The sequence below is a fragment of the Streptosporangium sp. NPDC049376 genome (assembly GCF_044466505.1).
Taxonomy (GTDB): domain Bacteria; phylum Actinomycetota; class Actinomycetes; order Streptosporangiales; family Streptosporangiaceae; genus Streptosporangium.
Window position 1 is genome coordinate 166,758 of record NZ_JBITMT010000003.1, and the last position, 56,335, is coordinate 223,092.

Annotated in this window: 54 protein-coding genes and 1 tRNA gene (2 of these 55 only partly in view); 36 read left to right on the forward strand and 19 right to left on the reverse strand. The window is 70.3% G+C overall.

All coding sequences use genetic code 11. The features are described from left to right. The 10 genes from ACIBVQ_RS10475 to ACIBVQ_RS10520 form a co-directional block, all read left to right on the forward strand. On the forward strand, positions 1–893 hold the 3' portion of the coding sequence (locus ACIBVQ_RS10475) for an adenylosuccinate synthetase (protein WP_399176883.1). It extends 289 nt beyond the left edge of the window; the window shows 893 of its 1,182 coding nt (coding positions 290–1,182); its start codon lies off the left edge, out of view; the stop codon is at positions 891–893. Further along, complete coding sequence (locus tag ACIBVQ_RS10480; RefSeq protein WP_352011064.1) at positions 893–1,921, forward strand: winged helix-turn-helix domain-containing protein; 1,029 nt, start codon at positions 893–895, stop codon at positions 1,919–1,921. Before ACIBVQ_RS10475 ends, ACIBVQ_RS10480 begins: the two co-directional genes overlap by 1 nt. Positions 1,922–1,946: 25 nt before the next feature. Further along, on the forward strand, positions 1,947–2,471 hold the full coding sequence (locus tag ACIBVQ_RS10485) for a DinB family protein (protein WP_352011063.1): 525 nt from the start codon (positions 1,947–1,949) through the stop codon (positions 2,469–2,471). After that, positions 2,468–4,234, forward strand: a complete 1,767-nt coding sequence (locus ACIBVQ_RS10490) for an alpha/beta hydrolase family protein (protein WP_399176886.1) — start codon at positions 2,468–2,470, stop codon at positions 4,232–4,234. Before ACIBVQ_RS10485 ends, ACIBVQ_RS10490 begins: the two co-directional genes overlap by 4 nt. Before the next feature lie 54 nt (positions 4,235–4,288). Then, a complete protein-coding gene (locus ACIBVQ_RS10495; RefSeq protein ID WP_362912389.1) occupies positions 4,289–4,432 on the forward strand; it encodes a hypothetical protein in 144 nt (47 codons plus the stop codon). Between the two features lie 31 nt (positions 4,433–4,463). Beyond that, positions 4,464–6,647 (forward strand): asparagine synthase (glutamine-hydrolyzing), encoded by a 2,184-nt coding sequence (gene asnB, locus ACIBVQ_RS10500; RefSeq protein ID WP_399176888.1) that lies wholly within the window; start codon positions 4,464–4,466, stop codon positions 6,645–6,647. Then, positions 6,637–7,416, forward strand: coding sequence for a hypothetical protein (locus ACIBVQ_RS10505; protein ID WP_362777832.1), 780 nt, complete (start codon positions 6,637–6,639; stop codon positions 7,414–7,416). Before asnB ends, ACIBVQ_RS10505 begins: the two co-directional genes overlap by 11 nt. Continuing rightward, positions 7,416–7,691 (forward strand): PqqD family protein, encoded by a 276-nt coding sequence (locus ACIBVQ_RS10510; protein WP_352011058.1) that lies wholly within the window; start codon positions 7,416–7,418, stop codon positions 7,689–7,691. The genes ACIBVQ_RS10505 and ACIBVQ_RS10510 overlap by 1 nt, the downstream gene beginning before the upstream one ends. Beyond that, complete coding sequence (locus tag ACIBVQ_RS10515) at positions 7,688–8,641, forward strand: diiron oxygenase (protein WP_352011057.1); 954 nt, start codon at positions 7,688–7,690, stop codon at positions 8,639–8,641. Before ACIBVQ_RS10510 ends, ACIBVQ_RS10515 begins: the two co-directional genes overlap by 4 nt. Positions 8,642–8,820: 179 nt before the next feature. Further along, positions 8,821–9,813 (forward strand): LacI family DNA-binding transcriptional regulator, encoded by a 993-nt coding sequence (locus ACIBVQ_RS10520; protein WP_352011056.1) that lies wholly within the window; start codon positions 8,821–8,823, stop codon positions 9,811–9,813. Here ACIBVQ_RS10520 and ACIBVQ_RS10525 read toward each other — a convergent pair. Together ACIBVQ_RS10525 and ACIBVQ_RS10530 are read right to left on the reverse strand one after the other, a co-directional pair. Then, a complete protein-coding gene (locus ACIBVQ_RS10525; RefSeq protein WP_399176890.1) occupies positions 9,804–11,108 on the reverse strand; it encodes an MFS transporter in 1,305 nt (434 codons plus the stop codon). The genes ACIBVQ_RS10520 and ACIBVQ_RS10525 overlap by 10 nt on opposite strands. Before the next feature lie 176 nt (positions 11,109–11,284). Further along, positions 11,285–12,247: a hypothetical protein gene (locus tag ACIBVQ_RS10530; RefSeq protein WP_399176892.1), complete on the reverse strand. Its 963-nt coding sequence runs from the start codon at positions 12,245–12,247 to the stop codon at positions 11,285–11,287. Positions 12,248–13,358: 1,111 nt separating this feature from the next. Between ACIBVQ_RS10530 and ACIBVQ_RS10535 the strand changes: the two genes are divergently transcribed. From ACIBVQ_RS10535 to ACIBVQ_RS10545, 3 genes are read left to right on the forward strand one after another with little or no spacing between them, the layout of a single operon-like run. Further along, on the forward strand, positions 13,359–15,176 hold the full coding sequence (locus tag ACIBVQ_RS10535; protein WP_399176894.1) for an amino acid adenylation domain-containing protein: 1,818 nt from the start codon (positions 13,359–13,361) through the stop codon (positions 15,174–15,176). Further along, a complete protein-coding gene (locus ACIBVQ_RS10540; protein ID WP_399176896.1) occupies positions 15,173–17,191 on the forward strand; it encodes a radical SAM protein in 2,019 nt (672 codons plus the stop codon). Before ACIBVQ_RS10535 ends, ACIBVQ_RS10540 begins: the two co-directional genes overlap by 4 nt. After that, the gene (locus ACIBVQ_RS10545) at positions 17,181–18,314 is read left to right on the forward strand and encodes an acyl-CoA dehydrogenase family protein (RefSeq protein ID WP_352011051.1); all 1,134 of its coding nucleotides are present in this window, start codon (positions 17,181–17,183) and stop codon (positions 18,312–18,314) included. The genes ACIBVQ_RS10540 and ACIBVQ_RS10545 overlap by 11 nt, the downstream gene beginning before the upstream one ends. A gap of 116 nt (positions 18,315–18,430) precedes the next feature. Here ACIBVQ_RS10545 and ACIBVQ_RS10550 read toward each other — a convergent pair whose 3' ends face one another. Further along, complete coding sequence (locus tag ACIBVQ_RS10550; protein ID WP_352011050.1) at positions 18,431–18,736, reverse strand: hypothetical protein; 306 nt, start codon at positions 18,734–18,736, stop codon at positions 18,431–18,433. Positions 18,737–18,868: 132 nt separating this feature from the next. Continuing rightward, entirely contained in the window at positions 18,869–19,888 is a 1,020-nt protein-coding gene (locus ACIBVQ_RS10555) for an aldo/keto reductase (protein WP_386188572.1), read from the reverse strand. A gap of 141 nt (positions 19,889–20,029) precedes the next feature. Here ACIBVQ_RS10555 and ACIBVQ_RS10560 point away from each other — a divergent pair, with 141 nt between their 5' ends. Further along, complete coding sequence (locus tag ACIBVQ_RS10560) at positions 20,030–20,641, forward strand: TetR/AcrR family transcriptional regulator (RefSeq protein ID WP_399176899.1); 612 nt, start codon at positions 20,030–20,032, stop codon at positions 20,639–20,641. Positions 20,642–20,799: 158 nt separating this feature from the next. Here ACIBVQ_RS10560 and ACIBVQ_RS10565 read toward each other — a convergent pair whose 3' ends face one another. From ACIBVQ_RS10565 to ACIBVQ_RS10575, 3 genes are all read right to left on the reverse strand, one after another. After that, positions 20,800–21,057 (reverse strand): holin, encoded by a 258-nt coding sequence (locus ACIBVQ_RS10565; protein WP_352011047.1) that lies wholly within the window; start codon positions 21,055–21,057, stop codon positions 20,800–20,802. 599 nt (positions 21,058–21,656) lie between these two features. After that, positions 21,657–21,730, reverse strand: a tRNA-Pro gene (locus ACIBVQ_RS10570). Positions 21,731–21,762: 32 nt separating this feature from the next. Beyond that, on the reverse strand, positions 21,763–22,686 hold the full coding sequence (locus tag ACIBVQ_RS10575; protein WP_362777900.1) for a metallophosphoesterase: 924 nt from the start codon (positions 22,684–22,686) through the stop codon (positions 21,763–21,765). Between the two features lie 80 nt (positions 22,687–22,766). Here ACIBVQ_RS10575 and ACIBVQ_RS10580 point away from each other — a divergent pair, with 80 nt between their 5' ends. After that, entirely contained in the window at positions 22,767–23,222 is a 456-nt protein-coding gene (locus ACIBVQ_RS10580) for a GatB/YqeY domain-containing protein (protein WP_352011023.1), read from the forward strand. 250 nt (positions 23,223–23,472) lie between these two features. On the opposite strand, the gene ACIBVQ_RS10585 is transcribed toward ACIBVQ_RS10580, so the two are convergent. Further along, entirely contained in the window at positions 23,473–25,698 is a 2,226-nt protein-coding gene (locus tag ACIBVQ_RS10585) for a transglycosylase domain-containing protein (RefSeq protein ID WP_362912420.1), read from the reverse strand. Positions 25,699–26,006: 308 nt separating this feature from the next. Here ACIBVQ_RS10585 and ACIBVQ_RS10590 point away from each other — a divergent pair, with 308 nt between their 5' ends. Continuing rightward, the gene (locus tag ACIBVQ_RS10590) at positions 26,007–26,303 is read left to right on the forward strand and encodes a WhiB family transcriptional regulator (protein WP_012887233.1); all 297 of its coding nucleotides are present in this window, start codon (positions 26,007–26,009) and stop codon (positions 26,301–26,303) included. A 158-nt stretch (positions 26,304–26,461) separates the two neighbouring features. On the opposite strand, the gene ACIBVQ_RS10595 is transcribed toward ACIBVQ_RS10590, so the two are convergent. Together ACIBVQ_RS10595 and ACIBVQ_RS10600 are read right to left on the reverse strand one after the other, a co-directional pair. Continuing rightward, complete coding sequence (locus ACIBVQ_RS10595) at positions 26,462–27,610, reverse strand: ArsA family ATPase (protein ID WP_352011021.1); 1,149 nt, start codon at positions 27,608–27,610, stop codon at positions 26,462–26,464. Then, positions 27,607–28,611 (reverse strand): ArsA-related P-loop ATPase, encoded by a 1,005-nt coding sequence (locus ACIBVQ_RS10600; RefSeq protein WP_399176902.1) that lies wholly within the window; start codon positions 28,609–28,611, stop codon positions 27,607–27,609. The genes ACIBVQ_RS10595 and ACIBVQ_RS10600 overlap by 4 nt, the downstream gene beginning before the upstream one ends. 158 nt (positions 28,612–28,769) lie before the next feature. On the opposite strand from ACIBVQ_RS10600, the gene ACIBVQ_RS10605 reads away from it, so the two are divergent. From ACIBVQ_RS10605 to ACIBVQ_RS10620, 4 genes are read left to right on the forward strand one after another with little or no spacing between them, the layout of a single operon-like run. Further along, a complete protein-coding gene (locus ACIBVQ_RS10605; protein ID WP_221460272.1) occupies positions 28,770–28,925 on the forward strand; it encodes a DUF4177 domain-containing protein in 156 nt (51 codons plus the stop codon). After that, positions 28,922–29,380, forward strand: a complete 459-nt coding sequence (locus ACIBVQ_RS10610; RefSeq protein WP_362777909.1) for a RidA family protein — start codon at positions 28,922–28,924, stop codon at positions 29,378–29,380. Before ACIBVQ_RS10605 ends, ACIBVQ_RS10610 begins: the two co-directional genes overlap by 4 nt. Positions 29,381–29,412: 32 nt before the next feature. Beyond that, positions 29,413–30,252, forward strand: coding sequence for an NUDIX hydrolase (locus tag ACIBVQ_RS10615; protein ID WP_399176905.1), 840 nt, complete (start codon positions 29,413–29,415; stop codon positions 30,250–30,252). After that, positions 30,249–31,046: an MBL fold metallo-hydrolase gene (locus ACIBVQ_RS10620; RefSeq protein ID WP_399176907.1), complete on the forward strand. Its 798-nt coding sequence runs from the start codon at positions 30,249–30,251 to the stop codon at positions 31,044–31,046. Before ACIBVQ_RS10615 ends, ACIBVQ_RS10620 begins: the two co-directional genes overlap by 4 nt. Positions 31,047–31,049: 3 nt before the next feature. Here ACIBVQ_RS10620 and ACIBVQ_RS10625 read toward each other — a convergent pair whose 3' ends face one another. Next, complete coding sequence (locus ACIBVQ_RS10625) at positions 31,050–31,730, reverse strand: Crp/Fnr family transcriptional regulator (RefSeq protein ID WP_086567499.1); 681 nt, start codon at positions 31,728–31,730, stop codon at positions 31,050–31,052. 277 nt (positions 31,731–32,007) lie between these two features. Continuing rightward, positions 32,008–33,432 (reverse strand): APC family permease, encoded by a 1,425-nt coding sequence (locus ACIBVQ_RS10630; protein WP_352011016.1) that lies wholly within the window; start codon positions 33,430–33,432, stop codon positions 32,008–32,010. A 136-nt stretch (positions 33,433–33,568) separates the two neighbouring features. Here ACIBVQ_RS10630 and ACIBVQ_RS10635 point away from each other — a divergent pair, with 136 nt between their 5' ends. The 6 genes from ACIBVQ_RS10635 to ACIBVQ_RS10660 all read left to right on the forward strand — a co-directional run bounded on the left by ACIBVQ_RS10635 (position 33,569) and on the right by ACIBVQ_RS10660 (position 38,535). Further along, positions 33,569–34,195, forward strand: a complete 627-nt coding sequence (locus ACIBVQ_RS10635; RefSeq protein WP_399176909.1) for a TetR/AcrR family transcriptional regulator — start codon at positions 33,569–33,571, stop codon at positions 34,193–34,195. Next, positions 34,192–35,289 (forward strand): P1 family peptidase, encoded by a 1,098-nt coding sequence (locus tag ACIBVQ_RS10640; protein WP_399176911.1) that lies wholly within the window; start codon positions 34,192–34,194, stop codon positions 35,287–35,289. The genes ACIBVQ_RS10635 and ACIBVQ_RS10640 overlap by 4 nt, the downstream gene beginning before the upstream one ends. Before the next feature lie 20 nt (positions 35,290–35,309). After that, positions 35,310–36,212: a TrmH family RNA methyltransferase gene (locus ACIBVQ_RS10645; protein ID WP_399176913.1), complete on the forward strand. Its 903-nt coding sequence runs from the start codon at positions 35,310–35,312 to the stop codon at positions 36,210–36,212. A gap of 54 nt (positions 36,213–36,266) precedes the next feature. Beyond that, positions 36,267–37,007 (forward strand): rRNA methyltransferase, encoded by a 741-nt coding sequence (locus ACIBVQ_RS10650; protein ID WP_399176915.1) that lies wholly within the window; start codon positions 36,267–36,269, stop codon positions 37,005–37,007. A gap of 48 nt (positions 37,008–37,055) precedes the next feature. Continuing rightward, positions 37,056–37,820 carry an endonuclease III gene (gene nth / locus ACIBVQ_RS10655; protein ID WP_352011011.1) on the forward strand — a complete coding sequence of 255 codons (765 nt, stop codon included), beginning with the start codon at positions 37,056–37,058 and terminating at the stop codon, positions 37,818–37,820. Positions 37,821–37,893: 73 nt separating this feature from the next. Then, positions 37,894–38,535, forward strand: a complete 642-nt coding sequence (locus ACIBVQ_RS10660; RefSeq protein ID WP_352011010.1) for a CoA pyrophosphatase — start codon at positions 37,894–37,896, stop codon at positions 38,533–38,535. Here ACIBVQ_RS10660 and ACIBVQ_RS10665 read toward each other — a convergent pair. Continuing rightward, entirely contained in the window at positions 38,485–39,075 is a 591-nt protein-coding gene (locus ACIBVQ_RS10665) for a HEAT repeat domain-containing protein (RefSeq protein ID WP_352011009.1), read from the reverse strand. The genes ACIBVQ_RS10660 and ACIBVQ_RS10665 overlap by 51 nt on opposite strands. A 73-nt stretch (positions 39,076–39,148) precedes the next feature. Here ACIBVQ_RS10665 and ACIBVQ_RS10670 point away from each other — a divergent pair, with 73 nt between their 5' ends. Further along, on the forward strand, positions 39,149–40,348 hold the full coding sequence (locus ACIBVQ_RS10670) for a MarP family serine protease (RefSeq protein ID WP_352011008.1): 1,200 nt from the start codon (positions 39,149–39,151) through the stop codon (positions 40,346–40,348). A 308-nt stretch (positions 40,349–40,656) separates the two neighbouring features. On the opposite strand, the gene ACIBVQ_RS10675 is transcribed toward ACIBVQ_RS10670, so the two are convergent. The 5 genes from ACIBVQ_RS10675 to acs all read right to left on the reverse strand — a co-directional run bounded on the left by ACIBVQ_RS10675 (position 40,657) and on the right by acs (position 46,033). Beyond that, positions 40,657–41,115 (reverse strand): DUF309 domain-containing protein, encoded by a 459-nt coding sequence (locus tag ACIBVQ_RS10675; protein WP_362777925.1) that lies wholly within the window; start codon positions 41,113–41,115, stop codon positions 40,657–40,659. Beyond that, complete coding sequence (locus ACIBVQ_RS10680; protein WP_352011006.1) at positions 41,112–42,035, reverse strand: alpha/beta hydrolase; 924 nt, start codon at positions 42,033–42,035, stop codon at positions 41,112–41,114. The genes ACIBVQ_RS10675 and ACIBVQ_RS10680 overlap by 4 nt, the downstream gene beginning before the upstream one ends. After that, entirely contained in the window at positions 42,032–42,520 is a 489-nt protein-coding gene (locus ACIBVQ_RS10685; protein ID WP_352011005.1) for a phage holin family protein, read from the reverse strand. Before ACIBVQ_RS10685 ends, ACIBVQ_RS10680 begins: the two co-directional genes overlap by 4 nt. Then, positions 42,517–43,773 carry a Na+/H+ antiporter NhaA gene (gene nhaA / locus ACIBVQ_RS10690; RefSeq protein WP_352011004.1) on the reverse strand — a complete coding sequence of 419 codons (1,257 nt, stop codon included), beginning with the start codon at positions 43,771–43,773 and terminating at the stop codon, positions 42,517–42,519. The genes ACIBVQ_RS10685 and nhaA overlap by 4 nt, the downstream gene beginning before the upstream one ends. A gap of 274 nt (positions 43,774–44,047) precedes the next feature. After that, complete coding sequence (gene acs, locus ACIBVQ_RS10695; protein WP_352011003.1) at positions 44,048–46,033, reverse strand: acetate--CoA ligase; 1,986 nt, start codon at positions 46,031–46,033, stop codon at positions 44,048–44,050. A gap of 324 nt (positions 46,034–46,357) precedes the next feature. On the opposite strand from acs, the gene ACIBVQ_RS10700 reads away from it, so the two are divergent. The 9 genes from ACIBVQ_RS10700 (at position 46,358) to ACIBVQ_RS10740 (ending at position 55,053) form a co-directional block, all read left to right on the forward strand. After that, positions 46,358–47,131: an oxidoreductase gene (locus ACIBVQ_RS10700; RefSeq protein WP_399176920.1), complete on the forward strand. Its 774-nt coding sequence runs from the start codon at positions 46,358–46,360 to the stop codon at positions 47,129–47,131. A gap of 990 nt (positions 47,132–48,121) precedes the next feature. Then, positions 48,122–49,168: a septum site-determining protein Ssd gene (ssd, locus tag ACIBVQ_RS10705; RefSeq protein WP_386195009.1), complete on the forward strand. Its 1,047-nt coding sequence runs from the start codon at positions 48,122–48,124 to the stop codon at positions 49,166–49,168. After that, the gene (locus ACIBVQ_RS10710; protein WP_399176922.1) at positions 49,165–50,493 is read left to right on the forward strand and encodes a TadA family conjugal transfer-associated ATPase; all 1,329 of its coding nucleotides are present in this window, start codon (positions 49,165–49,167) and stop codon (positions 50,491–50,493) included. Before ssd ends, ACIBVQ_RS10710 begins: the two co-directional genes overlap by 4 nt. Continuing rightward, positions 50,490–51,209, forward strand: coding sequence for a type II secretion system F family protein (locus ACIBVQ_RS10715; protein WP_399176924.1), 720 nt, complete (start codon positions 50,490–50,492; stop codon positions 51,207–51,209). The genes ACIBVQ_RS10710 and ACIBVQ_RS10715 overlap by 4 nt, the downstream gene beginning before the upstream one ends. Before the next feature lie 395 nt (positions 51,210–51,604). Continuing rightward, positions 51,605–52,189, forward strand: coding sequence for a type II secretion system F family protein (locus tag ACIBVQ_RS10720; protein WP_399176926.1), 585 nt, complete (start codon positions 51,605–51,607; stop codon positions 52,187–52,189). A gap of 158 nt (positions 52,190–52,347) precedes the next feature. Continuing rightward, on the forward strand, positions 52,348–52,596 hold the full coding sequence (locus ACIBVQ_RS10725; RefSeq protein WP_352010997.1) for a DUF4244 domain-containing protein: 249 nt from the start codon (positions 52,348–52,350) through the stop codon (positions 52,594–52,596). Positions 52,597–52,640: 44 nt separating this feature from the next. Beyond that, positions 52,641–52,991: a TadE family type IV pilus minor pilin gene (locus tag ACIBVQ_RS10730; RefSeq protein ID WP_352010996.1), complete on the forward strand. Its 351-nt coding sequence runs from the start codon at positions 52,641–52,643 to the stop codon at positions 52,989–52,991. Positions 52,992–53,118: 127 nt separating this feature from the next. Further along, a complete protein-coding gene (locus tag ACIBVQ_RS10735) occupies positions 53,119–53,694 on the forward strand; it encodes an Rv3654c family TadE-like protein (protein ID WP_399176928.1) in 576 nt (191 codons plus the stop codon). Positions 53,695–54,396: 702 nt separating this feature from the next. Further along, the gene (locus ACIBVQ_RS10740) at positions 54,397–55,053 is read left to right on the forward strand and encodes a 3'-5' exonuclease (protein ID WP_352010994.1); all 657 of its coding nucleotides are present in this window, start codon (positions 54,397–54,399) and stop codon (positions 55,051–55,053) included. Between the two features lie 893 nt (positions 55,054–55,946). On the opposite strand, the gene ACIBVQ_RS10745 is transcribed toward ACIBVQ_RS10740, so the two are convergent. Beyond that, positions 55,947–56,335, reverse strand: the final stretch of a protein-coding gene (locus ACIBVQ_RS10745) for a DEAD/DEAH box helicase (protein ID WP_399176931.1). It continues 1,954 nt past the right edge of the window; the window shows 389 of its 2,343 coding nt (coding positions 1,955–2,343); its start codon lies beyond the right edge, outside the window — the gene reads right to left on this strand; its stop codon occupies positions 55,947–55,949.

Consider the following 56,335-nt stretch of genomic DNA (forward strand, 5'->3'; position numbering starts at 1 on the left):
GCCTGCGCGTCTCCCTGCGGGCCCACGTCATCACCGCCGACCACCGGGAGGCCGACAGCGCCGGAAGCGGCGTGGGCAGCACCCGGATGGGCGTCGGCCAGGCCTACCGCGACAAGGCGGCGCGCACGGGACTGCGGGTCAAGGACCTGCTGACCGGCGGGGACCGCCTGCCCGCCGACCTGCGGCCGGTCGCCGAGGAGTTCGCCGACCTGATCGGCCACTGCTGTGTCGACGAGGTCGCCTACCTGCGCGACCGGCTCGACCACGGCGCGCGGGTGGTCGCCGAGGGCGCCCAGGGCAGCAGGCTGGACCTCGACCACGGCGACTACCCCTACGTGACCTCAAGCAACACCACGGTCGGGGCGGTCCTCACCGGCCTGGGGGTCGGCCCCAGGGACATCGCGAGCGTCCTGCTGGTGACCCCCGCCTACGTCACCAAGGTCGGCGGCGGTGAACTGCCCTCACGGCTGTACGGCGAGCTCAACGCCGAACTGCAGGAACGCGGCGAGGAACTCGACCGCGCGACCGACCTGATGCGGGACACCGGCTGGCTCGACATCGGCTGGTTGCGCAGCGCCTGCCGCCTCAACCAGGCGGACGGGATCGTGATGACCAAGTTCGACGTGCTCGCGGGCTTCCCGGCGATCGGGCTCTACGACCAGGACAGGGCCCCCGCGGTACGGATGCTCCCCGGCTGGAGCGCCGGGGACGTCGCCGCCGCGTCCGGGGGCGCCGAGGCGCCGCCCATCGCGGCCTACCTCGCGGAGGTCGAGCGGCACTGCGCCACCCCGGTGGTCGCGGCGGGCCGCGGGGCGGGGCTGGACGACTGGTGGTGGCGCGGTGACGAGGAAGACCTGTGGAGGTCGCCCGACCAGGCCCTGGTCGTGAACTGATGATCGAGGTCGACGTGGGCGACGCCGTACTCGGCAACCTGCGGATCGGGATCAGCCCACTGTGGGAGACGGTCGCGAGCCTGTCGCTGCTCAGCAGGCGGGACGCCTGCCCGTGGCCGTACACCGTGTGGGCCAGGAACGCCAGGCAGGCACTCGCCAGGGGACGCGGGGGTGAGGCCCTGGCGTGGTTCGCCGGGGTCGGACTCCCGCTGCCCGCCTTCCTCACCCCGGCCCCGCCGCCGGGGGCGGCCGGGATCGACGAGGAACTCGCCGCGCTGCGCGCCGTACCCGAGGAGACGGTCAGGGAGGAACTGGCCCGCCGCCACCCGTCGGGGACGCCGGAGCCGTTCGCCCGGTTCGCCAGGGAGCCCCGGGAGGCGCTCGACTGGTATGCGGACCTGCTCCAGGACTACTGGGCGGCCACGGTCGCGCCGTACTGGTCGGCCATGCGGCCCGTCCTGGACCAGGAGGTGCTGCTCCAGGCCAGGGTGCTGGCCACCGCGGGCGGCGGGGCCGTACTCGGCAGGCTCGGCGGGCGGCTGCGCTGGGACCGGCCGACGCTGAGCCTCAACGACTCCTCGGCGTCCCGGCGCGACATCCGGGGCGCGAGCAGGCTGGTGCTGGTCCCGCTGCTCTTCGCCCGCGGCACGCCGTTGTGCGCCACCGGCTCGCAGGAGGAGGTGGCGATCGCCTACCAGGCGCGCGGCTCGGCCGTACTGGCCGGTGGACGGGCGTCGGGGGCGGTCAGGCAGGACGCGGAGCCGGAACGCGGTGACCGGCTGGCGATCCTGGTAGGACGCGGCAGGGCCGCCATCGTCAGGGCGCTGGCGGTTCCCACCACCACCTCGGTGCTGGCGACGACCCTCGGCCTGGCGGCGAGCACGGTCTCGGAACACCTGACGGCTCTGGTCGCCGCCGGTGTGGTGCAACGGCATCGAATCGGTGTACGTGTGATGTATGAGCTGAACCGGTCAGGTCGGGCGCTGCTGGAGTATCTCGACAACGAGACCGTGCACCCGGCCGCCTGACGCCTGTTCCAGGAAGGACCACCGCATGCCACCGACGACGACGCCGTTGATGACGCCGTCCCTCACCGCCGACGAGAAGACCACGCTGCACGCCTTCCTGCGCTACCTGCGGGAGTCCGTGATCGCCAAGTCGGCGGGCGTCGACGACGAACAGGCCGCCAGGGAACTCGTTCCCTCGGGCAAGAGCCTGCTCGCGCTGCTCAAACACCTGACGGTCATGGAGCTCGGCTGGGTGAGCTGGGCGTACGCGGGCGTCGACCTCCCCTCCGAACTGTGCGACCAGGAGGTAAGGCCAGGGGAGACGGCCGAGGAGGTGATCGCGGCCTACCGCGCCGCCGCCGCCCGTTCGGACGCCGTCATCGACGGCTGCGCGTCCCTGGACGCACCCGGCGTGCGGACGCTGCGCCCGACCGCCCCGGCCACGCCGACCATGCGCTGGGTGCTGGCCCACCTCATCGAGGACACCGCCCGGCACACCGGCCACGCCGACGTGCTGCGGGAGCAGATCGACGGGCTCGCCGGGAACTGGAAGGGCAACACCCGGTGGTGAGCGGGCTCCACGAGGTGGAGACCGTCTTCACCGAAGGGCACGTCGAGATGCTCGACTGGTCGGGCGGCCCGGTGCTGGCCGACCAGGACGAGAAGGGCGTGCTGCTCACCGGCCCCGACGGTACGGTGCACCGGATCGACGACGAGGCCGACGTCACGATCTTCGCCGGGGACGAGGCCGCCTTCCTGTCCGTCCACCGGGACGGCACGACCCTGCGGGTCGTCCAGCGGCCCCTGCGCGGTGACCCGGTCACCTGGGAGGCCCCCCTGACGGGTGCCGCCGCGCGGGGGTGGGCGCCGTTCGACGCCCTGCCGGGACGGCCGGTCGGCGGGACACGGGGCGTCGCGCTGGTCGTGGAGACGGACACGGGCGCCCAGGCGATCCTTGAGGCCTTCCCCGGCGGGACCGGGCGGATCCACCCGAACCGGTGGCCCGGCGAGTCGCCGGTCCACGTGGACGGCGGCCTGAACCTGGCCGTGACCCAGCTCCACGACGCCCCCGACCGGCCGGTGCTCCACGTGTGGCCCCTGGATCCGGACCTTGACGACCCCGTGGAGAGACGGGTCGAGGGACGCTGGCTCGACGTCCGCGACGGCCTGGCGCTCGTCGAACGCGACGGCAGGCCGGTGACGTGGCGGCCGGGCACGGACGTCGTCACCGACGAACTCCGGATCGAGGGAGACCTGGTCGACGCGCGTTTCCTGGGATCGGGCACGGACACGATCGCCGTGGTCGTCACCTCCGAGGGCGCCGACAGCCTGGTCGTCGTCGACCGGGCGAGCGGCGCCCGGCGGGCCGTACCGCTGCCGCCGGGCCGGATCCGGGTCTGCTCCGCCCACGCCGGGGGTGTCGGGCTGCGCCTGACCTCCGTCGTGAACGGCGGCGTGTGGGCCTGGCTGGCACCGGACGGGACAACGCGCACCGCGCCGGGAGGCGTCCCGCCGCTCGGCGGCGGCGCCGTCTCCAGCCACCGCTGGCAGGGCGCCACCCCCATCCACGTCCACCTGCCGGGAGGCAGGCCGACCGGCGTGGTGATCTCCCTGCACGGCGGGCCGGAGATCGTCGAACGGGACGAGCTCCGCTTCGACGGGCTCTACCGGAGACTCCTGGAACGCGGGATCGCCGTCCTCGCGGTGAACTACGCCGGATCGTCGGGCTACGGGGCGGCCCACACCAGACGCGCGTGGCGCGCCTGGGAGGAGACCCTGCGGGAGGATCTGACGGCCTGTCTGACGTTCGCCGAGCGCAAGGGTGTGCCCCGTGACCGGACGATCCTGCTCGGCGCCAGCTTCGGCGGCGGCCTCGCGCTGCTCGGCAACGCCATCCTGCCCGGTACGGCCGGCGTGGTCGCCTGCTCACCCCTGGTCGACCTGGTGCGCCACGTGCGCAGGATGGTCGAGGAGGACCCCCGCTGCCGGGCCTGGTTCACCCGCAGGTTCGGGGACCTGACCGCCGAGGGAGCCGTCGCCCCCCTGGACCCGGTACGGCTCGCCTGCCCGGGAGGCGGTCCCGTCTTCCTCATCCAGGGCGACCGGGACCCGATCTCCAGCCTCGGGGACGTCCGGGACCTCGCACGGCTGGCGGCCGAACGCGGCCTGCCCTGGGAACTCGTCGTCGAGCCCGGCGTCGGCCACCGCCCCGCCACCCTCAGGCAGGCGCTGAACCGCTACCGCAACCTCATGGAGGCCCTGGAGAAGTTGGCCGGTCAGTGGGGGCATTCGGCTGGAACCGAATTCCTTGTCGGGCCCGCGGACGCCACCTAGGGTCACGATGGCGATCAGCCGTCCGTCCAGGAACCCCTGAACCCGGGAGAACCCATGAAGCCGTACGTCAGACCGCAGCCCATGCCCGAGGAGCCCCAGGAGGAGGGCTCGGCCGAGTCCTCCAAGCCCCTGAAGCCCTACGTCAAGTCGCAGGCCAAGCAGGTCGCCTACAACACGGTGCTGCGCGTGGTCGCCTGAGCAAGGACTCCCCCCAACCCCTGAGGTGCACATGTGCGGTCTGGCCGGTCTGGCCCGTATCGACGGCGGCCACACGGACGCCACGACGGACGCGCTCCTGGAACGGATGGCGCGGATCATCGCCCATCGAGGCCCCGACGACCGGGAACTGCTGCGGCAGGGACCGGTCGGCCTCGCCTTCACCAGGCTCTCCCTGGTCGATCCGGAGAGCGGCGGCCAGCCCCTCTCGACGGAGGACGGCGACCTCGTCCTGATCGCCAACGGCGAGGTCTACAACCACCGTGAGCTGGCCGCGAGGCTTCCCGCGGGCACCCGGCTCAAGGGGGGCTCCGACTGCGAGGTCCTCCTGCACCTGTACCGCGAGCGGGGCGACGCCTTCCTCGACGAGGTACGCGGCATGTTCGCCATCGTGCTGTGGGACCGTCGCCGGGGACGGCTCGTCCTGGCTCGCGACCGGTTCGGCATCAAACCGCTCTACTACCACCGTGACGGCCGGCGCGTGGTGTTCGCCTCGGAGATCAAGGCGCTGTTCGCCGACCCGGCCACGCCACGCTCCCTGGACTGGGAGCAGGCGCTCACCCACCCCATGCTCAGCGCCGCGCCGTACCCGCACCGGGCGGAGGTCCCCTCCACCTGGTTCACCGGGATCGAGTGCGTCCCCGCGGGCCGGATCGTGCAGATCGACCTGGCCGACGGGACGACCCGCGAGCACACGTACTGGTCCCTGCCGACGGCCGATGCGGACGCCTCTGAGGAGGAGTTCGTCCGCCGCTACGGCGAACTGCTGGCCGAGTCCGTGGCCGAGTGCGCGACCGCCGACGCCGAACTCGGGGTCTTCCTCAGCGGCGGCGTCGACTCGGCGGCCGTCACCGCCCTGGCCACGCCGTACGCGGGACGGCTGCACACCTTCACCGTGCTGTCGGCGAGCACTCTGCGCAACGGCGACGCCGAGCACGCCTCCTGGCTCGCCGGGAAGCTCGGCCTGCCCAACCACCAGGTGTGCTTCGAGGCCGACCGGATCCCCTCCCCGGACGAGTGGAAACGGCTGCTGTGGCTGATGGAGCACCCGCAGTGCGGGCCCGAGCAGTACTACAAGCACGAACTGCACCGCTACGCCAAACAGGCCAGGCCGGAGCTGCGGGGCATGCTCCTGGGGGCCGCCAGCGACGAGTTCAACGGCGGCTACTCGGTGGACTACAGCGGGGGAGGCGGCTGGGACGCCTTCGTCGCGACCCTCGACTCCATGGCGTGCTCCGGCGCCCTGCGGACCCGTCCCGGCCTGGCGCCCTGGTGGACGCGGACCGACGTGCCGCTGCTGTCCAGGGAGCTGCTCGCCGTACGTGAGGACCCCTACCGGGCCTACCTGGCCGCCGAGTACAGCAAGATCCAGCAGTACAACTGCTGGCACGAGGACCGTACGGCCGCGGGCAGCGGCATCGAGGCGCGGGTGCCGTTCCTCGACCACCGCCTGGTCGAACTGGTCCTGTCCATCCCGCCGAGCCACAGGAAACGGCTGCTGTGGGACAAGACGATCCTGCGGGAGAGCATGCGGGGCGTGCTGCCGGACCGGATCGCCGCCCGGGAGAAGGTCCCCTTCTTCTACGGCGAGGGGCAGCGCCACACCCACCGGGTCTTCCTGCGGATGCTGCGCGGGGACGGGGCGGCGCTCGTTGAGGAGGCCCTGGCCGCACCGGGCGCCTCCGGCGCGCTGGACGGCTCCGCCGTACGGGGACTGCTGGGGTCGCTGACGGAACGGGACGACCTGGCCCAGGTGGAGATCCTGCTGAGGCTGGTGAACCTGGGGCTGCTGTCCCAGATGGTCGGCGATCTTCCCCCGCCCGTCGTGGACATGTCCGCCGGCCCGGTCCCCGTCGCCTTGGGCGGTGAGAACGAGGCGCGGACGGAGGAGATCCTCGGCTGCGCGCCCTCCGTCGAGCCGGGGTCGGTGCCCGCGCAGGAGGACGGCTTCCTCCTGCTCGCGGACACCACGGCCGAGGGGACCTGGTACGTCGCCGTGGACGGCGCCGTCCGGTACGTGCTGGAGAAGGACGACGACTGGCTGGACCTGCTGCGCTCCGTCGACGGCGCCCGCTCGGTCGCGGAGATCGCCGAACTGACCGGGCGGCCGGGGGACCAGGTGGCACGGCAGGTCGCCGAGGCCGTCGAACACGGGATGTTGCACCTGATCGAGGAGGGGACGGGCCATGCGGGTTGACCCGAGCGGACACCTGGCGGAACTGGCCGCGCGCGGGCTGCTGCCCGAGGACCACCAGGCCGTCTACCTGGCCGGATCCCTGGTCCGGGGCTGGGGCAACTCGGGCAGCGACCTCGACGTCTACGTCGTGTCCACCGCCCAGAGAACCGCCCCGAGCACGGCTCTCGCCCCGGTCGCGCTGACCCCCGACCACGTCCCCGTCGAGGTCGTCCACGTGGACGGCGTCAGGTGGGACATCGAGTACTGGACCGACTCCCAGGTCGACCAGATGTTCGCCAAGGTGTCCTGGGAGGAGTTCGACACCAACCACAGCGTGGCCGACCTGCTCACCTCCCACGAGATGGACTTCCTCGAACGACTCGGCAGCGCCGTGTCCGTCACGGGGGAGTCGTGGCTGGCCGGGCGCAGGACACAGCTGGAGTCCTCGGCGATCCGCTCGATTCTGGTCAGCCGCGCGCTCAACCTGTCGGACCTCTTCGTCGAGGACGCCGTCGGCCAGCTCAAGGCGGGAGACGTGGAGAGCGCCGTGCTCTCGGCCAAGCTCGCCTTCGGCTACGCGGTCAACGCCCTGCACGTCTCGTGCGGGGAGTTCGGCCACAGCGCCAAGTGGCGGGCACGCCGGTTCCGCCAGGTCGAGCAGACCATCATGCCCTTCGAGGAGTACTGGACGATCGAGACCATGCGGGGGTACGACCCGGCGAACCCGGCCGCGTGGGTCGAGGACGTCGTACTGGCGTGCCGCCGGATCTCCATGGAGGTCGTGATCTGATGGAACAGTTGTCCCCCGAGGCCGTACCGGTGCCCAGGCTCGACGTCCGGGTGCGCAACGTCGGTGGCACGATCACCGTCGCCTGGGGCGAGAGCGTCTTCGAGCTCTCCGAGACGGCGGGCTTCCTGTGGAGGCGCGTGGACGGCCGCAGGTCGCTGCGCGAACTGGCCCTGCTGCTGGCCGGGGAGTACGCGGTCGACGCCGAGACCGCGCTGCTGGACACGGCGGAGACCATGACGGCGCTTGCCGACGGCGGGCTCGTGCGGTTGAGATGAGAGACACGCCGGAGGACTACGGCAGCCGTTTCGAGCGCTGGGACGAACGGGCGGCCGTCAGGGTCAAGCCGCAGCCCGTCATGGACCCCCCGGCGCCGGACGCGCTGTACTTCCCCCCGGAGCTCGTCCCCGTGCTGCGCCATCCGCTGGTCGCCGAGCGGGGGGAGCGGGCGGTCCACGACGCCCTCGCCCAGCACCTCTACCACTACCTGCACTTCACGGTCGAGCTGGAACAGCTCGCGATCATCCCCGTCGCGGCCAGGATCGCCAGGGGGCGCTCCGGGCTGGACCTCCCGGAGCGGATGCGCGCCGACGCCTACAAGATCGTGACGGACGAGGCCTGGCACGCCCAGCTCTCCTACGACCTGATCAGGCAGGTCGAGGCGCGCTCAGGGGTCGAGTGGGCCGACGCGGGCACCCCGGCCTTCCTGCGGCGCCTCGACGCCGTCCGCAGGCGCCTCGACCCCCGGGTTCGGGGGCTGGAACGGCTGCTGTTCGCGGTCGTCAGCGAGACGCTCATCTCGACCGTCCTGACCGACATCCCCAGGGACCGGCGGCTGCCGGGGGCCGTACGCGACCTGGTGCGCGACCACGCCGAGGACGAGGGCAGGCACCACGCCTACTTCCGTGACCTGCTCCAGCGGCTCTGGCCCGCGCTGAGCGCCGGGGAGCGCGCCTGCGTCGGCCCTCTGCTGCCCGCGATCGTCGCGGCGTTCGTCGAGCCGGACCGTGAGGCGGCGGCCGTCGTCGCCCGGTCGGCGGGGCTGTCGCGCGAGGAGGCCAGGACCGTCGCGGCCGAGTCGCTCTCGGTGGAATGGACGGCCCGGGACACCGCGTCGAGGGCGCGGACCGTCGTACGGTATTTCGAGGAGGCGGGAGCGCTCGACGACGGCGCGACCATGGAGGCGTTCGTCTCGGCCGGGCTCCTGAACAACGTCCGGGACGGGTGAGAGCGCGCCTCTTTTTCCCCTTCGATCCGATGGGGAATGCCTGGATGGAATACTTGTCCTGGCATCGGATCACAGAGCATCGAGTGGCAGCGGTGTACGGGGTCACGGGTCACGGGGAAGAACGCGATCTGTCTGTGCGCCATGACGAACACATAGGGTGATTAGACATGCTTAGGCCGGTGAAAGCGCGCATCACCAGCAGGGATGTGGCTCAGGCAGCCGGGGTCTCACAGTCGACGGTCTCCCTCGTCCTCACCGGGAAGTGGCCGGGCCGGGTCTCGAAGGAGACCGCGGCCAGGATCAGGCGCATCACCGCGGAGATGGACTACCAGCCGGATCTGACGGCGCGGAGCCTGCGACTTGAGAGAACCGGCACGGTGCTGCTGATCGTTCCCGCGATCACCAACACCTTCTTCGCCAACCTGCACGTGGGGGCGACCCAGGTCGCCAACCAGCACGAGACGACCGTCCTGGTCTATCCCATGGGCACCGACAGGCACGAGCGGCTGCTCCCGATACCGCAGCAGGCCATCGACGGGATGCTGGTCTACGGCGACGTGGGGACGGAGGCCATCCGCCCGCAGGGCGTCGTGCCGATGGTGCCGCTGGACTGCGACCCCCGGCTGTACCCCGACGCGGTCAACGTGGACATCGCCGTGGGCAGCCGTGAGGCCGCGCGCCACCTGCTGGACCTCGGTCACCACAGGATCGGCTACCTGCACGTGGACCGGCGCGGCGCCTGGATGCTGACGACCAGGCTGCGCTCCCTGCGCGCGGTGGTCAGGCACCGCCCGGGGGCGAGTCTCACGGTGGTCGGCACGACCTTCGACCCCGTGGACGCCCAGCGGGCGGCCCTGGAACTACTGCGTTCTGACCCGGCCCCCACGGCGGTGGTCTGCGAGGACGACAACCTGGCCGTCGTGGTGTTCGCCGCCGCGCGGAGCCTCGGTCTCGACGTCCCGAACGACCTGTCGGTGATCGGCTACAACAACCTTCCGATCAGCGACGTCCTCCACCCGGCGCTGACGACGGTGAACATCCCGGTCACCGAGCTGGGGGCGGCCGGTGCCCAGGCGCTGCACGACCGGCTCGCCGCCAGGCAGCCGAGCCCCGCCGTGCTGCGGAGCTCCCTGGTCGTACGGCAGTCCACCGCCCCGCCCCGTCAGGCCTGACGTTCGCGAGCCCCCGTGAGGCCGGGATCACGGTAGATGATCCCGAACGAGGTGAGGAGGAAGGCGACCGGCAGGAGTGCCTGGATCGTCCCGGTGAGGAGCACGGTGGTCGCGCTGCCGAGAGACTGCGCCGCCACCCCTCCGGCCAGCGCCCCCAGGGGAATGGCCCCGTGCGAGATCAACCGGTAGCTCGCCGTCACCCGCCCCATCAGCTCGGGACGGACGATCGCCTGCCGGGCGCTGATGGCGTGGACGTTGTACACGGCCAGCGCGAACGTGCTGACGAACATGCAGGCCACCAGTACGGCGACACGCGGCGCCGTGGCGTCGAGGAGCGTGGCCGAGGCCGCGGCCATCACCCCGATCCCGCTCATGACCTGGGCCGCGAAGATGGTCGGCCCCGCGGGGAACCTGTTGTGGACGTAGGCGGCGAAGGCGGAACCGGCGATGCCGCCCACGGCACCCGCGGCCACGACCACCCCGAGCAGCGCGGGCGTCAGGGCGAGGTGCTGGACCACGTAGATGAGGATCGTCACGTCGAACGCCTGGATGCACATGTTGCCGAGGCCGCTGGCCACCCCGAAGGCGAGAACCCGCCGATCCTTGACGAAGTACCGGAACCCCTCGGTGATCGCCGTCCCCCAGCGGAGCCGCTGCGGCCCCTTCCGCCCGGAGAACCTGAGCTTCAGCGTGGACAGCAGGGAGGCCGACAGCAGGTAGGACACCGCGTCGACCAGGAGGGCGTACGGCGCGCCGAGCAGCTGGACGATCAGCCCCGCGAGCCCGGGACCGGCCACGTCGATGACGGAGTAGCTCGTGCTGACCGCGGCGTTGCCGGGGACGAGCTGCTCCTCACCGACCAGCCGGGGAAGCATGGAGTGGTGCGCCACGTCGCCGAGGGCCTTGAACACGCCCATGGCCAGGCCCAGGCCGTACAGCCAGCCCAGGCTCAGCACGCCGGTCGCCGTGACGATCGGCACGGTGAGCAGGATCAGTCCGCGGGCCAGGTCGCACCCGGCGTTCACCAGCTTGGCCGGCCAGTGGTCGGCGACGACCCCGGCGAAGGGCAGGACGACGACCGCGGGGACGTACTGCAGGCCGGTCAGCAGGCCGAGCTGTACGGGGTCGGCGTGCAGGACCATCAGGGCGGTCAGGGGCAGGGCCATCAGCGTGACCTGGGACCCGATTCCCGAGACGGTGACCGCGGTCCAGAACCTGAGGAAGTTCGCGTCGCGGAGCGGGCCTTTCCCAGCCGAGCCTTTCCCCGTCAGGCTTTCCGCGGCCGGGCTTCCCACGGCCGGCCCTTTCCCGGCCGAGTTTTCCGCGGCCGAATCCTTCCCGGCCGGGCCTTCGGCGGCCGGGTCTTCCACAGCCCGGCCTTCCACAGCCCGGCCTTCCACAGCCCGGCCTTCCACAGCCCGGCCTTCCGCAGCGGGGTCCTTCGTAGCGGGGCCTTCCGTGGCCGGGTCCTTCATGGCAGGCCGATGACGCCGACGTCGACGAGCGAGGCGTGGTAGGCGGCGATCTCGTCCTCGCCGACCTGGAGCCCGGCCGAGGCGAGCACGCCCCCCATCAGGTGTACGGCCTCCTCCTTGGGGCGGCCGTGGGAGATGCCCCACAACAGGGCGCCCTGCCAGCTGAGCAGCACGGACTCCCCGCGTACCGACTCGATGAGGACGCCGCTGCCCTTCATCGGGATCACGCTCACGTCGACGCGCCGGGAGTGGTGCTCGGGTACGGCGCCGAGCACCGGCACGTACTCCAGGCCGGTCGCCGCCATCACCAGCAGGTCCTGCGCGAGGAAGCGGTTCCTGCCGACGGCGTCGTCCTCGGCCGTGTACGCGTGGTCGATCACCTCGGTGAGCGAGGCCTTCAGCAACTCGCTCGCCGAACGCCTCCAGCGGGCCCAGACCCACTTGGTGTTCACGTAGAGGTCGTCCCGCATGCACAGGTAGGCCTCGGTGGCGCGGTGCAGGTACTCCTGGGAGAGATACCTCATGGCGGGCGCGTCCCCGTTGAGAATGGCGCCGCAGATGTCCTCGTTGAGGTTGTGCGCGTCGATCGCGTGCCGCGTCATGAGGAGCCGTTTGTAGTCCGGCATGTTGTCGGCCAGGCGTTGCCGCAACGCGGCGAGTTCACCGTCGTCGACGACGACCTCGCCGAGCAGGAAACGGGTGAGAACGTCCAGCCGGTTACGGCTGAACCGCGCGGTCTGGCTGAAGTCGGTGTTCGTCACCCGGAAGACCGTGCTCTCCTGCACGTCCCGGCGTAGTTGTTCGAGATCCAGGTACTCCACGTCCGCGCGCTCGCCCTCGAATTCGAGCTGCGCCGGGGGAAGCGATTCGCAGTCGGCCCTGACGACGAACAGATCGATGTCCGACATCGGGGAACCAAGCCCTGCCGTCGGCGCGCCACCGAGGTAGATCCGGGACACGGGATGTTCCTTCGCGAGCCATTCGGCGGCGCGTCGCCCTCGCGCGAGGACGTCATTCGACATGGGGGTGGTCATAAGCTTTCCGACGCTTTCCGAGGCTCTCGCTGGACGGTTTCCAGAACTGTCACCGGGCAGCTTTTCTGAATCGTCGCCGGACAGGCCGTGGAGACCCGGCGACCGGGCGGCTGGGTGCGCGAGCACTCGGTCAGAGGGCACGCGCACCCAGTCAAGCTGGGGAAACTCAACCGTCTCCCGTTGTGGAGGACTACTCCATCCTGGTGGAGATGGTAATCATCGGAGACTCACCCATGGTCGATCACCCCCTTCCTGACCGTCGCGGCGGTGTTTCCCGCGAAACAAGGCCGTCTTTATCAGGAACCGTCTCACCGGGGCCGTGGGTTTTCCGGCCGCCGTCCTCTTCCACAGGCGCCCGCCCACGGGAAGGACGTTCTGAATCCGTTGCCGCAGCGATTTCTCTTCCGGCCCTCCGGCCGATACGGTTCCCTGCCCAACCTTCGTGGCGCCGGAGATCGCCGGGCAACTCTTTCGGTCCCCGCCGAATCGCCGGACTCCCGGGGCTCCCCAGGCTTCGCGGTGCGCGGGTCCGGAAACGGCGGTACGCGACGAGTACGGCCCCGTCCCGGGGCGCCGCTGAGTCCGTTCGTTCCTGAGCGGTACCTGTTCGTCGCGACCGTCGCACCGCCCGGGGGCCCCTCCACGGGGCGGAGGACCCGAGGCTCCCCGACGGATCCGGGCCGCGACGGGCCCCTGGGTGAAGGCCCGATCATCCAGACACACCCCTCCCTTCGCTGGCCTTTTATCGTAGAATGCTCAGTTTTCTGAGGCCCTTCTCCCGGAATTGTCCGGTGCATATGATTCGAGCCGGTTGACGAAGTATCCCGCGCTCGGACCCGGCCGCCTCCGCACGAGGAAAGGGACATCGCAGAGCGGCCGGCGGTACTCCGCCTGCGCCGATGCGGCCGTGCGGCGGGTACCGCGCGGCGTTTTTCGGAAATCCCGAACAAACGGTGGAAACAAAAGGCGTCGGTTCGGCGGAGCCATTTCCACGTGAGTCACGCCCTTTCTTTTCGTATGCCTCGGAGGCGGAACGATGAACGAACCGATGACGGTCGGTGCCGCGGTTCCCGCTCTTGTCGCGCGCTGGGCGCGGGCGCGTCCTGACCACCCGGCGATCGTGTCCGCCGGTACCGAGCTGACCTACGGCGAGCTGGTCGAACGGGCGGGCCGGATGGCGAGCGTGCTGCGTTCCCACGGCGTCGAGCGGGGCACGCTGGTCCCCCTGGTCGTCGAACGCTCCGCGGAGCTGGTCGTCGCCGCCCTCGCGGTGCTGTTCGCCGGGGGCGCCTACGTGGGTGTCGACGTGGACGAACCGGACGCCAGGCTCGGCGCGATCGTCGCCGACTCCGGAGCCCCTCTCGTCGTCACCCGCGCGGCCACGGCCGGGCGGCTCGGCGGGGGACCGGCCAAGGTGCTGGCCGTTGAGGAACTGCTCGCCACCGACGCGCCGGTGAGCCTGCCCCCGGAGGCGAGCCCCCTCCCGCCGGCGAGCCCGTCCCCGGAGAGAGGCCCGTCCCTTGGGGCGGGCCCGCTCCCGGAGGTGACGGCCGGCGACGTCTGCTACGTCACCTACACCTCCGGTTCCTCGGGCACGCCGAAGGGCGTCATGGTGGCGCACGGCGGGCTGTCCAACCTGGTCTCCTGGTACGGCCGGGCGTTCGGCGTGGGCCCCGAGGACCGGATCACCCAGTTCGCCCGCCCCTCGTTCGACGCCTGGGCGCTTGAGGTGTGGCCCTGCCTGGCGTGGGGCGCGACGCTGCGTCTGGTCGAGGGGCGGCTGCCGGACTCCCCGGCCGACTTCGCCGAGTGGCTCGCCCGGGAACGGATCACCGTGTGCTTCCTGACCACCGTGCTGGCCGTCGAGATGTTCGACCAGCCCTGGGATCTGTACGGTCACGCCCCCCGCGTCCTGCTCCTGGGCGGGGAGAGACTGCGTCGCCACCCGCCGTTCGGCCTGCCGTTCGCCGTGTACAACCTCTACGGGCCGACGGAGACGACGGTGGTCGCCACCTGGGCCGAACTCGACCCCGCCGACGTGGTCGGAGGCCAGGACCCGCCGATCGGCAGGCCGTTGCCCGGCCTGCGGACCCATGTCCTGGACGCCGAGCGGCGCCCGGTGCCGCCGGGCACGGTCGGCGAGCTGTACGTCGCGGGGGCCGGGGTCGCGCTCGGCTACCTGCGAAGACCCGAACTGACCGAGGAGCGCTTCCCCGCCGACCCGTTCACCCCGGGCGGGCGCGCGTACGCCACCGGAGACCTGGTCCGCGAGCTGCCCGGCGGCGCGCTCGTCTTCGTCGGCAGGGCCGACGACCAGGTGAAACTGCGTGGCTTCCGGATCGAGCTCGGGGAGGTCGAGACGGCGCTGACCCGCCTGCCCGGGGTCCGCGAGGCGGCCGTGGTCCTGCACGAGCGGGGCGACCGGCTGGTGGGTTACGTCGTGTCCGACGGCCTCATGGAGGACCCGGGGGAGGGTCTGGCCGCTCTGCTGCCCGCCCACATGGTGCCGCAGACGATCGTCACGGTCGAACGGCTGCCCCTGACACCGCACGGGAAGCTCGACCGCGACGCCCTGGCCAGGCGCCCCCTCCCGGCCCGCGTCGCAGGTGGGGCCGGCTTCCTGACCGAGGCGGAGCGGGTGCTCGCCGAGATCTGGTGCGACGTGCTCGACCTCGACGAGGTCGGGCGGCAGGACAGCTTCTTCGACCTCGGGGGCGACTCGCTCAGCGCGATGCGGCTGGCGTCGCGGGCTCGCGAACGCGGCATCAGGCTCGGCGCCGAGGACGTCTTCGAGCACGAGGTGCTGCACGAACTGGCGGCGGCGGTCGACGCGACGGCGGGTGAGGACAGATGAGCCCCCTGACGAGCTTTTCGACGAGCCCCCTGCCCGAACCGCTGCCTGAACCGCTGTCTGAGTCACCGTCCGGGTCACTGCCGAGGCCGCTGCGGGTGAGCCTGCTCGAACTGCCGCTCTACACCAACACGCTGCCCCTGGCCTCGGGCTACCTGCAGGCCTACGCCCTGCGGGACCCCGCCGTCGCGGCCGGCTGCGAGTTCCTCGTGCACGCCCCCACGGCGCGGACGCCGGTCGCCGAACTGGTCACGGCGCTGCTCGCGCAGGACGCCGACGTGTACGCGATGAGCTGCTACCTGTGGAACATGCGCCGGATCAAGGAGGTGCTCGACGAACTCGTACGGCGCCGCCCCGACGCCTGCTTCGTCCTGGGCGGCCCGCAGGTGATGAACCACGCCGCCGAGTACGTGCCGCCGGAGCTGGAGAACGTGCTGGTGTGCAACGCCGAGGGGGAACGGCCCTTCCACGCGCTGCTCACCGAACTGCTCACCGCCCGTGAGGGCGCGGCCGTACCGGACTTCACCCGGGTGCCGGGGATGAGCTTCTGGGTACGGGGGGAGCTGCTGACCACCGACAAGCCCGCCCGGATCACGGACCTGGACGAGATCCCCTCGCCGTTCGCCATGGGCCTGTTCGACGGCGGGGAGTACACCTTCGCGGTCGTGGAGACCAACCGGGGCTGCCCCTACAGCTGCTCCTACTGTTACTGGGGCGCCGCGACCAACGACAAGGTCCACCGCTGGGACCTGGAGCGGGTCAAGGCCGACCTCACCTGGATCAGCGAGCACGGCGTCGAGAGCGTCTTCCTCGCCGACGCCAACTGGGGGGCGCTGCCCCGCGACGTCGAGCTGACCCGGCACCTGGTCGAGGGCAAACGGCGCACCGGCTACCCGATGATGATCGCCATTCAGGCGGCGAAGAACCGTCCCGACCGGGTCACCGAGATCACCGAGATCCTCGTGGAGGGTGGCCTGCTGACCAGCCAGCCGGTCTCGCTGCAGACGCTGAGCCCGCAGACGCTTGAGATCGTGCAGCGTGCCAACATCAAGGAGTCCACCTATGTGGAGCTGCAGCTCAAGCTGCACGAGAAACAGATCAGTTCCTACACCGAGCTGATCTGGCCGCTGCCCGGTGAGACCCTGAAGTCCTTCCAGGCGGGCATCGCCAAGGTGTGCAGAACCGGGGCCGACGCCGTCGTCGCCTACCCGCAACTGCTGCTGCGCAACACCCCCATGTACGGCACGCGGGAGGCGCTGGGCATCGAGACCGTACGGGTCGACGACCCCGTGGCCGAGGCGGACGTGGTCGTGGCCACCAAGTGGGTGACCCGCGAGGACTTCCAGGCCGGGGCCTGGTTCTACTACGCGGTCATCAGCCTCTACAACGCCCGCGCCGCCTTCCACGTCGCCAGGGAACTCGACCGGAGCGGCGTCTGCTCCTACGAGGACTTCCTCGTCCGCGCCGCCGACCACTACCGCCGCCGCACCGACACGGAGATCTGCGCGTTCTTCGCCGAGTCGGTGCGCGGGCTGGGCAACTACGACCTCAACAACATCGGCAAGGTCCTGCACATGGTGCTGCACTCCCACCGGGCGGAGATGGACACCCTGCTTGGGGACTTCCTCGGCGAACAGGGCTGGCTGGCCGATCCCAGGCTGCGCGCCGTCTTCGAACTCGACCTGGTGGCCAGGCCGTACGTGTACCGGGAGGCCGTCTCCGCACCCGCGGTGCCGCTCTCGCAGGTGAGGATCGTGGACAGGGACCGCTACCGGCTCGTGGTCGACCTGCCGGAGGCCGCCGTGGGGGCACTCGCCGAAGCGGGTTTCGTCGAGGGCGCCACGGACCCCGGGAGGTACGTCGTCGACCATCGAGGCCGCAGGAAGATGCCCTATCCGCGTCACCGCAGCCTGGAGCACAACGCCGCCTACTGCCAGGCGATGATGAACCGGCTGCGCGACATCCTGCCCTCCTGGCGGGCGGCGGCCGTACGGGATCGGGTTCTCGATGCGTCGTGACCTCTTCACCCGGGAGCACGAGGAGTTCCGCGACCTCGTGCGGACCTTCGTCGCCAGGGAGGTCACCCCGAACCTGGAACGGTGGGAGGAACACGGTGCCGCGGACCGGGCCGTGTGGCTGCGCGCGGGCGAACACGGCCTGCTCGGCCTCGACGTCGACCCGGAGTACGGCGGGGCGGGCGTCGCCGACTACCGCTACCACGCGGTGCTGGGAGAGGAGTTCGCCCGCGCCGGAGCCCACGCCCCGGCGCTCTCCCTGCACAACGAGATCTGCGGCCTCTATCTGCGCACGCACACCACCCCGGAGCAGCGGCTGCGCTGGCTGCCCGGCTTCTGCTCGGGTGAGCTGGTCACGGCCGTCGCCATCAGTGAACCGGACGCGGGCAGTGACCTGCGGCGCATCCGGACCAGGGCGGTGCGGGACGGTGACCGTTACGTGCTCAGCGGGCAGAAGACCTTCGTCTCGAACGGGGCCACGGCCGACCTCGTGCTGGTCGTCGCCCGGACCGGGGAACGGCCCTCCGACGCCGGTGTCTTCGTGGTCGAGCCGACCAGGGTCGGGGTGACCAGGGGCAGGACACTCGACAAGATCGGGATGCGCGCGCTCGACACCGTCGAGCTCTTCCTCTCGGACGTGGAGATCCCGGTGGAGAACCTGCTCGGTCGTGAGGACCGTGCCTTCGCCTACCTGATCAGGACCCTTCGGCAGGAACGGGTGATGCTCGCCGTCTCGGCATTGGCCACCGCCGAACGGCTCTTCGAGGAGACCCTGACCTACTGCGGCAGACGCGAGGTCTTCGGACGGCCGATCGGACGCCACCAGTACAACCGTTTCCTGCTCGCCGAGCTGAGGACCGCGCTCACGGTCGCCCGCGCCTTCACCGACCGCTGCGTGGCCGAACACGACGCCGGACGTCTCACCTCGGAGGAGGCCGCCATGGCCAAGTGGTGGAACACCGAGCTGTGCCAACGTGTGGTCGACCGGTGTGTCCAGCTCCACGGGGGTTACGGCGTGATGCGGGAGTTCCCGGTGGCCCGTGCGTTCGTGGACACCCGGGTCCAGACCATCTACGGCGGGACCACCGAGATCATGAAGGAACTGATCGGCCAGTCTCTCCTGTGACCGGTTCGACGGCTCCAAGCGGATCGGGTGGTTTCCAGCGGGTCCGGCGGCGAACCGGAGCCGGTGCGGACCTGGGGTTTTCCAGCTCCGGCTCCGGTGGGTGGGTCTTCAGGAGGTCACAGCTTGACGCAGCCGCTTCCGGAGACCCAGGTGCTGGTGAGCAGGTTCGCCCGGTCGCACTCGTAGGTGCCGGCGCTTGAGCCGGACGAGATGGTGATCACGCTTGCTCCTCCATCACCGGAGCCCGTGCACGGATTGCCCCAGACGTGCCAGATGGGGGTGCCTCCGGCGGGGCCCCGCTCGAAGAAGGTCCCGCTGTCGCAGGTGTAGGTTCCGGCGGCGTGCGCGGCCGGAACCATCAGCAGCGGCCCGGCGAGGGCCGCAGCGGCTGCGGTGATGGTGAGACGCTTGATCAGGGACATGGGGGGTGTCCTTTCTGAAAAAAGGATGATTGTCCAACTATCCACCCATCCGCCCAAGGATCACCCTCACCACACCGTCAGGCTTTTGGACCTTCTCGTTTGATCACCGAGAGTGTCGACGGACCCGGAGGCTCAGCGGCGCCGCAGTGACGGGTCGAGCAGGGCGGGCGGGGTGTCGAACTTCTCGTGCGGGGCCAGATCGACACCGGGGGCGACGATCGCGTCGATCGCGTCGAGGACGTCGGCGGAGAGCACCGTGTCCGCGGCGTCGAGCTGTGAGCGCAGGTGGTCCAGCGTGCGGGGGCCGATGAGCGCGCAGGTCACGGCGGGGTGCGCGGTCACGAACCCGAGCGCGAGCTGGATCATGGTCAGTCCCGCCTCGTCGGCGACCTTGGCCAGTCGCTCGACGGCGTCGAGCCTGGCGCGGTTGGCGGGGATCGCGGTGTCGAAACGCTGTGGCATGAACGTCGAGCGGCTGGTGGTGATCTCCCGGCCCTCACGGACCGCTCCCGACAGCCAGCCGGAGGCCAGCGGGCTCCACGCCAGCACACCGAGCCCGTACTGCTCGGCCACGGGCAGCACGTGGGTCTCGACACCGCGCTGCAGGATCGAGTAACTGGGCTGTTCGGTGACGTAACGCCCCAGATGGTTCTCGCGGGCGGCCCACTGAGCCTGCACGATGCGGTACGCGGGGAAGGTCGAGGAGCCGAAATAGCGGATCTTCCCCGCGCGTCGCAGGTCGGTCAGGGCCGACAACGTCTCCTCGTCGTCGGCGCTCGGGTCCCAGCGGTGGATCTGGTAGAGGTCGACGTGATCGACGCCGAGGCGGCGCAGACTGTCGTCCAGCGCGGTGACCAGCCAGCGGCGCGAGCCTCCCCGGTGGTTGCGCTCCTCGCCCATCGGCATGGCCGCCTTCGTGGCCAGCACGATGTCGTCGCGGCGCCCGGCGACGGCCTTGCCGACCATCTCCTCCGACTCGCCCGCGCTGTACATGTCGGCGGTGTCGATGACGTTGATCCCGCCGTCGAGGGCGGCGTCGACGATGGCGGTGACCTCCTCCTGGGTGGTGCGGCCGATCTGGCCGAAGTTCATCGCGCCGAGTGCGAGGGAGCTGACCTGCACACCGGTGCGGCCCAAGGTGCGGTACTGCATGGCCGTGTTCCTTCCGTCAGGGGTGGGGGAGCTTGGACACGGGGGCCCGTTCTGTCATCATGAATAAACGGGACGATGTCCCGATTAACGATATGGAACGTTGTCCCGTTTAGCAAGCTCGACGGCGGAGGGAACGGCGCGGTGAAGAACAGCGACGAGAACGCGGGGAGTACGGCCCGCCCCAAGCGGGCGGACGCCCAGCGCAACAAGGAGGCCCTGCTCGACGCGGCCGCCGCGATCTTCGTCACCTCGGGCGTCGAGGCGCCGGTACGTGACATCGCGGCCAAGGCGGGCGTCGGGACGGCCACGATCTACCGACACTTCCCGACGCGGGCGGACCTCATCATCGCCGTCTACCGCCACCAGGTCGAGGCGTGCGCCGAGGCCGGACCGGCCCTGCTGGCCTCGGGCGCGACGCCGTACGCGGCGCTGGAGCGATGGATCGGCCTCTTCGTCGACTTCCTGGTCACCAAACACGGTCTCGCGGCCGTGCTGCAGCCGGACAACCCCGGCTTCGACACGCTGCATGCCTACTTCATCGACCGTCTCGTGCCCGTATGCGGCCGACTGCTCGACGCCGCGGCCGACGCCGGTGAGATCCGATCGGGCATCCAGGCCTACGAGCTCATGCGCGGCATCGGGAACCTCTGTATCGGCGCGGGCGGCGATCCTCGCTACGACGCGCGCCGCCTGGTCGAACTCCTCGTGGCGGGCCTGGGGAATGCCGACGGGGTCGTGAATCCCCACGGGTGAGGATCGACAGGTTCGCTCAGGGGCCGCCCCGAGGGCTCTGACGGTGGAAGCGGTGAGGAGGGCGAGCCTCATGGTTCCGGCTTCCACCGCGGCCCTTCGTCTCTCGGTCGTGACGAACGGGGGACGTCGTGAGTGGATGTCGGGCGGAGCGTTGACGGTTACGGCCTCGCGCCCTTTCGGGCGCCGGTGGTGAACCCGGCGGTCTGCGGATCGCCGGTCGTGCCGGCGGCGACCGAGGTCAGCATGCTGACCACCGCCGCCATGCCCGCCACCGAGACCACCGCGGGCCAGGCGACGTCGAACAGTCCGGCCTGCCTGGCGCTCAGCGCGGCCAGGGCGCTGGAGGCCGCCGCCCTGATCATCCGCTCGACCGTGTCCGCCCAGTACGTCCCGGTCAGGAGCCGTCGTGTCGTCATTGTGATCTCCTCATCTGCGCCGGGGTCGGGGCGCTCTGGAGGGTGGATACTTCCATGACCGTAACTATTTGTAGTTTTGTGAACACTTACCGTCACAGTGAGGAAGTCATCACTCCACCTGTGCGTAAGCGGCCGTGAGTTCGCCCTGTTCGGCGCGGGTGCCACCGGGGTTCACAGATTTCGAGGCGCGTGATGGAAACGTGCCGCCCTTCCCGGGCCGGGGTGGTTACGCCAGGGACAAAACACCATGGACATATCAACCATAGGGCCGAAATATCGGCAAATATGATCTCTACATCCACTGGCGACTAATGATCACCTTGGTGGCGTTAACCCCCCAAACCGCAAGGAAACACCCAGTGAGAATTCGCAACTTGTCCGCCGCGACCGTACTCGCAGTGGCGCTGGGCGCCGGAACCCTGGCAGCCGCCGCCCCCGCGTCCGCGGCGCCCGTCGGATGCCGGCCGAGGCGCCGTCCCCGGACCGTGAGCTCACGGCCTGACAGGAGGAAGCAAAGATCGCCTCCCGTATTTCTCCCGGAAACAGAAAAAGGACCCGATCCGCTTAACGAATCAGGCCCTTGATCTGGCCAAACACTGTCGGGGTGGCGGGATTTGAACCCACGACCTCTTCGTCCCGAACGAAGCGCGCTGCCAAGCTGCGCTACACCCCGGTGCACGCCGTTTTGCTCGTGCTTCGGAAAGTCTAGCGGACTTCGCGCGTGCTTGCGTCACCTCTGGGGCGGGGCACCAGGGTCAGCAGGCTGGCCTCGGGGAAACAGGAGAAACGCACGGGGGAGAAGGGGCTGGTGCCCAGTCCCGCCGAGACGTGGAGGAAGGCGGACTCGTGCCTGCTCAGCCCCTTGACCCGGGCCCTGTCGATGCCGCAGTTGGTGACCAGGGCGCCGTAGAACGGTACGCAGACCTGGCCGCCGTGGGTGTGGCCCGCGAGCAGCAGTTGGTAGCCGTCGTCGGCGAAGCGGGACATGTTGCGAGGCTCGGGGGAGTGCATCACGCCCAGACGGAGATCGGCCTCCGCCGGGGCAGGTCCGGCGATCTCGTCGTAGCGGTCGAGGTTGATGTGGGAGTCGTTGATGCCGCCGACGGCCACGTCGAGGTCACCGACCTTGAGACGGGCGGTGGTGTTGTTCATGTTCAGCCAGCCCTCGTCGGACATGGCGGTGCCCAGCTCCTCCCAGGGCAGGGAGGGGATCTTCCTGCCGTGGTCGCCCTTCGAGGTACGCCACAGGTAGCGCATGGGGTTCTTGAAGATCGGCGCGTACATGTCGTTGGAGCCGTAGACGAACAGGCCTGGGCGTGACAGCAGTGGTTCGAGGGCGTGCATGAGGGGGCCGACGGCGTCGGGGTGCGCGATGGAGTCGCCGGTGTTGACCACCAGGTCGGGCTTGAGGGTGCCCAGCGAGCGGACCCAGTTGATGAGCATCCGCCTGCCAGGGGTGAGGTGCAGGTCGGACAGGTGCAGGACACGCACGGGCCGCTGGCCGGGTTCGAGAACGGGCACGTCGAAACGCCGCAGGCGGAAGGTGTTGCGCTCGACGACCGAGGCGTAGGCGAGGCCGGTCAGGCCGAGACCGATCAGGGACAGGGGCACCGCGGCTGCTTTCCTCACCTTCTCATCATGCCCGACGAACGACCCCCCGCAGGAAACCTGCGATACAACGAGGCGGTTAAGACGGCAAGATGGACCGCATGAGCGCATTGAAGGACAAGTTGAAGGCCGACCTCACGGCCTCCATGAAGAGCAGGGATGAGGTCCGCACCCGTACGATCCGCATGGCCCTGGCGGCCGTGAACGTCGAGGAGGTCTCGGGCAAGGCCGCCCGCGAGCTCTCCGACGAGGAGATCGTCAAGGTGCTGACCAAGGAGGCCAAGAAGCGCCGTGAGGCGGCGGAGGCGTTCAGCGGCGCCGGCCGTACCGAGCAGGCCCAGGCCGAGGTGGACGAGCAGGCCGTCCTTGAGGAGTACCTCCCCGCCCAGCTGTCCGACGAGGAGCTCGCGGCGCTGGTCGAGGAGGCCGTCACGGAGAGCGGGGCCTCGGGGCCGCAGGCCATGGGGCAGGTCATGAAGGTCCTGACCCCCAAGGTCGCGGGCCGGGCCGAGGGCGGCAGGGTCGCGCAGGCCGTACGGAGCCGTCTGGCGCGCTGAGAGCGCGGGCCGGGAGCACGCGCTGGGAGCGCGGGCTGAAGAGCGCGGGCTGGGACGCGCGCTGAGAGCACGCGCTGAGCGTCGGCCCTGTACGGGAGTCGTCCCGGTGGGCGGTGCCCACCCCGTGCAGAGCCGTCGGCGGGCCTGGGGGCGTCGGCCCGTACGGAAGCTGTACGGCGGGCTTGGAAGTTCACGACATGGCCGGAGCCCCTCCCCGATCGGGGAGGGGCTCCGGCCATGTGCGGGCCGCTCAGCGGCCGATGGGACGGTTGGAGTCGCCCTTCTTGTTCTTGCCCCGGCCACCGAACCAGCCGCCGTTGCCGTCGTTCTCGATGGTGCCGTTGTCGTCGGGGCGGTCGCCGCCGCCACGGCCCCGGTCGGGGCCGCCGTCACCGGGCTTGTCCGGCTTCGGCGGCGGCTTGGGGGCGCACCTGGTGCAACCGCCGAAGCGGTCCTTGTCCACCGCGGTGAAGGGTGTCGGGTCGACGCCCTTCAGCGCGTCGATCATGGAGTACTTCCAGATCCGTCCCGAGATCGTGGCGCCGTACACGTAGGGGTAGTAGGTGCCGCCGATGGTCACCCCGGTCAGGTCGTGCTGGAAGGCGCCACGCGGGTCGCCGAGGCTGACGGAGGAGGCGAGGTCGGGGGTGAACCCGGCGAACCAGGCGGCGGTGTAGCCGTCGGTGGTGCCGGTCTTGCCGGCCGCGGGACGACCGATGCCGCCGTACTGGCTCATCGTGCCCTTGGTGAACACCCCGGACATGATGTGCGCGGCGGCGTCGGCGACCTTCTCGTCCAGGACCTGCTGGCACTTCGGCTTGTACTGCGTGGCCTTGTTGTTGCGGTCACGGATCTCGGTGATGGCCATCGGCTTGCAGTAGGCGCCGCGCGCGGCGATGCCCGCGTAGGCCGCGGCGACCGTCACCGGGTCCATCTCGTTGACGCCGAGGGTGAAGGTCTCGACCTCCTTGAGCTTGTCTCCGTCGGCCCGCTTGATGCCGAGGCTCTTGGCGGTCTTGACCACGTCGCAGAGGCCGACCTCCTCCTCAAGACGCATGAAGAAGGTGTTGACCGAGTTCCGGGTGCCGGTGAGCAGCGTGTTGAAGCCGCCCTCGCCCTCGCTGGAGTTCTGCACGGTGTGGCTGGGGATGCCGACCGGGTTGCCCTTGCAGTCGCGGAAGGAGCCATAGCCTGAGGCGCTGTAACCGGCGCCGGTGCTGAAACCGTCGTTGATCTTGAAGCCCTTGTTCAGCGCCGTGAGCAGGGTGAAGACCTTGAACGTCGAACCCGCCTGGAACCCGGTGCCGCCACCGTGCTGGCTGTCGCCCGCCAGGTTGTAGCTCATCTGGTTCTTCTTCTTGTTGCGCCCGAAGTCGCGGCTGGCGGCCATCGCCTTGATGGCGCCGGTGCCGGGCACGACCATCGCCTGCGCGGCGACCGGCTTGTCGCTGGCCTTGACGAACTTCCTGATGGCCTTCTCGGACGCGGACTGCATCTTCGGGTCGAGCGTCGTCTTGATCGTCAGACCGCCCCGCTGGAGCAGCCTCTTGCGCTCCTCGGGGGTCTTGCCGAAGGACTCGTCGTTGAGCAGCTCGTTCTGGGCGTAGAGGCAGAAGTAGGGGTAGGAGCTCACGTCGCAGCCGCCGGGGACCGGGGTGTCCTTGAAGCCCAGCTTCTTGGCCTTGGCCTCCGCGGCCTCCTGCGTCGTGATCTTGCCGAGCTCGGCCATCCGGTTCAGGACGATGTTGCGCCGTTCGAGCAGCCGCTCACGGCTCGCCTTGCCCACGTTCGGGTCGGTCCTGTTGGGATTCTGCACGGCCCCGGCCAGCGTCGCCGCCTCGACGAGGTTCAGCTTGGAGGCGTCCTTGCCGAAGAAACGCTTGGCCGCGGCCTGGATGCCGTGGGCTCCGGCACCGAAGTAGGCGATGTTGAGGTAGCGCTCAAGGATCTCCGACTTGGTGTACTTCTCCTCGATGGCCAGCGCGTAGCGAAGCTCGTTCAGCTTGCGTTCGAGGGTCTGCTCGATCGCGGCGTTCTGCTCCTCGGGAGTCTCGGCCGCGTTGAGCAGCACGAGCTTGACGTACTGCTGGGTGATCGAGGAACCACCCTGGACGCTGCCCCCGCTGAAGTTCTTCATGGCCGCGCGAAGTGTGCCCTCGGGGTCGATCGCGCCGTGCTCGTAGAACCGGAAGTCCTCGATCGCGACGATCGCGGTCTTCATGATGTCGGAGACCTCGTCGAGCTTCACCGACTCGCGGTTCTCATAGTAGAACTGGGCGAACTGCTTGCCGTTCGCGTCGAGCAGGGTGGTCTTCTCCGCGAGCGGAGGTTCCTTCAGCTCCTCGGGGAGCAGGTGCAACTCCTCCGTGGCCGACTTGACCGTCAGCCCCGCCCCGCCGACCGCGGGGAACGCCACGGCGGCGACCAGCACGCCAGTGACGGTGGCCGCGGCGAGCAACCGCACCACGTTGCCCATGCCACGGAGCACTGACCTGTGAGCTTTGCCTTGAGCTTGCACGACACCAAGGGTACGTCGGACGGATAGCCCAAACGGTAACGGAACACCACTTCGCTGTGCCTCACTCCCGTATCGGACGCAGGTGACTAGTCATTACCGGCCAGATGGCCGCCGATGACCATGCGGGAAATTGGTCCCGCCGGGGTCTGTCGGCCCGAACGTCTGATTGCGTACGTTCTCCTTCTGCGGCAACTGAATACGGAGGCTCGACGCCCGCGCCCGTCGGCCCCAAGTCACGACTGACCACCTAAGGGGAGTGGGGTCGAATGTGGATCACGGATTGGACCTCCCGTGCGGCCTGTAAGGGTGCGGATCCTGACGCGCTTTTCGTTCAGGGCGCTGCCCAGAACCGGGCGAAGCTGATCTGCCGGGGATGCCCGGTCCGGACCGAGTGCCTCGCCGATGCGCTGGACAATCGCATCGAGTTCGGGGTGTGGGGCGGGATGACCGAGCGCGAACGCCGGGCGTTGCTACGCCGGCGACCGGACGTCGACTCCTGGCGTGACCTGCTGGAGTTGGCCAAGGAGGAGTACGAGCGGACGAACGAGCTGATCGCCGGCTGAGTTCGCGCAGATCCCGTACGGCTGGCGCACCGCGCCGGCCGTACCCGCGCGTCCGCGGGACGTCGGTTCCCGGAGACGGGATGCCAGGTTCCCGAAGACCGCGGGGTGTCAGGCTCTCGGAGGCCCGAAAGAGGCCTCCGAGAGCCTGAGAACCCTCGCTACTGGGCCGTCAGCAGTTCACCGACCCTGCGCAGGCCCGCCAGGTCGTGCACGTCCTGCGACATCGCCGGGACCCGGGCCACGGGCACCGTGGGATGCGCCGACAGGAAGTGCTCCTGTTCACGGTCCTCACGCGCGGCCAGTTGCATCCGGCCCGCGTGCAGGCGCAGGACGGCGGCGGTGAGGTCGTGTTCGCCCCGCGTCTCCAGATCCTCGGCCGCGGCGGTGCTGCGCGCGGCCGACAGCACGGCGGCGGGCGCCCGGTGCACCCGGTTCACCACCAGCCCGGCCAGCGGCATGCGCTCCTCGGCCAGCCGTTCCACGAAGTAGGAGGCCTCCCGCATGGCGTCGCGCTCCGGCGCGGCCACCACGACGAAGGCCGTCCCCGGGGCCTGCAGGAGCTTGTAGGTCTGCTCGGCCCTGGCCCTGAAGCCGCCGAAGACGGCGTCGAGGGCCGAGACGAACGTCTGCAGGTCCTTGAGCACCTGCGCGCCAAGCAGCTTGGTCAGGGCGCCCGCCACGATGCCGAACCCGGCGTTGAGCAGCTTGAACGCGCTGCGCCCGCCCGCCTTCGCGGGAGCCATGAGCAGCCTGATGAGCCTGCCGTCGAGGAAGCGGCCGAGCCGTTCCGGGGCGTCGAGGAAGTCGAGCGCCGAGCGCGACGGCGGGGTGTCGACGATGATCAGGTCCCAGTCGCCGGAGCGGCGGAGCTGCCCGAGCTTCTCCATCGCCATGTACTCCTGGGTGCCGGAGAAACTCGACGAGAGAGACTGGTAGAAGGGGTTCGTCAGGATCTGCCGGGCCCGTTCCGGGTCGGCGTGCGCCTCGATGATCTCGTCGAAGGTGCGCTTCATGTCGAGCATCATGGCGTGCAGCCTGCCCTCGCCCTTCACCCCGGCGACGGGCCGCGGGGTGTTGTCGAGCTCGGTCAGGCCCATGGACTGGGCCAGCCGCCTGGCGGGGTCGACGGTGAGCACGACGGCGGATCGGCCGCGTTCGGCGGCGCGCAGCCCGAGCGCCGCGGCCGTCGTGGTCTTGCCGACGCCGCCGGAGCCGCAGCAGACCACGATCCTGGTGCCCGGGTCGTCGATGATCGCGTCGAGGTCGAGGACCGGGACCGCCCTGAGCCTGCCGGACCGCTCGTTCATGCCGCTCCCTGCGCGTGGATCGACTCGGCCAGTTCGTAGAGTCCCGCCAGGTCGACCCCGTCGGACAGCAGCGGCAGCTCGTAGCGGGGCCTGCCCGAGGTGTCCAGCGAGCGCCGTTCACGGCGTTCGAGCCTGGTGCGGTGGGCGTGCTCGGCGATCTCCTCGGCCAGGGCGTCGGCCACCGCGGCGGCGTCCGCGCCGCCCTCGGCGAGCCCGGCGGCCTTCAGCCCGAGCGCCAGTTCGGCCGGGTCGAAGCGGCCCTTGGCCGCGGCGTCGAGGACCGAGGCGGGCAGCAGCGACTCCCTGACCATGTTCGTGAAGATCCCTCCGGGCGGCAGGCCCGCCTCCCGCAGCTCGTCGAGCCCGTCCAGGGTCTCCTGGACCGGCATCTCCTCAAGAAGTGTGACGAAGTGCACCGCGGTCTCCGGGGAGGAGACGACGCCGTTGACCAGGTCGGCGTGGTTCTTGATCGGCCCGACCCTCGCGAGCCCGGCGACCTCGCTGGTGACGTTGAGGAAACGGGCGACCCGCCCCGTCGGCGGGGCGTCGAGCACGACGGCGTCGTAGATCCGCCTGCCGTCCTTGCCCTTGCGCCGTACGGCCTCGGTGGTCTTGCCGGTGACCAGGACGTCGCGGAAACCGGGGGCGATGGTGGTCGCGAAGTCGACGACGCCCATCTTGGTGAGAGCCTTGCCCGCCCTGCGCATCCCGTAGAACATCTCCAGGTAGTCGAGCATGGCCTCCTCGGGGTCGATGGCCAGCGCGTGCACGTCACCGCCTCCCGGCGCGACGGCGATCTTCCGCTCCTCGTACGGCAGCGGCGGCAGGTCGAAGACCTGTGCGATTCCCTGACGGCCCTCGATCTCGACCAGCAGGACCCTGCGCCCGCCCGAGGCGAGCGCGAGGGCGAGGGCGGCGGCGACGGTGGTCTTGCCGGTCCCGCCCTTACCGGTGACGACATGGAGGCGTACGCCGTCCCAGTCGGTGTCACGAGCTCTCACGCTTCGAAGGCTACCCAACGGCCCCCTGCCGATTCGCCCGGACCGTCCACCCACGAATATGCCGATTCTCACTGGCGATCCATCCGAAAAGGGACACGGACGTGGTGGGAGCCGGTGGACGGCCGTCCACCGGGGCGGCTGTCGCTAATGTGTCCCCCATGACGCAATGGGAGTACTCGACGGTGCCGCTGCTGGTGCACGCGACCAAGCAGATCCTCGACAACTGGGGCCAGGACGGCTGGGAGCTCGTCCAGGTCGTGCCGGGGCCCAACCCCGAGCAGCTTGTCGCCTACCTGAAGCGGCCGAAGCAGTGACGCCGGAGGAGCGGCTGAGCGAGCTCGGCCTGACGCTGCCCAAGGTCGTCGCGCCGCTGGCGGCCTACGTCCCCGCGGTCCGCTCGGGAAACCACGTCTACACCTCGGGCCAGCTCCCGGTGGTGGACGGCAAGCTGCTGGCGACCGGCAAGGTCGGCGCCGAGGTGAGCCCGGAGGACGCCTACCAGCTCGCCAGGACCTGCGCGCTCAACGCCCTGGCCGCTGTCGGGTCGGTGGTCGGCGACCTGTCGAACATCGTCAGGATCGTCAAGGTCGTCGGCTTCGTGGCCAGCGACCCGGCCTTCTCCGGCCAGCCGCAGGTGGTCAACGGCGCCAGTGAGCTGCTCGCCGAGATCCTCGGGGACGCGGGCAAGCACGCCCGCAGCGCGGTCGGCGTCGCCGTACTGCCGCTGGACGCCCCGGTCGAGGTCGAACTGGTCGCCGAGGTCGTCTGACCGGATGACAGGGCCGAAACCGGAGGGATCTGATGGGCGGGATTCCGCTCCGCGGTGAGCTGGGCGAGCGGGCACGGGACATCCTGGCCGGGCGGGCCGAGCCCGTCCCGGCCCGGGACGCCGCGACCGTGGTCCTCCTGCGCGAGGACCCACGCCAGGGGGTCGAGGTCTACCTGCTGAGACGTACGGCGAGCATGGCCTTCGCCGCGGGCGCCTGCGTCTTCCCCGGCGGTTCCGTCGATCCCCGGGACGCCGACCAGGCGCTCGCCTGGGCCGGTCCGCCGCCCGCCGAGTGGGCGCGGGCCTTCCGCACGTCGGAGGGCACCGCGCGCGGCCTGGTGTGCGCGGCGGTCAGGGAGACGTTCGAGGAGTCGGGCGTGCTGCTCGCCGGTCCCTCGGCGCGGGAGGTGGTGGCCGACACCACCGGGGACGACTGGGAGGCCGACCGGCTCGCCCTGATCGACAGGAGTCTGTCCTTCACCGACTTCCTGGCCAGGCGGTCCCTGGTGCTGCGCGCCGACCTGCTGCGTCCCTGGGGGCACTGGATCACCCCCGTGGCCGAGCCAAGGCGCTTCGACACCCGCTTCTTCGTCGCCGCGCTCCCGCCGGGCCAGCGCACCCGCGACGTCGGCGGCGAGGCCGACAAGGTCATCTGGGTACGGCCGGCCGACGCGCTGGACCAGGCGCGGCGGGGGCTGATCAGGCTGATGCCCCCGACCTACCGCACGCTGCGGGAGGTCTCCGCGCACCCGGCCGTGGTCGGCGTCCTGGCGGCCGAACGTGAGATCGTGAGCTACATGCCCGGTATCGCCGAGGTCGACGGGGAGATGCGGATCGTGCTCGACGACGACTACGGACCCGGTGTGGGATGAGCGGGCTGCGGATCCCCCTGGACGGCCCCGACGGGTCGGGAACCGCCAACGCGTTCGCGATCCTGGCCCCCAACCCCTCCGCGATGACCCTGGAGGGCACCAACACCTGGGTGGTCGGCGTCGGGGAGGAGGCACTCGTCGTCGATCCCGGCCCCGAGGACGAGGCCCATCTGCGGCGGGTCGCCGCCCACCTCGGGGAGCGCCGGGTGCGGGCGGTCCTGCTGACCCACGGTCACGACGACCACAGCGGCGGTGCCAGGAGGTTCGCCGAGCTGGTCGGAGCCCCGGTCAGGGCCCTCGACCCCCGGCACCGTCTCGGCACGGAGGGGCTCGGCGACGGAGACGTGATCACGGTCGGCGACCTCGAACTGCACGTCGTCGGCACTCCGGGCCACTCGTTCGACTCGCTGTGCTTCTGGCTGCCGCAGGACGGGGCCGTGCTCACCGGGGACACCGTGCTGGGCAGGGGGACGACCGTGATCGCCCCGGACGGGGACCTCGGAGACTATCTGTGCTCCCTCGACCATCTGCGGGCGACGGTCGAGAAGGTCGGGGCGCGGGCGCTGCTGCCGGGACACGGTCCGGTGCTGCCCGACCCGGTCGGCGCGCTCGACGGTTACGTCGCGCACCGCAGGCGGCGGCTCGACCAGATCAGGCGGGCCAGGCGGCAGGGGGCGACGACGGCGAGGGAGATCGTCGAGGTCGTCTACGCGGAGGTCGACAGGTCGCTGTGGCCGGCCGCGGAGATGTCGGTCCGCGCCCAGCTCTCCTATCTGGACGGTCTCGGCGAGTGAGGGTCAGCGCGAGCGGTTGTGCAGGCGCTCCAGGTCCATGATGACCACGGCCTTGGCCTCGATGCGCAGCCAGCCGCGCTGGGCGAAGTCGGCCAGGGCCTTGTTCACGGTCTCGCGGGAGGCGCCGACCAGCTGGGCCAGCTCCTCCTGGGTGAGGTCGTGGTGGACCCGGACACCGTCGTCGATCCGCTGCCCGAAGCGCTCGGCCAGGTCGAGCAGGGCCTTGGCGACCCGGCCGGGGACGTCGGTGAAGACCAGGTCGGCCAGCACGTCGTTGGTACGGCGCAGCCGCTGGGCCAGGGCGCGCAGCAGGTGCAGGGCGACCTCGGGGCGGCCGGTCAGCCACGGGCGCAGGTCGTCGTGGCCCAGACCGGCGAGGCGGACGTCGGTCAGCGCCGTCGCCGAGGCCGTACGGGGACGGGGGTCGAACAGCGAGAGCTCGCCGAACATCTCACCGGGGCCGAGCACGCTGAGCAGGTTCTCCCGCCCGTCGGGGGCGGTCCTGGACAGCTTGATCTTGCCTTCGAGGACCACGTAGAGGCGGTCTCCGGTCTCGTTCTCGCTGAAGAGGGTCTGTCCCTTGGACAGCTCGACCTCCGAGACACTCGTACGCAGCGCGGCGGCGCCCTCACGGTCGAGCGCCGAGAACAGAGGCGCCTTGGCCAGCACGTCGTCGGTGTTCACAGTGCCTCCTGTTTCACGGCTCACGCAGTTATTGTGACCTATCACACCGAGTCGTTCTCAAGGGGCCCGGCGTGAAGGCCGCCGAGACTCCACGGCGGTGGTTCCGCTGGGTTGGACCCGGCTCGCGGTGGTCCGCCGTGTTCGACGGCTGGATCACGCTCATCCGGAAATCTACCCATATAGATGGGCGAACCCGACGTCGGTCCCTCCTCCCGCGTCCCCGACCGTCTCTCAGACCCCGCACCCGCGGGCACGGGGTCCCCTAACAGAGGCGTTGTCAGTCGTCGGCCGCGCCGCGCAGCTCCCACGCGCCGCGTCTGCGCAGGACCAGCAGGTAGTAGGCGGCGAAGACGATCCCGATGCCGACGGTGATGAGGAGGCTCGGCCGCCCGACCTCGGGGTCGAGGAGGTTGCGGTAGGCGACGTACCCGATGGCCAGCAGGGCGAGCACCGGCGCCACCGGGAACCACGGCATCCGGTAGGCGGCGTGCGAGGTCGAGCCGTTGCGGCGCCCGGTGAGAGTCGCGACGCACAGCGCCGCGTAGATCGCGATGATCGTGGTCGCGGTCACGACCAGCAGGAACCGTTCGTCGGCGTAGCAGAACCCGGCGCCGATGAGCCCGGCCCCGATGGTGGCGATCCACGGGCTGCCGAAGCGGGGGTGGATCGAGGCCAGCGCCCTGCTGACCGGGGACGGCCAGGTGGTGTCGCGGCCGGTGCTGAAGATCATGCGGGCGGTGACGAGGATGATCGCCAGGACCGCGTTGAAGATGGCCAGGGCGACGGCGAGGCTGAGGACGTTGTTCAGCGTCGTCCCGGCGCGGGCGGTGATGAAGTACTCCATCATGTTGTCCGCGCCGAAGAGACCGGGGAGCGAGGGCGCGCCCATGAGCACCGCGGTCACCGGGATCAGCTCGGCGGCGACGGTGATGCCCAGGGCCCACAGGACCGTCTTGGCGATGCCCCGGTGGGCGTCCTGGGTCTCCTCGCCCAGGTAGACGGCGGCGCCGTAGCCGTTGTAGGCGAACAGGGCCACCGCGGTGGCGGCGCCGATCACCCCGGCCGAGGCCGCGACGACCGTGCCGTCCTGGCCCGCGGCCACCGGGTGCAGCACCAGGTCGGCCAGGGAGCGCTCGGGGTTGAGGAAGCCCAGCGCGCTCACCACGACCAGGGCGAGCATCTCGATGGCCAGGAAGACACCGGTCACCCAGGCGTTGAGCTTGATGTCGAACACGGCGAGCACGGTGGCGACGACCGTGGTCACGGCCGCGACGGTCGGGGCGTGCAGGCCGGGGAAGATGACCGCCAGGTAGGTGCCGACGCCGAGCGCGATCACCGCGATGATCAACAGCTGGGTGACCATGAACAGGCCGAGCACCACGAAACCGGGCAGCCGCCCGAAGGTACGGGCCACGATCGCGTACTCGCCGCCGCTGAGCGGGTAGGCCGAGCCGAGTTCGGCGTAGACGAAGGCCATGAAGATCCCCACGACGCCCGCGACCAGGAAGGCCGTGAAGGCTCCCGAGCCCGCCTGGCCGATGACACCCGGGGCGATGATGAACACCGAGGACGCCGGGGAGATCGCCGACAGGGTGATGAACAGGGTGCCCAGCAGTTTCAGGCCCCGGTGCAGGTGGGGGTGGGAGCCGGTCGGGGCGGGTGGCGGTGTGGGGGTGGACGGGCTCGTGTCGTGGGGGGTCACGGCGCCTCCTCAGGCGTGGTTCTTTGAACATGCATCAAAGAACTCTGTGAGATGTACGTCAATACACCTCCGTGTAAAAGCTCCGTGTCACCTTCCCCGGTTGCGTTCTTTGACCGATGTCTAGAGAATCACCGGCATGGCACGACCCAGCCGAGCACACGAGAAGCGCGCCGAGCTCGTCGCCGCCGCCCGCCGGGCGGTGCTGCGGCACGGCGTCGTCGACCTGCGTCTGCGGGACGTCGCCGAGCAGGCGGACATGTCGGCGGGGTCGGTCCTGTACTACTTCCCGGCGCTGACCGACCTGCTGAAGGAGGTGCAGCACGAGGCGGTCGAGCGTTTCTGCGTCGAGCGGGAACGGGCGGCCTCCGAGGAACCCGACCCCAGACGCAGGCTGCTCGGCATGATCCGCGCGGGCCTGCCGGCCGGCAGCGACGACGAACTGTGCGTCCTGCTGTACGAGCTGGGCACCTACGCCCGCAGGGACCCCGCCTACTCCGCCCAGCACATCCGCCTGTGCGAACGGCAGGTCACCCTGTACGCCTCCATCCTGGAGGCCGGGGCCGCGACGGGGGTCTTCACGCTGACCCGTGACGCCGTCACCCTCGCCCGCAACCTCGTCATGCTTGAGGACGGCCTCGGCCTGCACGTCACGCAGGCCGTACCCACCCTCGACGCCGCGCAGGCCGAGCGCCTGCTGCTGACCTACGCCGCCGACGTCACCGGCTGCGACCTGGAGAACCTGGAAGGACCTGAAGAACGATGACACGGGCGCGCGAACTCGGCCTGCCGCTGCCGGGCCGTACGGGGCCGGACAACGCGATCACCGACGTTCCCGGGGTCGAGGTCGGCTACACCACGCTGATCGAGGGGGAGTCGGTCCGCACCGGCGTGACCGCGCTGCTGCCACGCGGGCGCGCGGACTTCGAGGTGCCGTGCGCGGCGGGGTGGTTCTCGCTCAACGGCAACGGCGAGATGACGGGCACCTCCTGGCTCAGCGAGACCGGCTCCCTGCGGCTGCCCGTGCTCATCACCAACACCCACGCCGTCGGCACCTGCCACCGCGGGGTCATCGACTGGGTGGCCCGTGAGAAGCCCGAGGTCGCCGCCGAGTGGCTGCTGCCCGTGGTCGCCGAGACCTGGGACGGCTACCTCAACGACATCAACGGCCCCCACGTACGGCCCGAGCACGCCGTGGCCGCCATCGACGCGGCCCGCCCGGGACCGGTCACCGAGGGCTCGGTCGGCGGCGGCACCGGGATGAACTGCTACGGCTTCAAGGGCGGCAACGGCACCTCCTCCCGGCTGGTCGACTACGGGGCCGACACCTACACGGTCGGGGCGTTCCTCCAGGCCAACTTCGGCGCCCGCAAGGAACTGACCGTCTGCGGCGTGCCCGTCGGCAGGTCGCTCACGGACGACGACCCCATGGACGGGCACGACTCCCCGGCGGGGGCGGGCTCCGTCATCGTCGTCGTCGCCACGGACGCGCCGCTGCTGCCGCTGCAGTGCACCGCGCTGGCCCGCAGGGTCCCGCTGGGCCTCGCCCGTACCGGGACCACCGGCTCGCACTTCTCCGGAGACATCTTCCTGGCCTTCTCGACCGGCAACCCCGGCGCGCTGACCTCGGGCTTCCCCGGGGAGGAACCGGTCTACGAGAGCATGCGGTTCATCCCGTGGAGCCGGCTCGACGTCTTCTACGAGGCCGTCGTCGAGGCCGTCGAGGAGGCCGTGCTCAACGCCCTCCTGGGCGCCGAGTCCATGGTCGGCCGTGAGGGTCGCCGTTCACCCGCCATCCCCGTCGCCCGGCTTCTCGACCTGCTCGGCACCCAGGTGTCGCCCGCGAATCGCGTGGAGTGAGGGCCGGTAGGCTCCTGCCCATGCCGGGTGACAGACAACGTGACGGATCGCGTAACCACGGTGCCCGCGCGGGCCGGGGCACGCGTCCGGCGAGCGGCGCCGTGGGGGTGCACAGCCGCGGCGACCGGTTCCAGACGTGGCAGGCGTTGCTGACCAACCGGAACAAGCGGCAGAAGCTCGGCGAGTTCCTCATCCACGGGGTCCGCCCGATCACGCTCGCGGTCGAGCACGGCTGGCCGCTGCGCTGTCTGCTCTACCCACACGGTCAGCACCTGTCGGCGTGGGCGGAGGGCCTCATCCGTGACAGCGGGGTCCGTTCGGTGCCGGTGGCCCCGGAACTGCTGCTCGAACTCGGAGAACGAGAGTCGGCGGCGCCGGAGCTCGTGGCCGTCGGCGCGCTGCGGCCGGACGACCTGGGACGCCTGCCCCAGGGGCACGACCTGCTGGGAGTTGCCTTCGACCGTCCGACGAGCCCGGGCAACATCGGGACGCTGACCCGTTCAGCGGACGCGTTCGGCGCCTCGGGGATGATCATCACCGGCCACGCCGCGGACGTCTACGACCCGAAGACCGTGCGCGCCAGCACAGGATCGATCTTCAGGCTGCCGGTGGTCAGGGCTCCCGGCGTCAACGAGGTGCTCGAATGGGTGGAGTCCCTGCGCGGGCGGGGCACCCCGGTCAAGATCATCGGGACCGACGAGACCGGCGGGACCTCCGTACAGGACTGTGACCTGACGGGCCCGGTCCTGCTGGTGGTGGGCAACGAGACCGTCGGGATGAGCGCCCGCTGGCGCGAGGCCTGCGACGAGATCGTCAGGATTCCGATCGGGGGTGCCGCCAGCTCACTCAACGCGGCCTCCGCGGGGACCCTGATGCTCTACGAGGCCGCCCGGCAGCGCGGGTTCCCCACGGCCAGGGACTGACGTGAGACCGCCTGTACTCTCAGCGGAAAAGGCGTCGGCGAAGGAGGCGGCGGGGTGACGGGCTACCGTCATGTGGTCGCCAAGGACGACTACACGGATCTCGCGAGCGGCACCGTCCTGCGCTCGGCCCCGGGATTCCCGGCCTTTCCCGTCAGGTTGGTCTCGGAGATCTTCCTGCGCTCCCTGGAGCTGCGCGGCGGTGACGCCCCGGCGGTGATCTGGGACCCCTGCTGCGGGAGCGGCTATCTGCTCACCGTTCTCGGGCTGCTGCACCGGCGTGAGGTCTCCTCGCTGGTCGCCTCGGACGTCGCGGAGAACGCGCTGGTGCTCGCCCGGGAGAACCTGGCCCTGGTCGATCCTGAGGCCATGGAACGCCGGGCGAGGGTGCTTGAGGAGCGAGCCGGACGCTTCGGCAAGCCCGGCTACCTGGACGCGGCGGCGAGCGCGCGGCGCCTGGGCGGACGGCTCACCAGGGAGGGTGGGGCGCTTCCCACCACGGTCAGCCGGGCGGACGTGTTCCGGCCGGCCGAGCTCGCTGCCGTCGTCTCCACGGCCGCGCCCGACATCGTGATCACCGACGTCCCCTACGAGGAGCAGACCAGCTGGATCGGCGGCACCGGGGTGCCGGAGATGCTGGGCTCCCTGGCCTCCGTCCTCGGCGGCGGATCGGTCATCGCGGTCACGGCCAAGGGGCGCCGCGTCCCGGTCGGGGACGTCGCGCGCCCACGGGTCTCCTTCCGCGTCGGCAACCGCTCAACCGTGCTCCTGAAGGCGGCCGACCTCTCCGCCGGTTAACGGGAATCTCCGAGGCCGCAGGGCCGGACACCACCTACGCTTGAGGCCATGGCGACGCAGTTGACCCCTGGGCAGAGGACGAGACGATTCAAGAACGAGACCCGGCTCGGCCTGGTGCGCAGGGCCCGGCGGATGGACCGGGTGCTCATGGAGACCTACCCCGACGCCCACTGTGAGCTCGACTTCAACAGCCCGTTCGAGCTCCTGATCGCCACGGTCATGTCGGCGCAGACGACCGACGTCCGCGTGAACATGGTGACGCCCACGCTCTTCGCGAAGTATCCGACCCCCGAGGACCTCGCGGCGGCCGACCCGGAGGACGTCGAGGAGATCATCAAGTCCACCGGGTTCTTCCGGGCCAAGACGAAGTCGATCATCGGACTGTCGATCGCGCTGCGCGACGAATTCGGCGGCGAGGTGCCCAGGACCCTCGAACAGATGGTCACCCTGCCCGGTGTGGGCCGCAAAACGGCCAACGTGGTCCTCGGGAACGCGCGTGACCCCAAGACGGGAGAACCGTTCGGGGTGACGGGCCTGACCGTGGACACCCACTTCCAGCGGCTCGTGCGGCGCTTCGGATGGACCGAGGAGACCGACCCCGTCAAGATCGAGCACATCGTCGGCGAGCTCATCCCGAAGCGGGAGTGGACGATGGCCTCCCATCGCCTGATCTGGCACGGCCGCCGCGTCTGCCACGCCCGCAAACCCGCCTGCGGCGCCTGCCCCCTGGTCGCCCTCTGCCCCTCGTACGGCACCGGCCCGACCGACCCCGTCGAGGCCGCGAAACTGGTCCGTTCCGGCCCTCTTCCCTGACATGACCGGATCGTCGGGAAGCACGAGGCCGTACGGCGTGTTGCAGAGACCGGAACAGACCGGAGGTGTGCCCGTGGAAGTGCCCGGCTGGTTGGAGACGCTCGCCGAACGGGTCGCGAGGAAACCGGTTCCCCTGGCCATGCGCCCGCCGGAGACCGGCGGCCGTCACGCCGCGGTGCTCATGCTGTTCGGCGAGGGGCCGCTCGGCCCCGACGTGCTCCTGATCCAGCGCAGCTCACGCGGGCGCAGACACGCGGGACAGCCCGCCTTCCCCGGCGGCGGGATCGACCCGGACGACGGCGGTCCGGTCGCCGCGGCGCTGCGTGAGGCCCGCGAGGAGACCGGGCTCGACCCGGCGGGCGTCCACGTCGTCGGCACCATGCCCGAGCTGTACATCTGGCGCAGCGACAACCGGGTCACCCCCGTCGTCGGCTGGTGGCACACCCCCTCCGTGGTGCACGCGGCCTCGCCGAACGAGGTCGAGTCGGTGGAACGGGTCCCGCTGTCCGAACTGACCGACCCGGCCAACCGCGTCACCCTGCGTCACCCGAGCGGCTTCGCCGGCCCGGCCTTCCGGGTCCGCGGGCTGCTGGTGTGGGGCTTCACCGCCGGGGTGCTCGACGGGGTGCTCGCCGGCTCCGCCTTCGAACGCCCCTGGGACAGGTCACGGGTCGAGGACATGCCTCCCGACGTCGTCAACCTCGCCGCCCGCTGACCCCTCCCAGCCGCCCCCCTCGATCTCACGCCCGGTGGACAGGGCCAGCCCGAGACGCGCCCACTCGGCCACGTCCTCGCAGGGGTCCCCGGTCAACCGTTCGAGTACGGCCAGGCCCGCCGGGTCCGGCGGAGCACCGATGATCTTCGGGAGCGCGTGGGCGACGCCGTACCTGACCCTGGAGTCCTCGTGCTCGCTCAGCGTGACCACCGAGGGCAGCGCGCGGCCGTCCTGTAGGTGACCGAAGGCGATCAGCACCGAGTAGAGCACCATGCAGTCGTCCTCGGCGGCGGCCAGGAAGCGCAGAACCGGCAGACTTCGGTCGACGAACGGCAATCTGCCGAGGATGTCCACCCCGAGCATCCGCTCGGTGGCCGTGTTGCCCGCGCACAGTCGTCTGGCCGCGGTGAAGGTCTCCAGATCGCCCCGTTCGTGCAGCATGGCGATGGCTTTCCAGCGGATCGTGCCGTCCTGGTCCCTGTCCCGCAGCGCGGTCTCGATGAGCGTTTCCACAGCCGGCGACCCCCCGATCGTTGCCATACGGCCCACGATAACGGCCGGGACCTCCGGCAAGGGGTGCACGCGCGGGCCAAGGGCTGGATACCGTTAAGGGGTGCGTGGTGATCTCCTCGACCTTATCCTGATCGCCCTTATGGTGGCCTTCGCGGTGTCGGGGTACCGTCAGGGGTTCATCATCGGGTCCCTCAGCTTCATCGGATTCGTCGGCGGTGCCCTGCTGGGCATGTTCATCGCCCCTCCCATCGCCGGGGCCATAGTCGACGGCGACACCGAGCGGGCGCTGCTCGCCATCGTCATCGTCTTCCTCGCCGCGACGATCGGGCAGTTCGCCTCCTCCACGATCGGCGCGGTGGTCCGCAGTCACGTCACCTGGGAACCGGCCAAGGTGGTCGACGCGGTCGGCGGCACCTTCGCCAGCGCCTTCTCCGTGCTGGTCATCGCCTGGCTGATCGGCTCACTGATCGCCTCCTCGCCGTTCACGCTGCTCAGCGAGCAGATCAACGGCTCTCTGCTGATCAGTACGGTCGACCAGGCGTTGCCCCCCGCGGCCAAGGACTTCCAGAAGCCGTTCAAGCGCTTCATCGACACCTCGGGCTTCCCGAAGGTGTTCGGCGCCATCGGCGGCAACCAGCTCGTCGAGGTCCCGCCCCCGGACCAGAGCGTGGCCAAGGGAGTCCAGCTCAAGCGGGCCCGCCGGGGCATCGTCAAGGTCCAGGGCGTGGCCACCAGCTGCCGCAGGCACATCGAGGGCACCGGATTCGTCTTCTCGCAGAACAGAGTGATGACCAACGCCCACGTGGTCGCCGGGGTCGACCAGGAGCTGGAGGTCACCGACTACCTCAACAACAACCACCCGGCCAGGGTCGTGCTCTACAACCCCGACCGGGACATCGCCGTCCTGTACGTCCCCGGCCTCAACATGCCGGTGCTGCGCTTCGACGGCACCGCGACGATGGGCGACGACGCCATCATCGCGGGCTTCCCCCACGGCCAGGGCTTCACCCTCGCCGAGGCCCGCATCCGGGTGAAACAGCGTGCCAAGGGCCCCGACATCTACGAGCGCAAGACCGTCGTCCGCGACATCTACTCCATCCGCGGCTCGGTCATCCAGGGCAACTCGGGCGGCCCGCTGCTCACCCCCGACGGCCGGGTGTACGGGGTCGTCTTCGCGGCGGCCCTCGACCAACAGGAGACCGGCTTCGCACTGACGGCGGCCGAGGTCTCCCCGGACGCCGAGGACGGCTCCAAGCTGTTCAACCAGGTCAGCACCCAGGAGTGCGACCGTAACGGCTGAGTCTCTTTGCTCCGCCTGGCGGCGTCGCGGGCTTGGGCGCTTCAGGTCGGTGCTTTCCCTCGTCTCTGCGTCGCTTCGCTCCTGCGTTCCTCAGTCCAGACACCGACGCGCCCAAGCCGTGTCTTTTTGCTCCGCCTGGCGGCGTCGCGGGTTCGGGCGCTTCAGGTCGGTGCTTTCCCTCGTCTCTGCGTCGCTTCGCTCCTGCGTTCCTCAGTCCAAGCACCGGCGCGCCCGAACCGAAACCCCTCACACTTGGCGCCGGTACCCCGAACCCTTCACTCCTGGCACCGAGAGTTTCCTAAGCCGGGTCAGAGAAGGTGCTTGATGGTGCTTATGGCCTCTTCTGGGGTTTTTGGGGTTTCTGCTAGGGATTGGGCTGCTTGGGCTAGTTTTTCGTATGGCGGGCCGTACGGGGAGATTCTGGTGGCTCCGCGGGTGAACAGGGCGGCGGCGCCGCGGGGGTTGCCTCGCTGGAGGTGGGTGAGCCCGACGCAGATCTGCGCCAGGCCCTGCCACAGCTCGCGTTCCTCCTGAGGGGAGGTCTTCCAGCGGCCTTCGAGCACCTCGTGCGCGTGGAAGGGCCTGCCCTCGCCGAGCAGCCTGCGTGCCTCGTGGAGCGCCTCGGCGGCGTCCGGCGCGTAGTCGTCGGGGACACGCTCCACACCCTGCGCGTCGTGCGGCAGGGGACGGCCGAAGGCGTCCCTGGGGCGGCGGTTGCGCGGCCTGCCCTCGGGGTCGCGGTCTCTGGGGATCGGATGGTCCGTCATCGGTCGAGATCCGCGTCCGCGAGCCAGGACAGGAGTTCGGCGTCGAACTCCTCGGGCCGTTCCTCGTGCGGGAAGTGCCCGGCCCCCTCGATCAGCCGCCACCGGTAGGACCCGGTCACGTGGCGACTCGATCCCTGGGCGGTACGCGGCAGGGTGTGCGGGTCGAGCGCGCCGTGGACCTGGAGCGTGGGCGCGTGGACCTCACCGCGCATGATCCTGGCGTAGCGCAGGCCGTCGGGACGGAGCTGGGAGCGGGCGAACCACCGGTGGTACTCCAGCGCGCAGTGCGCCACGGTCGGGATGCGGAACGCCTCGCGGTAGGTCCGTGCGACCTCGGCCTCCGGCCAGCCGGGCCCCGACCACTCGTCGAGCATCCGCCCGACCAGCGCGCCGTCCTTCGCGGTGAGCCGCCACTCCGGCAGGAAGGGCAGCTGGAAGCCCAGCGCGTAGGCGCTCGCCCTGATCTGGCGGAGGGAACCGGTCAGCAGGGCGGAGCGGAGCCTGAGCGGGTGCGGCGCCGCGACCGGGACCAGCCGCAGGACCGACTTCGGGTCCCGGACGGCCATGGTCCAGCCCAGCAGCCCGCCCCAGTCGTGACCGACGACGGTCGCGCCGCTCTCGCCGAGAGCCCTGATCAGCCCGGCCGCGTCACCGGCCAGGGTCGGCAGGTCGTAGCCACGCGGTGGCTTGTCGCTGGCGCCGTACCCCCGCAGGTCGACGGCGACGGCGCGGTAGCCCGCGGCGGGCAGTGAGACGAGCTGGTGGCGCCAGGTCCACCAGAACTGTGGGAAACCGTGCAGCAGCAGGACGAGTGGGCCCTCACCGGCCTCGACCACGTGGAAGCGGGTGCCCCCCGCGTGGACCGAGCGATGGGTCCACGGGCCCTCGATCCTGACCAGGGACTCGTCCGGCTCGTTCACTGGTCCGGACTCACCGGTTCGCGGTGGGAACCGACCTGCCCGGCGCCCTGCGGGGCGGGGGCGGCGGCGAGGCCGGTCTCCGGCTCGCCTCCCTTGAGGTTCTTGAGCGAGCGCATGGTCCGTCGCATTCCGGTCAGGCCCTTGAGCCTGCGCACCCCGAACAGGACCAGCAGGGCCGCGACGACCAGGTAGAACACCGTGACGATGGTGAAGGCGAGCCAGTCCCACACGCCCAGGGCGACCAGGCCGTACGCGATGGCGAAGGAGGCCAGGATCAGGCACAGGTGGGCCATGAACGCGGCGGCGCCGAAGAGTCCGGCGGCCGTGCCCACCCGCTTGGCGTCGAACCTCAGCTCGGCCTTGGCCAGTTCGATCTCGGCGCGGACCAGGGTGGAGATGTGGTCGGTCGCGTTGGCGACGAGCAGGCCGAGCGACTCCTCCTGTGGTTCTGCGGACAGTGGCTCCGCGGCCGGGTTGTGTGTCATGAAGGATCTCCTATCGAGCGCCGGTGTCCATCATCATCCTGTGCGCCGGCGCGCTTGCGCACGCGTAGCCGGAGCAGGATCGCCGCCAGGACCGACGAGATGAGGCTCGCCGCGAGCACACCTGTGGTCACCGCGTTCACCCGTCCCGGATCGTCCCCGTATGCCAGGCCGCCGATGAGCAGCGACACGGTGAAGCCGATCCCGGCCAGTGTCGAGACGGCCGCCATGTCCCGCCAGTGCAGCTCCTCGGACAGTCTCGCCAGGCCGAGCCGTACGGCCAGCCACGCCCCGCCGAAGACGCCGAGGAACTTACCGACGACCAGCCCCGCGATCACGCCGAGCACCACGCGGTCGGTGAACATCGTGCCCAGCGCCTCCGGGGCGAGCGTCACCCCGGCGGACATGAACGCGAACACGGGCACGACGAACCCGGCCGACAGGGGGCGCAGGCGGTGGGCGGCCAGTTCGGCGGGGGAGTTCTCCTCGCCGGGATCGTTACGCACACGGGTCATCAGACCGAGGGCTACCCCGGCGACGGTCGCGTGAACACCGCTGATCTCCACGAGGTACCAGGCGGCCAGGGCGAGGGGGAGATAGATCCACGGGCCGCGGACCCGCTTGGCCTGGAGCAGGCCGTACAGGGCGATGACGGCGATTCCGGCGGCCAGGGCGAGGAGGTTGAGGTGGTTGGTGAAGAAGACGGCGATCACGGCGATGGCACCGAGGTCGTCGACCACCGCGCAGGTCAGCAGGAAGGCGCGTAGCGCCGGGGGCATCGCGCTGGCCGTCACGGCGAGCACCGCGAGTGCGAAGGCGATGTCGGTCGCGGTGGGTACGGCCCAGCCCTGTCCGGCCCCGGGAGCCCCCCAGCTCACCGCCAGGTAGACCAGCACGGGGACGACCATCCCGGCGATCGACGCGAGGATGGGCAACGCGGCCTTGCGGAGGTTGGACAGCTCGCCGTGGACGAACTCCTCCTTGACCTCGATGCCGGCCACGAAGAAGAAGATCGTGAGCAGGCCGTTCTGGACCCATTCGCGGAGGTTGAGGTCCAGGTGGAGAGAGGCGGGGCCGAACGTCGTCTCGCGCAGCGCCTCATACGAGCCGGTGGACACATTCGCCCAGATCAGCGCGACGACCGTGGCGGCCAGCATGATGACGCCGCCGACCGTCTCCGTCCTCAGCGCCTCGGCGAGCGTGCGGGAGTGGTGGATGGTGGGCCTGAACGGCCAGATTTCGGCAACGCGACGCATGCGACCTCCGGGGAGTACAGGCAGGGCCGGTTCCCTCCCTGGCCGACCAGACTTCCCGGCACACCTGATCGCCAGCCTACAGAAGGCCGACGAATGGGATTCGCAGTACCTCAGTGTCGCATATCACTCATGATGGGCGGTCGCGCCCTCGGTCGCCCTCGCCTTGTGGGCGGCGACATCGAGGGGCGCGAACCGGGAGCCATCATCTGTCTCGCTCTTCATCCGCGCGCCGCGCCTGTGGCGGGGTGACCGCCCACGGCGCCCGAGATGGTCCTCAGTCCTCGCTCTTGGCGCTGGGCAGCTTCTCGGAGATGAGGTTCATCACCGTGCTGTCGGCCAGCGTGGTGACGTCACCGATGCTGCGGTTCTCCGCGACGTCACGCAGCAGACGCCGCATGATCTTGCCGGAACGGGTCTTCGGCAGCTCGGGGACGACCAGGATCTGGCGCGGCTTGGCGATCGGGCCCAGCGTCTTGGCCACGTGGTTGCGCAGTTCGGCCGCGATGTCCGCGCTCTCCTCCACGCTGCCGCGCAGGATCACGAACGAGACGATCGCCTGGCCGGTGACCGGGTCGGTCGCGCCGACGACCGCGGCCTCGGCGACCTTCGGGTGCGAGACCAGGGCCGACTCGACCTCGGTGGTCGAGATGTTGTGACCGGAGACGAGCATGACGTCGTCGACCCGGCCGAGGAGCCAGATGTCGCCGTCGGCGTCCCTCTTGGCGCCGTCGCCCGCGAAGTACATGCCCTCGAAGCGGGACCAGTAGGTGTCGATGTAGCGCTGGTCGTCGCCCCAGATCGTACGGAGCATGGAGGGCCACGGGTCACGGATGGCCAGGTAGCCGCCTCCGCCGTTGCCGACGCTGTTGCCCTGGTCGTCGACCACGTCGGCGGTGATGCCCGGCAGCGGGCGCATGGCCGCACCCGGCTTGGCGCTGGTCACACCGGGCAGCGGGCTGATCATGATCGCGCCGGTCTCGGTCTGCCACCAGGTGTCCACGACCGGGGTGCGGTTGCCGCCGATGTGCTCGCGGTACCAGACGTAGGCCTCGGGGTTGATCGGCTCACCGACGCTGCCCAGGACGCGCAGGGACGACATGTCGAACTTGGCGGGGATGTCGTCGCCCCACTTCATGAACGTGCGGATCGCGGTGGGCGCGGTGTAGAGGATCGTGACGCCGTACTTCTGCACGACCTCCCAGAACCGGCCCCGGTGCGGGGTGTCGGGGGTGCCCTCGTAGATGACGCTGGTGGCGCCGTTGGCGAGCGGGCCGTACACGATGTAGGAGTGGCCGGTCACCCAGCCGATGTCGGCGGTGCACCAGTAGACGTCGGTCTCCGGCTTGAGGTCGAAGACGGAGTAGTGGGTGTAGGCCGTCTGGGTGAGGTAGCCGCCCGTGGTGTGCAGGATGCCCTTGGGTCTGCCGGTGGTGCCGCTGGTGTAGAGGATGTAGAGCGGGTGCTCGGCGTCGTGCGGCTGCGCCTCGTGGGTCTCGGACTGGCGCTCGACGAGGTCGTGCCACCAGATGTCCTTGTCCGTCTGCTCGACCTCCTGGCCGGTCCGGCGGACGACCACGACGTGCTCGATGCCGGGGCACTCCTTGACGGCCTCGTCGACGGTCGGCTTCAGGGCGCTGGGCGCGCCACGGCGGTAGCCGCCGTCGGCGGTGACCACGACCTTGGCGTCGGCGTCCTTGATCCTGCCGCTGAGGGCGGTGGCGGAGAAGCCGCCGAACACCACGGAGTGGATGGCGCCGATGCGGGCGCAGGCGAGCATCGTGATCGGCAGCTCGGGGATCATCGGCAGGTAGACGGCCACCCGGTCACCCTTGCCGACCCCCAGCTCCTGCAGGGCGTTGGCCGTCTTGGCGACCTCCCGCTGCAGGTCGGCATAGGTGATCGTACGGCTGTCGCCCTCGGGCTCGCCCTCCCAGTGGTAGGCGATCTTGTCGCCGTTGCCCGCCTCGACGTGCCGGTCCACACAGTTGTAGGCGACGTTCAGCTCCCCGCCGACGAACCACTTGGCGAAGGGCGCGTTCCACTCAAGGGTGTTGTCCCAGCGCTTGGACCAGGTCAGCCGGTCGGCCTGCTTGTCCCAGAACGCCAGACGGTCACGCGCGGCCTCCTCGTAAGCCTCTGCGGTCACGTTCGCGGACGCGGCCAGCTCGGCAGGAGGGGCGAACCGCCGGGTCTCGTTCAGCAGGTTTGACAGCGTCTCCTGGGTCTCACGCGACTCGGAACCAGGGGTCTCCGGGGCCACTGCACACTCCTTATACGTACTGCTCGTCTACTGTTCGTGTTCCACTTCACCAGGCCAGAGGTGCCCGCCACAAGAGGTCTAGACTGGTCTGTACCAATCGGTGATAGCGGTCCGTACGGTTCACAGGCGCCTTAACACCGGATAACAACCGCAGCGGAAACGTTGCTCTTTTGTCATCGTAAGAATGTAGATGACGCTATTCGGCAGCCTTTAGCGGGGGGCCGTACTGAGCGTCTCCCGCCCCCGGAGGTCCCGTACTTACGGGCTGTCCGTAAGGACGGGGCGTGTCCGCCTCCCGGCACCCGGCCGCTATGGTCGGGGAGCGTGAGCGACCCATTGGCTGTCATCGCGGAGATGCCGGGCGTGCCCGAGGCCGTCGCCGAGGCGCGCAAGGCCGTCGACCGGCTCTACGGCCACCGTGTGCTGCGGCGCAAGAGTCCCGAGGTCTCCGCCAGGTCGGCGCTGCGCGGCGCCCGCGCGTCCGCCGCCCTCGACGGCGCCGACGTCCCGCTGGAAGCCGTCCCCGAGACCGCCGACCCGGTCGTCCAGGGCGCGCTACGCGTCTCGGCCGAGCTGGGACGACTCGGCGCGACCTGGCGTACGGCACCCCGCCAGGTGCTGGCGAGGCTGCACACCCTCGCCGCGTCGGGGCAGGGCGAGGACCTGGGCCGCCCCCGGTCCTCCACGACGGTGCCCGACCCGCTCGGCCTGGGCGCCGCTCCCGGGCCCGAGGAGACAGTGGCCCGGGTGGACGGCCTGGTCGGCCTCCTGACCGGCCCGACCTCGGCGCCCGCCCTGGTGCTGGCCGCCGTCGTCCACGCGGAGCTGGCGGTGCTGCGGCCGTTCGGATCGGCCGACGGGGTGATCGCCCGGGCGGCGGAGCGTCTGACGCTGGTCGAGTACGGCCTCGACCCCAAGTCGCTGGCGGTCGTGGAGGTCGGTCACCTCGAACTCGGAGCCGCCTACCCGCGGGGCCTGCGGGCCTACCTGAGCGGGACGCCGGACGGGATGGCGACGTGGGTACGGCACTGCGCGGACGCGGTCGTCCTCGGGGTGCGTGAGACCACGGCGATCTGTGAGGCCATGCAGCGCGGTTGAGGTGTCCTTGCGGCCTTTCGCCGACGCGCCTTTCGGACACAGCAGACGGCGCCCCTGGTCATGGGGCGCCGTCGCTAACACGACGCCACCGGGTTACCAAGCGTGCACCTGTCTATCGTCGGAACGGGTCGAGACCCGTACTCGACGTGCCTCCCGCGGCTCGGCGGCACGTGGGTACCCGGCGGTTCGTGCTCGGACAACTCGAACAAGTGGTCCGTGCACCCTTTGTATGACGGATTCGGGCTGTTGGGAACCCCTTGGGGCGAGTCCTTTACCGAACATGGGACATTTATGGACAAATCGCCCATGTAGGGCGCCTGGTATGCCGGGTGATCTTCGTGACCTCTGGTGGCCGGTCACGCTGTGTGATCGAAAACGGGCCTATTAGGGACGCGCCCGATTGGCCGCTATGCCTATGCGAGATCGTTACATTGAAAAAAACTAGCGGAAACTGCAGATTGCTCCTCGACGAAACTCAACTTGATCGGGCAGCATGAGGTGGTATCTCCACAAAGTGGAGAGACCACGCACGCTTGGGCATGCAATGTCCTTGCCATGCCCTGGTCAACCGTTGAGGCTTTCTTCTGAAACGGGACCGGCTCTACCCCCCCAGAGCCGGACCGGTTGGCGGCCCCCGCTCTCCCCCCCCCCGGCGGGGGTCGCCACTTTTTCTCCCCACCCCGCGTACGGCGGTACGCGGAGGACGGCCGGGACGTTCCTTCGTGAGGCCCCGACCGGATCGACGAGGGCCGGGTCCCTGGGCTCTTCTCGTCTCGCGACCTGACCGCGCCCCGCCTTCCGGCTGTGTCTCACCGCCTGCTCCTGTCCCGTCCTTGTTCCCTGCCGTATCTCACCGTCTGGTCGCGCCCTGTCGGCGGTTGTCCACAGGCGGGACCGTCCCTCCCGGGTTTTCCACAGAACGGCGTTCGGCGCCGTCGAGGGGAGGGCGTTTGGCGGAAAGTGGGCTTCCCACATCCCAGGGAGGCACCATTGGACCGTCCGTTGGTCATCACCGAGGACCACGATCTGCTCGACGACCTTCTCCGGGTCGCCGCCGCGGCGGGCGCCGAGCTCGACGTCGCCCACGCGCCCACGCACGCCAGGCCGTACTGGAACCGGGCCCCGCTCGTCGTGGTCGGCGGTGACATGGCCGACACGCTGGCGGCGACCGGGCCACCGCCCAGAGACCGCGTTCTGCTGGTCACCCGCGCCCCCGGCGATCCCGACGCGTGGCGCAGGTGCGTCGCCGTCGGTGCCCAGACGGTCCTGGAACTACCCTCGGCCGAGCGGCGGCTGGTCGAGGAGTTCGCCGACGCCGTCGAGCCGGTTTCCAGGGCGGGGCCCGTGGTCTGCGTGGCGGGCGGGCGCGGCGGAGCCGGGGCCAGCGTCCTGGCGGCCTCCCTGGCGCTGACCGCCTCCCGGCGGCGCCTGCGCACCCTGCTCGTCGACGCCGACCCACTCGGTGGCGGACTCGACCTGCTCCTCGGTCAGGAGGAGGCGAAGGGCGCCCGCTGGCCGGACCTGGTCGCCCGCGAGGGCAGGATCAACGCCGCAGCGCTCCAGGCCGCCCTTCCCACGTTCGCGGAGCTCACCCTGCTCTCTTTCGGCAGGGGAGAGGTCGAAACCATCCCCGCGGAGGCGATGCGCTCGGTCCTTGAGGCGGGAATGCGCGGTTTCGACCTGGTCGTGGTCGATCTGCCGCGCCACTGCGATCACGCCGCCGCACAGGCGCTCGCCAGGGCGGCGGCGACCCTGCTGGTCGTCACCGCCGACGTGCGCGGTGTGCTGGCCGCGGCGCAGGCGCTGGCCCGGTTGCGTGAACACACCACCGAGATACGAGCCGTCGTGCGGAGCGGCGTCCTGGACGACGACGTCGTCACCTCCTCCCTCCGCCTGCCGTCCGCCGGAGGCCTTCCCGACCAGCCCAGGCTCACCGCCGCCCTCAACCGGGGCGATCCGCCCCCGCTCGGCGGGCGGACCCCACTGGGGCGTTTCTGCGCGTCGTTCCTGAACTCGCTGCCCGAGGCCGAACGATGATCCGGGAGGTCACGGTCTCACCCGAGGTGGTCGAGGCTGTCCGGATACGCCTGGCCCGCGCCGGGACCGAGCCGAGCGCCGCCCACGTCGCGGCCGCCCTCAGGGCCGAGCGCGCGGTGCTCGGCGACGCGGAGATCCTGGCGGTGACCCGTGCCCTGTGCGCCGACCTGATCGGCGCCGGGCCCCTCGAACCGCTGCTGGCCGAGCCCGACGTGACCGACGTGCTGGTGAACGGCCCGGAGGAGGTGTGGGTCGACGACGGCAGGGGCCTGCGCCGTACATCCGTCGTCTTCCCCGACGAGGAGACGCTCCGGCGGCTCGCCCAGCGGCTGGCGGCGGCCGCGGGCAGGCGTCTCGACGACGCCTGCCCCTACGCCGACGCCCGTCTTGCCGGGGGCGTGCGGCTGCACGCGGTCCTGCCGCCCGTCGCCGGGGGAGGCACCTGCCTGTCCCTACGGCTTCCGCCACGCCGTACGTTCACCCTGCCCGACCTGGTCAGGGCGGGCACCATCAGGGCCGAAGCCGTGCCCGTGCTCAGCGCCGTGGTCCGATCGAGACTCGCCTTCCTCGTCACGGGCGGGACGGGCACGGGAAAGACCACGCTGCTGTCGGCGTTGCTTTCCCTGGCCGATCCGGGAGACCGGCTGATGTTGGTCGAGGACTCGGCCGAGCTGCGTCCTCTCCACCCGCACGTCGTGCGGCTGGAGAGCCGCCCCGCCAACCTCGAAGGGGCCGGTGGCGTGTGCCTGCGCGATCTCGTGCGTCAGGCCCTGCGCATGCGTCCCGACCGTCTGGTCGTCGGCGAGGTCCGCGGTGCCGAGGTGGTCGACCTCCTCAGCGCCCTCAACACCGGCCACGAAGGCGGATGCGGCACACTGCACGCCAACACGGCGGCCGACGTCCCGCCCCGCCTCGAAGCCCTGGCCTGTGCCGCCGGCCTCAGCAGGGAGGCCGTCCACAGTCAGCTCGCCGCCGCGCTGGACGTCGTCGTCCACCTCGTCCGAGACCACACCGACGGGCGCCGCCGGGTGGCCGAGATATGCGTGATGGTCCGGCGTCCCTCCGGGCTGGTCGAGGTCGAGCCCGCCCTCACCTTCTCTTCCGACGGCCGGACGACCACGGGGCCGGGGCTGCCCGTCCTCACGGCCCGTGCTCCCGGTGTGCCCCACTCGCCCGTCCTGGCTCTGACGCGGGGAGAGACCCGGCCGCCGGAGGCGGGCCGCCGGTCGCGCGAAGAGCCTCCCGAGGCCGTGGGCGGCCGAGCCGGTCCTCCATCCGCCGTACGGATCGGTGGAAGAGCCCGTGCGCATGGGGTGCTGCCATGACGGTGGCGGCCGTGCTGCTGGCCGCTCTGTCGGGGTGGCTGTGGACCGGCGCAGATCAGGCGACCGCCCGCCTGCTCCGGGCGGGGAGCGATCGGCGTCGTCCGGCCGGGCGTTCGCGCCGACCGGGTTCGCCGCTCGGTCTTCTCCTGGACTCTCTGCCGTCGAGACGCGCGAGGGCCTGGCGGATCGCGTCGATCGAACTGTGTCGTGGCCTCGCCGCCGAACTGGCGGCGGGGCGGACCGCCGGAGAGGCGCTGGCCCGCGCCGTGTCGGCCACCGATCTTCCCGATCCCGCGGTGGCGCGTCCTCTGGCCGCGGTCGCGAGAGACGGCGGCGACGTTCCCTCCGCTCTGCTGGCCGTCGCTCCCGAACAGGGCGGAGAGGCATTCCACGACCTGGCGGCCTGCTGGCGGGTGAGCACGACGACCGGGGCGGCCCTGTCCGTCCTGGTCGACCGTGTGGCCGCCTCGCTCGGGGAGGCACGGTCCCACCGTCAGGATCTCGCCGCCCAACTCGCCGGTGCCCGGGCCACCGCCCGCCTGCTGGCCTTCCTGCCCGCGCTCGGGTTGCTGATGGCGACCGGGCTCGGCATGGATCCTCTGGGCTTCCTGTTCGGAGGTCCCGCCGGTGCGGGGTGCCTCCTGGCCGGTCTGGCCCTCGACGGTTGCGGCCTGTGGTGGACGAACCGCCTCGTCGCCCGTGCCCAGCGTTTCTGATCCCGAGGCTGTCGCAGGGCGTCGGCCTCGGTGCCGGTTCGTCGCCTGTGCCCGGCGTTCCTGATCCCTGCCGCGTTTTGGAGGTGTCCTTTGTTTCCTGCCTCTTCCGCCTTCGCCGGACGACCACGGCGGCCGGAGTGATCCTTGTGCTGGCCGTCGTCCTCGCCGGGACCGCCGGATGGCTGTGGACGTCGCCCGAGGGTCCCGCGGATCGGGTCCACCGGGCCCTGCGAGCCCCTTCGAGTCCGTCCTCTCCGCCGCCTTTCTCTTCACGGCCCGCCGTACGGGGCTCACCCGTCACGGAGCGGGTCTGGACGCCGTCCTCGGCCCCCGCCTCAGGGGGGTGGTCCTCGGCTTCCGCCTCAGGGAGACGGCGACGGCCGGAGCGTAAAGAGGTGGTGCTCTGCGCGATCGTCGGCCTGACGGCGTTCCTCGCGCTCGGGGGCGCCACCGGGTTCGTCGCCGGCGTGACCGGTTTCGCGATCGCGCTGGAGGCCGTGCGAAGGCGGCAGCCGTCCTGGCTCCGTCAGGAGCGTGACCGCGTGATGACCGACCTGCCCCTCGCGGTCGACCTCATGGTCGCCTGCCTGCGCGCCGGACAGCCGATCGCCGGTGCCGTCGACATGACGGCCGGAGCGCTCGGCGGGCCGCTCGGTGACCGGTTGGCGTGGGTGGGCGGGCAACTGAGACTGGGAGCCGCTCCTGAGGAGGCCTGGCGGGCGCTGTCGGCCGAGGGACCGCTGGCCGCGCTGGCGCGGACGATGAGCCGCGCCACGCTCAGCGGTGCGCCCGTGGCCGACGTTCTCACCAGGCTGTCCGATGACGCCCGTGAGGAGGCCCGTTCCGCCGCCTCGGCCGCTGCCAGGAGGGTCGGTGTTCAGGTCGTCGCCCCGCTGGGGCTCTGCTTCCTGCCCGCCTTCGTCTGCCTGGGCATCGTTCCCGTCGTGGCGGGCCTCGCCGGTGACGTGCTGTTTCCCTGAACCCCCCGATGTTTTCCACAGGGCGCGCTCGCGTCCCCGAGTTATCCACAGAACGCTGTTCGCGGCCTCGGAGCCCGGTCCTCATCGAGAAAGCTGACCTTGACCGGCGCCGGGTGCCCGCCCGGCGACAACCCCGACGACCCTCCCAGGAGGAAACGATGTCCCCGATGGTGTCCCCACCGTCCACCGGCTGTGGCCGCCCCAGGCTGAGGCGATGGCTTCACGACCGTTGGGCCCGGCTGACCATGCTCACCGGCCGCGACAGAGGCATGTCCACCGCTGAGTACGCCGTCGGCACGATCGCCGCCTGCGCCTTCGCGATGCTCCTTTTCAAGGTGGTGACCAGCCCCGAGGTCCGGCAGATGATCAGCAATCTGATCAAGCGAGCGCTCAACGTGGCCGGATGACCCCCGTGAGATCCGCTGCGTCCCTCCGCCGATCGAGAGGGTCGGTGACCGCGGAGACTGCGGTCGCGCTTCCCGCCCTGGTCATTGTCCTGGCGGTCGCGCTGTGGGCGGTGACGACGGTGGGGGCGCGGCTTGAGTGCGTGGACGCGGCTCGGGCGGGTGCCAGGGCCGCGTCGCGAGGCGAGCCCCTGGAGCGGGTGCGAAGCGTCGTCCTGGCCGCGGCTCCGGCGGGGGCGCGGGTGACGGTGACCCGAGGAGCGGAGACCACCCGGGTGGAGGTGTCCGTGAACGTCGTTCCCGGCTGGGGCGCGTCGCTGCCCGGCGTCACCGTTCACGCGACCGCCGTCTCCATCACCGAGCCGGGTGTGGAACAGCCAGGTGGAACGCCGGAGTGAGGGGGGCCGAGCCCCGCGAGGCGAAGCCGGGGCGGGTCGCACGGATGAGACGGCCACACGGTGAAGAAATCGTGGAAGACGGCGACCAAGCCACGGAGGAAGCACGAAGGAAGGACGGGGGACAGGCATGAGACGACGTGGGCCAGACGGGCGACAGACGAGAAAAGCGACAAGAAACGCTGAAACAGCAGCGGGCCCGACAGGCGGCTCGATAGGCACAACAAGCAGAACAGCAGGAAGACGGCGGGGAGCTGACCGGGGAGGGGCGACGATCTGGATGGCCGGGTTCATGACGTTGGTCCTCATGGCGATGGCCGTGATCATGCTCGCCGGAACGGTCAGGGCCGCCCGGCACCGCGCCATGAGCGCCGCGGATCTGAGCGCCCTCGCCGCCGCACGCCTGGCCTTCGCCGATCCACGACGCGCGTGCGCCCAGGCGGCCTCACTGGCCGAGGGCAACGGGGTGCGGCTCACCCGGTGTTCTGTCAACGGTCACGGGGTCGCCGACGTCCAGGTGACAGTACGGCTCCGCCTGCCCACGGTGGGCTCCCAAACGGTCACAGCCGTCGCCCGTGCCGGACCCGTCCAGCTCACCGTCCCCACAGGAGAGGCCGACGAAGCGGTGAGAGGCCCACCCCCGGAAAGACCCTCCCCTTCGCGAAGATCGGCTGCGCCCGTTCCGGCGGTGGATTCCGGGTCCTGACCGACCAGGTGGCTGCACGCGCCGGCCAGGTGCCGCGGTCGTCGGCTACGTGCCGGTGGCGGAGATCCCAGGGGGTGGTCACCGTCGGTCGGCGACGTGAATTTCCCGGTGACCTGCCAAGACGTGCCCGCTCTTCACGCTAGGGTCTGTTCCTTGGATCTTCGCCGTGGTGAGGACCGGTCGGTCGTTCGTGTCGCGAGGGAAGGAGTCCGTAACGGTGCTGCGGGCGGTAAGGGCCTTCCCGGCGTTCACGGCAGGCGCGGAACCGGCGGAACGTCACCGTGGGTGAACCGGCATGGCGGTCGGCGTCTGGCCGACCACGATGGGCGCGAAGATCCGTGAAGCGAACCTGGGGTGACCCAGGGTGACCGCGCCGAACAGCCGGTCAGTAAGGAGAAGACCCATGTGGTGTCGAATGATTGCGAATGCCATGGCGGTTTGATCCTGATGTGTGACGTCGGATGCCCTGGCCAGACGGGCAGGGCATCGGTTACACCAAAAAACAGCGGAACCTCCCCTCCGGCCCCTCCTCTCCGATTCACCCGGCAGAAGGCGAAACGACTGCGCGGATCGCCTGTCTCCTCTCGGGAGCTGTCGCTGAACACCAACCTCATATCGCGGCCGGAGTGAAGAGCTGCCGACAGGGCGCTCCCCACACCACGGTTCGCCACGACGACTGACCCGAACCGGGGAGAGAACACCATGCATGATCAGCCGTGGACCGCTGTGCCCCGTCTGGTGGCCTTTGATCTGGAGGGGACCGGTGGCCAGGACAGGGAGCGGGAAGCGGTCCTGGAAGTGGCCGTCGTCCCGCTGGACGACGGGTGCCCTGACCTTTCGGGCGCCTACCACTCCGTGGTGAACCCCGGCCGCTACATCCCGCCCCACCGGTGGATCTCGCCCGGACTGACCAACGACCTGCTCGGGCTCGCCCCACCGCTGGAGCACATCCGCCCGGAGCTGGCGACCCGTTTGGGCGGTGCCGTCGTCGTCGGCCACAACGTACGTGTCGACGCGCGGCTGTTGGAGTTGTGCTGCCCCGGTATCCGCCTGGCCGGATTGATCGACACGCTCAAGCTCGCCCGGTTTGTTCACCCCCACAACCGGCGGCTGGGGCTGACGGCGCTGTTGGATCACTATGGGCTCACCGAGGAGGTGAACGGGCTGACCGGCAGTGTGCCGCACCGGGCGCTGTGGGACGCGGTGGGAGCCGCCCTGTTGCTGGGAAGTCTGCTGCGAGACATCCCGGGAGGCGTCGACTACACCTTCGCCCAACTGAACACGGCGGCAGGTTTGCCCGACGCGACCGGTGCCGAGGAGAGCAGGTCGCATGAGGACGACCGGTCACAGTTGTTCTAGGGAGCGTTCTTGTTCCAGGGAGCGTCCCGACACGCTCTGGCGGTGGTCCCATGAGGTATCGACGGGTGACCTGCCTCGGGCGTCGGCCTCCTGGCCGTTCTCGACCCGGCACGCATGGGCCGTCGGCCGTACGGCCCGCGGCGGCCTTCTCCGGCGGGCGGAGAGCCTCACGCGGCGCGGGAACGGGAGAGGCGAAGCTTCCCCGAGAAGTAATTCACATAAAAACGGTTATGTCGGAAATTTGATTTTATGAAGGGGGTTTTGTCGGGAACGCATTGACCTTCTCGCCTCGGCCTTCCCGAACTTCCCCTGCCCTCCACCGGGACTCGTGGGAGGTCTCCATCTCGCGGGGCTTAGCGGGACTTCGTCAGGCTTCGCGGAGCTTCATGAGGTTTTGCGGAGCTTCATGAGGCTTGCGGGGCTCGGGTCTCATCCTCACCTCAGCGGGTGCTCCTCGTCGATCACCATGTACACCCCGGAACCGTCTGCCGGGCCGAAACGAGGGCCAGAACGACGCCCAGAACGACGGACGGAAAGCCCTCGGAGAAGACAGGAGGACACCAGATGACGAGAGCGCCGGTAGTGGAGGTTCGCGAAGCAGTAGGGAAGCGCCGGTTGGATGATCGGCCACCATGGAGATGAAACGTGTTCCCCGGAGTACGCGAAGTCGACTCTCCGCAGTTCCATCGCCCGAAGAAAAATCCCGCACTCCATGAGCCGTTCTCCCACGTGATTGAGCCCTCATGTCGATTCCTGACATCAGGCCCCCGTACCAGACCCCGTTACCGATCTCCATGCCGAGATCTCGTACGGGATTTCATGTGGAGCGACAGTGGAGGGATATACGAAACAGACCTTCCGGCAGGCCCTCGGTCGACGGCAGGGAAACGGAATCAGGAGTCGACCGAGAGCAGAACGGCGAGCATGCGCAGGGCTCCCGCCTTGTCGAGAGGGTCGTTGCCGTTGCCGCACTTGGGAGACTGGATGCACGACGGGCAGCCCCGCTCGCACTCGCACGCCAGGATGGCCTCCCGAGTGGCCGTGAGCCAGTCGACGGCACGGGCGTAGCCACGCTCGGCGAAGCCCGCGCCCCCCTCGTGGCCGTCGTAGACGAAGACGGTGAGCAGGCCGGTGTCGGGGTGCAGTTCGGTCGAGACGCCGCCGATGTCCCAGCGGTCACAGGTCGCGAAGAGCGGCAGCAGGCCGATGGAGGCGTGTTCGGCCGCGTGCGCCGCCCCACCCAGGTCCAGGCCCTCCTGGGCCAGGGAGGCGGTCGCGGAGG

Excerpts from the sequence above, each read along its gene's own strand:
- ACIBVQ_RS10585 (WP_362912420.1), bottom strand. The coding sequence starts at position 25,698 with ATGGGCAACGTGGTGCGGTTGCTCGCCGCGGCCACCGTCACTGGCGTG.
- ACIBVQ_RS10515 (WP_352011057.1), top strand. The coding sequence starts at position 7,688 with ATGAGAGACACGCCGGAGGACTACGGCAGCCGTTTCGAGCGCTGGGAC.
- ACIBVQ_RS10710 (WP_399176922.1), top strand. The coding sequence starts at position 49,165 with ATGATCCGGGAGGTCACGGTCTCACCCGAGGTGGTCGAGGCTGTCCGG.
- ACIBVQ_RS10605 (WP_221460272.1), top strand. The coding sequence starts at position 28,770 with ATGACGCAATGGGAGTACTCGACGGTGCCGCTGCTGGTGCACGCGACC.
- ACIBVQ_RS10635 (WP_399176909.1), top strand. The coding sequence starts at position 33,569 with ATGGCACGACCCAGCCGAGCACACGAGAAGCGCGCCGAGCTCGTCGCC.
- nhaA (WP_352011004.1), bottom strand. The coding sequence starts at position 43,773 with ATGCGTCGCGTTGCCGAAATCTGGCCGTTCAGGCCCACCATCCACCAC.
- ACIBVQ_RS10715 (WP_399176924.1), top strand. The coding sequence starts at position 50,490 with ATGACGGTGGCGGCCGTGCTGCTGGCCGCTCTGTCGGGGTGGCTGTGG.
- ACIBVQ_RS10510 (WP_352011058.1), top strand. The coding sequence starts at position 7,416 with ATGGAACAGTTGTCCCCCGAGGCCGTACCGGTGCCCAGGCTCGACGTC.
- ACIBVQ_RS10545 (WP_352011051.1), top strand. The coding sequence starts at position 17,181 with ATGCGTCGTGACCTCTTCACCCGGGAGCACGAGGAGTTCCGCGACCTC.
- ACIBVQ_RS10615 (WP_399176905.1), top strand. The coding sequence starts at position 29,413 with ATGGGCGGGATTCCGCTCCGCGGTGAGCTGGGCGAGCGGGCACGGGAC.
- nth (WP_352011011.1), top strand. The coding sequence starts at position 37,056 with ATGGCGACGCAGTTGACCCCTGGGCAGAGGACGAGACGATTCAAGAAC.
- ACIBVQ_RS10505 (WP_362777832.1), top strand. The coding sequence starts at position 6,637 with ATGCGGGTTGACCCGAGCGGACACCTGGCGGAACTGGCCGCGCGCGGG.
- asnB (WP_399176888.1), top strand. The coding sequence starts at position 4,464 with ATGTGCGGTCTGGCCGGTCTGGCCCGTATCGACGGCGGCCACACGGAC.
- ACIBVQ_RS10580 (WP_352011023.1), top strand. The coding sequence starts at position 22,767 with ATGAGCGCATTGAAGGACAAGTTGAAGGCCGACCTCACGGCCTCCATG.
- ACIBVQ_RS10685 (WP_352011005.1), bottom strand. The coding sequence starts at position 42,520 with ATGACACACAACCCGGCCGCGGAGCCACTGTCCGCAGAACCACAGGAG.
- ACIBVQ_RS10535 (WP_399176894.1), top strand. The coding sequence starts at position 13,359 with ATGAACGAACCGATGACGGTCGGTGCCGCGGTTCCCGCTCTTGTCGCG.
- ACIBVQ_RS10725 (WP_352010997.1), top strand. The coding sequence starts at position 52,348 with ATGTCCCCGATGGTGTCCCCACCGTCCACCGGCTGTGGCCGCCCCAGG.
- ACIBVQ_RS10540 (WP_399176896.1), top strand. The coding sequence starts at position 15,173 with ATGAGCCCCCTGACGAGCTTTTCGACGAGCCCCCTGCCCGAACCGCTG.
- ACIBVQ_RS10590 (WP_012887233.1), top strand. The coding sequence starts at position 26,007 with ATGTGGATCACGGATTGGACCTCCCGTGCGGCCTGTAAGGGTGCGGAT.
- ACIBVQ_RS10735 (WP_399176928.1), top strand. The coding sequence starts at position 53,119 with ATGAGACGACGTGGGCCAGACGGGCGACAGACGAGAAAAGCGACAAGA.
- ACIBVQ_RS10620 (WP_399176907.1), top strand. The coding sequence starts at position 30,249 with ATGAGCGGGCTGCGGATCCCCCTGGACGGCCCCGACGGGTCGGGAACC.
- ACIBVQ_RS10480 (WP_352011064.1), top strand. The coding sequence starts at position 893 with ATGATCGAGGTCGACGTGGGCGACGCCGTACTCGGCAACCTGCGGATC.
- ACIBVQ_RS10565 (WP_352011047.1), bottom strand. The coding sequence starts at position 21,057 with ATGACGACACGACGGCTCCTGACCGGGACGTACTGGGCGGACACGGTC.
- ACIBVQ_RS10640 (WP_399176911.1), top strand. The coding sequence starts at position 34,192 with ATGACACGGGCGCGCGAACTCGGCCTGCCGCTGCCGGGCCGTACGGGG.
- ACIBVQ_RS10495 (WP_362912389.1), top strand. The coding sequence starts at position 4,289 with ATGAAGCCGTACGTCAGACCGCAGCCCATGCCCGAGGAGCCCCAGGAG.
- ACIBVQ_RS10595 (WP_352011021.1), bottom strand. The coding sequence starts at position 27,610 with ATGAACGAGCGGTCCGGCAGGCTCAGGGCGGTCCCGGTCCTCGACCTC.
- ACIBVQ_RS10740 (WP_352010994.1), top strand. The coding sequence starts at position 54,397 with ATGCATGATCAGCCGTGGACCGCTGTGCCCCGTCTGGTGGCCTTTGAT.
- ACIBVQ_RS10645 (WP_399176913.1), top strand. The coding sequence starts at position 35,310 with ATGCCGGGTGACAGACAACGTGACGGATCGCGTAACCACGGTGCCCGC.
- ACIBVQ_RS10550 (WP_352011050.1), bottom strand. The coding sequence starts at position 18,736 with ATGTCCCTGATCAAGCGTCTCACCATCACCGCAGCCGCTGCGGCCCTC.
- ACIBVQ_RS10665 (WP_352011009.1), bottom strand. The coding sequence starts at position 39,075 with ATGGCAACGATCGGGGGGTCGCCGGCTGTGGAAACGCTCATCGAGACC.
- ACIBVQ_RS10485 (WP_352011063.1), top strand. The coding sequence starts at position 1,947 with ATGCCACCGACGACGACGCCGTTGATGACGCCGTCCCTCACCGCCGAC.
- ACIBVQ_RS10555 (WP_386188572.1), bottom strand. The coding sequence starts at position 19,888 with ATGCAGTACCGCACCTTGGGCCGCACCGGTGTGCAGGTCAGCTCCCTC.
- ACIBVQ_RS10675 (WP_362777925.1), bottom strand. The coding sequence starts at position 41,115 with ATGACGGACCATCCGATCCCCAGAGACCGCGACCCCGAGGGCAGGCCG.